This window comes from Pedobacter polaris (assembly GCF_005116505.1).
Classification (GTDB): Bacteria; Bacteroidota; Bacteroidia; order Sphingobacteriales; family Sphingobacteriaceae; genus Pedobacter; species Pedobacter polaris.
The window spans coordinates 288,356-346,026 of sequence record NZ_SWBR01000001.1 but is presented as its reverse complement, the minus strand read 5'-3'; the positions used below and the strand labels follow the sequence as shown (position 1 = coordinate 346,026).

Annotated in this window: 47 protein-coding genes (2 of these 47 running past the window's edge); 17 read left to right on the top strand and 30 right to left on the bottom strand. The window is 35.0% G+C overall.

The genetic code is table 11. The features are described 5' to 3' along the window. The 8 genes from FA048_RS01555 to dcd form a co-directional block, all read right to left on the bottom strand. Positions 1-974, bottom strand: the start of a protein-coding gene (locus tag FA048_RS01555) for a hypothetical protein (protein WP_136838278.1). 1,876 nt of this gene lie to the left of the window's left edge; 974 of the gene's 2,850 nt are visible here — the first part of the coding sequence; it begins with the start codon at positions 972-974; its stop codon lies off the left edge, out of view. Between the two features lie 17 nt (positions 975-991). After that, the gene (locus FA048_RS01550; RefSeq protein WP_136838276.1) at positions 992-3,778 is read right to left on the bottom strand and encodes a hypothetical protein; all 2,787 of its coding nucleotides are present in this window, start codon (positions 3,776-3,778) and stop codon (positions 992-994) included. A gap of 18 nt (positions 3,779-3,796) precedes the next feature. After that, on the bottom strand, positions 3,797-4,672 hold the full coding sequence (locus FA048_RS01545; RefSeq protein WP_136838274.1) for an SDR family oxidoreductase: 876 nt from the start codon (positions 4,670-4,672) through the stop codon (positions 3,797-3,799). A gap of 47 nt (positions 4,673-4,719) precedes the next feature. Continuing rightward, complete coding sequence (locus FA048_RS01540; protein ID WP_136838272.1) at positions 4,720-5,484, bottom strand: enoyl-CoA hydratase/isomerase family protein; 765 nt, start codon at positions 5,482-5,484, stop codon at positions 4,720-4,722. Positions 5,485-5,489: 5 nt separating this feature from the next. After that, a complete protein-coding gene (locus FA048_RS01535; protein ID WP_136838270.1) occupies positions 5,490-7,919 on the bottom strand; it encodes a TonB-dependent receptor plug domain-containing protein in 2,430 nt (809 codons plus the stop codon). A 2-nt stretch (positions 7,920-7,921) separates the two neighbouring features. Continuing rightward, positions 7,922-10,360: a hypothetical protein gene (locus FA048_RS01530; protein ID WP_136838268.1), complete on the bottom strand. Its 2,439-nt coding sequence runs from the start codon at positions 10,358-10,360 to the stop codon at positions 7,922-7,924. 1 nt (position 10,361) lies between these two features. Then, a complete protein-coding gene (locus FA048_RS01525; RefSeq protein WP_136838266.1) occupies positions 10,362-13,067 on the bottom strand; it encodes a TonB-dependent receptor plug domain-containing protein in 2,706 nt (901 codons plus the stop codon). 83 nt (positions 13,068-13,150) lie between these two features. Then, the gene (gene dcd, locus FA048_RS01520) at positions 13,151-13,687 is read right to left on the bottom strand and encodes a dCTP deaminase (RefSeq protein WP_136838264.1); all 537 of its coding nucleotides are present in this window, start codon (positions 13,685-13,687) and stop codon (positions 13,151-13,153) included. Positions 13,688-13,756: 69 nt separating this feature from the next. Between dcd and FA048_RS01515 the strand changes: the two genes are divergently transcribed. The 6 genes from FA048_RS01515 to FA048_RS01490 all read left to right on the top strand — a co-directional run bounded on the left by FA048_RS01515 (position 13,757) and on the right by FA048_RS01490 (position 17,780). Next, positions 13,757-14,398: a 4'-phosphopantetheinyl transferase family protein gene (locus tag FA048_RS01515; protein ID WP_136838262.1), complete on the top strand. Its 642-nt coding sequence runs from the start codon at positions 13,757-13,759 to the stop codon at positions 14,396-14,398. Positions 14,399-14,407: 9 nt separating this feature from the next. Further along, positions 14,408-15,103 carry a lipoyl(octanoyl) transferase LipB gene (gene lipB, locus FA048_RS01510; protein ID WP_136838260.1) on the top strand — a complete coding sequence of 232 codons (696 nt, stop codon included), beginning with the start codon at positions 14,408-14,410 and terminating at the stop codon, positions 15,101-15,103. A gap of 47 nt (positions 15,104-15,150) precedes the next feature. Continuing rightward, entirely contained in the window at positions 15,151-16,083 is a 933-nt protein-coding gene (locus tag FA048_RS01505) for a carboxypeptidase-like regulatory domain-containing protein (protein ID WP_136838258.1), read from the top strand. A 119-nt stretch (positions 16,084-16,202) separates the two neighbouring features. Further along, positions 16,203-16,685, top strand: a complete 483-nt coding sequence (locus tag FA048_RS01500; protein WP_136838256.1) for a DUF5684 domain-containing protein — start codon at positions 16,203-16,205, stop codon at positions 16,683-16,685. A 38-nt stretch (positions 16,686-16,723) separates the two neighbouring features. Beyond that, positions 16,724-17,032, top strand: a complete 309-nt coding sequence (locus tag FA048_RS01495; protein WP_225872448.1) for a DUF2752 domain-containing protein — start codon at positions 16,724-16,726, stop codon at positions 17,030-17,032. 37 nt (positions 17,033-17,069) lie between these two features. After that, positions 17,070-17,780: an SGNH/GDSL hydrolase family protein gene (locus FA048_RS01490; RefSeq protein WP_136838252.1), complete on the top strand. Its 711-nt coding sequence runs from the start codon at positions 17,070-17,072 to the stop codon at positions 17,778-17,780. Here FA048_RS01490 and FA048_RS01485 read toward each other — a convergent pair whose 3' ends face one another. After that, positions 17,781-18,515, bottom strand: coding sequence for an RDD family protein (locus tag FA048_RS01485; protein WP_136838250.1), 735 nt, complete (start codon positions 18,513-18,515; stop codon positions 17,781-17,783). An 89-nt stretch (positions 18,516-18,604) separates the two neighbouring features. Between FA048_RS01485 and FA048_RS01480 the strand changes: the two genes are divergently transcribed. The 7 genes from FA048_RS01480 to FA048_RS01450 are packed head-to-tail and all read left to right on the top strand — an operon-like array spanning position 18,605 to position 25,669. After that, a complete protein-coding gene (locus FA048_RS01480) occupies positions 18,605-19,555 on the top strand; it encodes a stage II sporulation protein M (RefSeq protein WP_136838248.1) in 951 nt (316 codons plus the stop codon). 1 nt (position 19,556) lies between these two features. Next, the gene (locus tag FA048_RS01475; protein WP_136838246.1) at positions 19,557-20,441 is read left to right on the top strand and encodes a hypothetical protein; all 885 of its coding nucleotides are present in this window, start codon (positions 19,557-19,559) and stop codon (positions 20,439-20,441) included. Between the two features lies 1 nt (position 20,442). Continuing rightward, positions 20,443-21,189: a DUF4129 domain-containing protein gene (locus FA048_RS01470; protein ID WP_136838244.1), complete on the top strand. Its 747-nt coding sequence runs from the start codon at positions 20,443-20,445 to the stop codon at positions 21,187-21,189. Further along, positions 21,186-22,367: a DUF4350 domain-containing protein gene (locus FA048_RS01465; RefSeq protein ID WP_136838242.1), complete on the top strand. Its 1,182-nt coding sequence runs from the start codon at positions 21,186-21,188 to the stop codon at positions 22,365-22,367. The genes FA048_RS01470 and FA048_RS01465 overlap by 4 nt, the downstream gene beginning before the upstream one ends. A 2-nt stretch (positions 22,368-22,369) precedes the next feature. Next, positions 22,370-23,350 (top strand): AAA family ATPase, encoded by a 981-nt coding sequence (locus FA048_RS01460; protein ID WP_136838240.1) that lies wholly within the window; start codon positions 22,370-22,372, stop codon positions 23,348-23,350. Positions 23,351-23,377: 27 nt separating this feature from the next. Next, positions 23,378-24,724 (top strand): DUF58 domain-containing protein, encoded by a 1,347-nt coding sequence (locus FA048_RS01455; RefSeq protein WP_136838238.1) that lies wholly within the window; start codon positions 23,378-23,380, stop codon positions 24,722-24,724. Between the two features lie 30 nt (positions 24,725-24,754). Continuing rightward, positions 24,755-25,669: an AEC family transporter gene (locus tag FA048_RS01450; RefSeq protein ID WP_136838236.1), complete on the top strand. Its 915-nt coding sequence runs from the start codon at positions 24,755-24,757 to the stop codon at positions 25,667-25,669. Positions 25,670-25,795: 126 nt separating this feature from the next. Here the strand turns inward: FA048_RS01450 and FA048_RS01445 are convergent, their stop codons facing one another. Next, the gene (locus tag FA048_RS01445) at positions 25,796-27,223 is read right to left on the bottom strand and encodes an L-serine ammonia-lyase (RefSeq protein WP_136839377.1); all 1,428 of its coding nucleotides are present in this window, start codon (positions 27,221-27,223) and stop codon (positions 25,796-25,798) included. A gap of 47 nt (positions 27,224-27,270) precedes the next feature. On the opposite strand from FA048_RS01445, the gene FA048_RS01440 reads away from it, so the two are divergent. Both FA048_RS01440 and FA048_RS01435 read left to right on the top strand, forming a co-directional pair. Beyond that, entirely contained in the window at positions 27,271-28,251 is a 981-nt protein-coding gene (locus tag FA048_RS01440) for an energy transducer TonB (RefSeq protein WP_136838233.1), read from the top strand. 32 nt (positions 28,252-28,283) lie between these two features. After that, the gene (locus FA048_RS01435; RefSeq protein WP_136838231.1) at positions 28,284-28,775 is read left to right on the top strand and encodes an RDD family protein; all 492 of its coding nucleotides are present in this window, start codon (positions 28,284-28,286) and stop codon (positions 28,773-28,775) included. On the opposite strand, the gene FA048_RS01430 is transcribed toward FA048_RS01435, so the two are convergent. The 17 genes from FA048_RS01430 to FA048_RS01350 form a co-directional block, all read right to left on the bottom strand. Beyond that, positions 28,756-29,415, bottom strand: a complete 660-nt coding sequence (locus tag FA048_RS01430; protein WP_225872447.1) for an MgtC/SapB family protein — start codon at positions 29,413-29,415, stop codon at positions 28,756-28,758. The genes FA048_RS01435 and FA048_RS01430 overlap by 20 nt on opposite strands. A gap of 122 nt (positions 29,416-29,537) precedes the next feature. After that, positions 29,538-30,026, bottom strand: coding sequence for an SRPBCC family protein (locus tag FA048_RS01425; protein WP_136838229.1), 489 nt, complete (start codon positions 30,024-30,026; stop codon positions 29,538-29,540). Positions 30,027-30,319: 293 nt separating this feature from the next. Next, positions 30,320-31,141, bottom strand: a complete 822-nt coding sequence (locus tag FA048_RS01420; protein WP_136838227.1) for an alpha/beta fold hydrolase — start codon at positions 31,139-31,141, stop codon at positions 30,320-30,322. Positions 31,142-31,412: 271 nt separating this feature from the next. Beyond that, on the bottom strand, positions 31,413-31,970 hold the full coding sequence (locus FA048_RS01415; protein ID WP_136838224.1) for a YdeI/OmpD-associated family protein: 558 nt from the start codon (positions 31,968-31,970) through the stop codon (positions 31,413-31,415). Positions 31,971-32,000: 30 nt separating this feature from the next. After that, positions 32,001-32,963, bottom strand: a complete 963-nt coding sequence (locus tag FA048_RS01410) for a quinone oxidoreductase family protein (protein WP_136838223.1) — start codon at positions 32,961-32,963, stop codon at positions 32,001-32,003. Between the two features lie 301 nt (positions 32,964-33,264). Further along, a complete protein-coding gene (locus tag FA048_RS01405; RefSeq protein WP_136838221.1) occupies positions 33,265-34,296 on the bottom strand; it encodes a PorP/SprF family type IX secretion system membrane protein in 1,032 nt (343 codons plus the stop codon). Then, the gene (locus tag FA048_RS01400; RefSeq protein ID WP_205943407.1) at positions 34,293-40,739 is read right to left on the bottom strand and encodes a PKD domain-containing protein; all 6,447 of its coding nucleotides are present in this window, start codon (positions 40,737-40,739) and stop codon (positions 34,293-34,295) included. Before FA048_RS01400 ends, FA048_RS01405 begins: the two co-directional genes overlap by 4 nt. A gap of 136 nt (positions 40,740-40,875) precedes the next feature. Continuing rightward, positions 40,876-42,513, bottom strand: coding sequence for a chaperonin GroEL (groL, locus tag FA048_RS01395; RefSeq protein WP_136838217.1), 1,638 nt, complete (start codon positions 42,511-42,513; stop codon positions 40,876-40,878). A gap of 85 nt (positions 42,514-42,598) precedes the next feature. Continuing rightward, positions 42,599-42,892, bottom strand: a complete 294-nt coding sequence (gene groES / locus FA048_RS01390; RefSeq protein ID WP_136839375.1) for a co-chaperone GroES — start codon at positions 42,890-42,892, stop codon at positions 42,599-42,601. Between the two features lie 243 nt (positions 42,893-43,135). Continuing rightward, the gene (locus FA048_RS01385; RefSeq protein WP_136838215.1) at positions 43,136-43,624 is read right to left on the bottom strand and encodes a hypothetical protein; all 489 of its coding nucleotides are present in this window, start codon (positions 43,622-43,624) and stop codon (positions 43,136-43,138) included. Then, positions 43,621-44,040: a hypothetical protein gene (locus FA048_RS01380; RefSeq protein ID WP_136838213.1), complete on the bottom strand. Its 420-nt coding sequence runs from the start codon at positions 44,038-44,040 to the stop codon at positions 43,621-43,623. The genes FA048_RS01385 and FA048_RS01380 overlap by 4 nt, the downstream gene beginning before the upstream one ends. 36 nt (positions 44,041-44,076) lie before the next feature. Next, positions 44,077-45,666 (bottom strand): hypothetical protein, encoded by a 1,590-nt coding sequence (locus tag FA048_RS01375; protein ID WP_136838211.1) that lies wholly within the window; start codon positions 45,664-45,666, stop codon positions 44,077-44,079. A 185-nt stretch (positions 45,667-45,851) separates the two neighbouring features. Then, positions 45,852-46,220 (bottom strand): preprotein translocase subunit SecG, encoded by a 369-nt coding sequence (gene secG, locus FA048_RS01370; RefSeq protein WP_136838210.1) that lies wholly within the window; start codon positions 46,218-46,220, stop codon positions 45,852-45,854. 13 nt (positions 46,221-46,233) lie between these two features. Next, positions 46,234-47,487, bottom strand: coding sequence for a hypothetical protein (locus FA048_RS01365; protein ID WP_136838209.1), 1,254 nt, complete (start codon positions 47,485-47,487; stop codon positions 46,234-46,236). A gap of 31 nt (positions 47,488-47,518) precedes the next feature. Continuing rightward, positions 47,519-48,022 carry an LptE family protein gene (locus FA048_RS01360; protein WP_136838208.1) on the bottom strand — a complete coding sequence of 168 codons (504 nt, stop codon included), beginning with the start codon at positions 48,020-48,022 and terminating at the stop codon, positions 47,519-47,521. A 3-nt stretch (positions 48,023-48,025) separates the two neighbouring features. Further along, the gene (locus FA048_RS01355) at positions 48,026-49,258 is read right to left on the bottom strand and encodes a sigma-54 interaction domain-containing protein (RefSeq protein WP_136838207.1); all 1,233 of its coding nucleotides are present in this window, start codon (positions 49,256-49,258) and stop codon (positions 48,026-48,028) included. 72 nt (positions 49,259-49,330) lie between these two features. Further along, complete coding sequence (locus tag FA048_RS01350) at positions 49,331-50,866, bottom strand: MiaB/RimO family radical SAM methylthiotransferase (protein WP_136838206.1); 1,536 nt, start codon at positions 50,864-50,866, stop codon at positions 49,331-49,333. A 197-nt stretch (positions 50,867-51,063) separates the two neighbouring features. Here FA048_RS01350 and FA048_RS01345 point away from each other — a divergent pair, with 197 nt between their 5' ends. Together FA048_RS01345 and FA048_RS01340 are read left to right on the top strand one after the other, a co-directional pair. Next, complete coding sequence (locus FA048_RS01345) at positions 51,064-52,824, top strand: AsmA family protein (RefSeq protein WP_136838205.1); 1,761 nt, start codon at positions 51,064-51,066, stop codon at positions 52,822-52,824. A gap of 151 nt (positions 52,825-52,975) precedes the next feature. Further along, positions 52,976-54,778 carry a hypothetical protein gene (locus FA048_RS01340; RefSeq protein ID WP_136838204.1) on the top strand — a complete coding sequence of 601 codons (1,803 nt, stop codon included), beginning with the start codon at positions 52,976-52,978 and terminating at the stop codon, positions 54,776-54,778. Between the two features lie 72 nt (positions 54,779-54,850). Here FA048_RS01340 and FA048_RS01335 read toward each other — a convergent pair whose 3' ends face one another. From FA048_RS01335 to FA048_RS01325, 3 genes are all read right to left on the bottom strand, one after another. Then, positions 54,851-55,915, bottom strand: a complete 1,065-nt coding sequence (locus FA048_RS01335) for a branched-chain amino acid aminotransferase (protein ID WP_136838203.1) — start codon at positions 55,913-55,915, stop codon at positions 54,851-54,853. A 54-nt stretch (positions 55,916-55,969) separates the two neighbouring features. Beyond that, a complete protein-coding gene (locus tag FA048_RS01330; RefSeq protein WP_136838202.1) occupies positions 55,970-56,935 on the bottom strand; it encodes a tryptophan 2,3-dioxygenase family protein in 966 nt (321 codons plus the stop codon). Positions 56,936-57,091: 156 nt separating this feature from the next. Then, on the bottom strand, positions 57,092-57,671 hold the 3' portion of the coding sequence (locus FA048_RS01325) for an HAD-IB family phosphatase (protein ID WP_136838201.1). The gene runs 719 nt beyond the window's last position; 580 of the gene's 1,299 nt are visible here — the last part of the coding sequence; its start codon lies off the right edge, out of view — the gene reads right to left on this strand; the stop codon is at positions 57,092-57,094.

Genomic DNA, 57,671 nt, shown 5'->3' with positions numbered 1-57,671 from the left:
TTCCCATTAAGGCTATAAACGGCAGTATAAATTTCGCCCTTTGTTGGCAGCAGATAAAAACTGCCCATGCCCTTATTGATAACCTGCAATTCAGCCTGGGTTTCGTTTTTATTGTTTATAATTTTACAAAAAATATCTTTTCCCAATCCATCGGCTCCGATTGCCTTAAATGCAACCTTACCGAAAATGCCGTTAACCATATGGCCACCTTCGGGCATGAACTGGAGATCTATCTGGTCTACTTCCTGTAAACTGATAGGTAGCACTGATTGTCGCGATCGATCTTTTTTATCGGTGATGATAAAACTGTAGTTCCCATTGATCTTGTTATCTCCCAAAGGGATTTGCGTTTCTATTACACCCTGCAGAGAGGTCTGCAGATCGGCCTTCATCAGTCGCTTTTTATCGTTCATCAGCACAATTTCCACATCCTTCAGCCCTGCTGCCTCATTTTTAAGATTGGTAATCCTAACCTTTAGATCGAGTATTTTTTTTCCTGCAGTATTCAGTTTCTGGTGCGCATCTAACAACCATGTCTTATCTCCGGCATTGCCGATATAAAAACTCTTCTGGAAGAAGTAATCGCTACCGAAATTCTGTTGCCAGTTGCTATAGGCCCTGATTACGTAGGTGCCTTCTGCTAACTTGTTGGTAAGGGCAAAATCTCCATAGCCTAGGCCATTGTTTAGAGCAATTACCCTGTTCTCGATAAATTTAAGACTATCATTAAAAAGTTCTACATAAATTTTGTCTGTTCTAATGCTTGCTGTGTGATCCCCATTTAATAAAAAACTCTTAAACCAAAGTGTATCGCCAATGCTATAATAAGGCTTGTCAAAAGATAGATATAGTTTTTCAGCTGGAAAGAGCTTGTTATAAGCATCTATCTTATTGGCAATATTATTCGCTTTTTGCGCCATTATATTAAGGGCCAAGGCAAGAAAAATACTCAATACAATAAGCGGCTTTTTCATCAGAGTTAATTTACATATTATTTAGATTCCGTTTGATTTGTATTTACGATTGTACTTTGTTTGTATCCAAGCCTGCCAAATAAATCTGTTCCTTGTATTTTTATGGTATACGTGCTTGGCTTATCCGCTGTATAAAATGAAATTTTTGCTTTTCCATTCGAATCTGTAGCCACATTTGCGTCCCAAAAAATAGTAGACCTTAAATCGGGCGTAGAATTGCCTTTGTTTGTAGCATATTTCGGACTGTAAAAATCTTTTGCCATGTATAATGGCAGTGGTCGATATACATAAACACCTCTATTGGGTAAAGTAAAGGGACCTCTTCCAGCACGTGTTGTGATATCCAAAAAGAAGTAGGCACAACCTTTAAACACTGTAATGTCAACAATATCCGAGGCTTTTAATGTATTGAATATATAATTATTTGTTTGGTAAACATCTGGGCTTAGCGCAGTATTGCTAATGCCATTAATACTAGCATTGTATTGGTCATCAATGCCGGAGGCCGCAATATGAGTATTTATCTTATCAATCATCACATGAGAAATAAGACTACCACCAACTACATAATTAATAAAATCATGTCTAGATATTCTGCCAGAACAATTGTTTGTCCAGAACGAACTTGTGCCAAAGCCATCAATTTTTTCTCTAAGTAGATCTAAAAGTTTTTTTTGTGGATTGATTTCAAGGTCTTCCTTTTTAATTTCCTTAAAAGTTCTGGCATCCCATGCAGTTTTTACAATGAAATTTTTTAACCTAGCCTGCCCTTTAATTTCAACTGCATCAAGTAAGGTACCAGTTCTTATCATCTCTTTCTTTTGCGCTTCATTTATCTTTTCTTGGGATGTTTTATAATAATTTAATTGTGTGCTATCTGAATTTACATACCAAGGCTTAATTAAATCTGCACTAGTTAAATCTGGAGCGTGTATAAATTCATCAACATTTATGGTTGCATTAGATGTTTTGCCTTTCGCATTTTTAATTTTAATGGTGTATGCTGCACTATCAAGTAATGGTAGGTTTTTGAATGTAAATTTTCCGTCAGCATTGCTTATTGTATCTGTTACAAATATGTTTTTGCCTAAAGAAAGTAGGGTTAGATTTACATTTGCAGTAGGTTTATTAAAAAGTCCGGTAAGTTTTCCTTCAATTGTATTGTCTTTTTCTGCCTTAAATTTTATTTCAGGTGCTTTTTGCAACATTATATCCCAGTTATGTCCTATCCAACCTTGTGCTAGTAACAAATGGTCTAAAGCCAACAGGGTTGAAGGTGCTTGATTTTGGAAATACCAAGCTGGACTTTCGATATTTCCTTTAACATCACTTTGTAATAAAAAGTGGCTTATTATGTTGTCATCATTTTCTACCTGTTTAATCTGACCATTATCAGTAATTGCAACAGAAAAACTTCCGCTAAGAGGAGAGCCATCTTCCTTAGTAGCAGTAATTTCTAAATCAACGCTATCTCTTGGTTTATAATTACTTTTGCTGGTAGAAATTTTAACATTAATTATTTGGTTTTGGTTGATGAAAACCTGCCTTTCATTTACAGGCAATGCTTCTGGTGAGAATAATGTGAAATGAATGATACCATCAGGAAAGTCTTGCTTAGGTAGTTTTAATGTGCTAAATCCATTTTTTAAGTTTAGGTTAATATTTATTAAAATTTCTCCAGCAGATTGAGCCATTAATTGGTAGCCTTCCAATCTTTTACCTTCGCTTGCCTTAACATATAGGTACAATGAATCCTTTTTCGAAAGCTGGTCAATACGTAGTGTAGTTCCTTCTTCTTTTGCTATAGGAAGGATTTGTTTTTGCTCTTTTCCATTTAAGTTATAAATAGCGGTATAACTTTCTCCTTTTGTTGGTAGCAAATAAAAACTTCCCATTCCTTTATGAACTGAAGTGAGTTCTGCAATCGTTTCGTTTTTACTATTTATAATTTTGCCCGAAATGTCTTTTCCTAATCCATCATTTCCAATTGCCTTAAATGCAACCTTGCCGAAAATATCGTTTACCATGTATCCACCTTCTGGCATAAATTGCAAATCTAGCTGATCTTGTTTTTGTAGCAGTACTGGTAAAACAGTTTTTCTGGATTTATCTTTTTTATCAACTATAATAATGCTGGTATTCCCAGTGATTATGTTGTTTGATAGTGGGATTTGAGTGTCGAACGTACCATCAAGTTTTGTTTGTAGCTCTGCTTTTGCCAAACGCTTGTTGCCGTTCATTAATGACACCTCAACATCTTTTAAACCAATAGCTTCATTTTTTAAACTGGTAATGCGAACCTTAAGATCTAGGGTTCTATTTGCTGTTGTTGTATTAAGTTGCTGGTAAGAATTTAAAAGCCAAGTTTTGTCTCCTGCATTGCCGATGTTGAAGCTCTTTTGAAAAAAATAATCATTCCCAAAATTCTGTTGCCAGTTGCTATAAGCCCTAATTACATAAGTTCCTTCTTTTAGTTTATTGGTAAGCGCAAAGTCTCCATAACCAAGCCCATTATTAAGGGCAATAACTCTGTTTTCGATAAACTTTAAACTGTCATTAAAAAGTTCTACATAAATTTTGTCTGTTCTGGTGCTTGCTGTGTTGTCTCCATTTAATAAAAAACTCTTAAACCAAAGTGTATCTCCAACGCTGTAATAAGGTTTGTCAAAAGATAGATAGAGCTTTTCTGTTGGTAAAATCTTGTAATAAGCTTCGACTTTATTTGCAGGCTTATTTGTTTGCGCACTCGCACTATTAAATGCTAAAACAAGAAAAATAAATTGCACTAGGTAAAGCGTTTTCATAAAAGAGGTATTAAGTTCTTAACTTCCTTTGGCAGATCTTGTCATTTGTTCAAGCATATCCCACATTTCAGTTGGTATGGCTTCTAATCCATTCATCTGTCCGGCACCCTGTAACCATTCACCACCATCAATAGTGATAATTTCACCATTAATATAACTAGAAAAATCGCTAATTAAAAATGCGGCTAAATTTGCAAGCTCTTGATTATCACCAACTCTCTTTAATGGAACTCGGTTTTTAAAATCAAATTTTTCTGCCAAATCTCCCGGTAAAAGCCTATCCCAAGCGCCTTTGGTGGGGAAAGGGCCGGGTGCAATTGCATTGGTACGAATGCCATATTTACCCCATTCTACAGCTAAAGATCTTGTCATTGCTAATACACCACCCTTTGCGCATGCCGATGGAACAACATATGCAGAACCTGTAAAAGCATAAGTTGTTACAATATTTAAAACTGTGGCTGGTTGCTTAACTTTAATCCAATGTTTACCAAAAGCTAAAGTGCAATTTACAGTGCCTTTTAAAACAATATCTATGATGCTAGAAAATGCATTTGCTGACAATCTTTCCGTTGGGGATATAAAATTACCAGCAGCATTGTTTAATAATCCATCTACTTTACCGAATTTTTCAATTGTCTTTGCTAGAACTTCCTCTACCTGTTCATAATCTCTAACATCACATTGTACAGCTAAAACCTGTCCCCCTGTTTCTGCAGCCATTTCAACTGCTGTTTTTTGCAATACTTCCAACTTACGACTTGTAATGACCAGATTGGCTCCAAGTTTCAGAAAATAAGTACCCATTGCCTTGCCAAGCCCAGTGCCGCCACCTGTTACAACTATCGTTTTGCCCTTCAAAGCATCGTCTCTTAACATTGGTTGATTATACATAATGAAATAGTATTTAATATTTAAATTGTTTATTATATAGTCAACTTTTACGATTTCTTTTGTAAGCTGTCTATAATTGTTTTTAAGATTGCTCTAGTACTCGGCGACCACCATTGTTTAAGCATGATTTCTAAATCGGCACTTTGGTCTGCACTGGTACTTTCAATTAATTCTCTACGAATATTAGTTTTGCTTTGTGACCAGGTATTTCTTTCATAAGACATATATTTTCTAGCCTTGCGCTCTGCAGCTGTTAAAATACTTTCTGGTTTTACCAATTCATCAATTAAGCCAATAGACAATGCTTCTTCTGGATTAAATAATTTTCCTTCTAGCAAACTTCTTGTAGCGTGAGCTTTACCAAGCCAAAATGAGTATAAACTAAAAATGCTATTAGGAACAATAATTCCTACAGGTACTTCATTTAATCCAATAATATATTTCCCTTCTGCCATCACACGAGCATCGCAAGCTAAGGCAATTACACAGCCACCTGCAGGGCTATGGCCATTTATAGCTGCAATTAGCGGTTTCTTAAATGAGGTAATTTTAGCTACAAAGTTTAAAAACAAATGCCAGAAACTTTTGGCTTCTTCCTCATTATAGTTGTAAAGTTCTATAAGATCTAAACCAGCAGAAAAGAAATGCTCTTTTCCAGTTATTATTACTCCACCAATGTTTGCATCAGCTTCGATATTGTGAAGCATATCTTTCAATTCAGTAACCATCTCTCTATTTAAAGAGTTAGATTTTCCTCTGTTAAGTGTTACTATTGCTAAGCGATCTTTTATGGTTACTTCTATTGTTTTCATTTCTGTTATTTTACTTCGTAAGTATATATTTTTCTGCCAATATTTCCAAAAACATCCATTCCTTCAACCGAAACTCTGTAAGTTCCCGGCATACTCGCATTAAAAAAATTGAAATCTGCTTGCCCTTTTTCATTAGTGATCACTGTCGGATTCCAATAAATTGTAGTGCGAAGATCTTGAATTTGTTGATTGGTTTTAGGATCATCGTAATTTGGCGAATAGAATTGTTTAGTTGCAGTAAAACCACGATTTCTAACACTACTTGTATTAGTTGAAGGAGGGTTTTTTCCCGTACTTCCATTTTTTGTAGTAATAAAAACAATCCCCCAATAACCATCTTCACCATAAATAGAAGTATTATAATTACTGGTTAGTACTTCTATTCCTTCAACATCTGAAGGGTTAAGAGATGAGATAAAGCCAGATTGTTCTGCTTGCCTAATATAAACACCATCTAAAATTACCAGCATAGGTTGTTGAGCTTGTGTTAAAGATACTGTTCTTGTAGAAGCCCTCATTATCATTCCATTTTTTATTAAAACACCTGGTATCTTACTGAAAGCTGTTAAAATACTCGTTTCATGCATCAACTTTTCACTTTTTATAACTTGGTCGGCCGCACCACTAGAATTTGCAGAATTGGGTATATTTATTAGTGGTTTCAATACTCTTTTACCAGTAATATTTACAGCTTGCAATTGAATGCTTTTGTCTAGCATGTTAAACTTATTCAATTCATTAAACATGGTCTTTGTGCTCTCAATATAAGTTGCAATATCTACTGTATTACCAATGTATTTTTTTTCGGCAACTTGAGGTGTTTTATTTAAAACAAGGTTGATGTTTTTATTATCCTTGTTGCTTTTACTTTGGATAATGAAAGATGCAGAATCAGGGATTTCTAATCTGTCGAAAACAAAATTTCCTCTCGCATCAGAAAGTGTATCTAATATGAGCGTGTATCCTGGCGTGTTAGAAAACATGATAATTTTAGCATTTGGTAAAGGTTTATCTCCCCATGTATTAATTTTACCTGCAATTTCTAAACTTTGTTCTGGTCTAAAAGTGATGTCAGGTTCTTTGTTGGCAACAATATCACTCCATATAAACCTGCTCCATCCTTGGGTAAGCAAAAGGTTGTCCAAATGTTTTTCTCTATCCGAATTAGCAGTATTGAAGTAATAATTTGGCTTTTCGATAAATCCTTTCAAGTCGGATGTAAGTAATAGATTCGACAGGATTGTTTTTTCCTCATCCTCATCAAACGGGGTTTTGCCAAGGTCGGTAACAGAAACCGAGAAATTTCCATCAATGGGATTTCCGGCCAAATCCTTAACATTAAGTGCTAAGTTCATTTTCTTTTTGGTAGCTGCAGCCTTTGCATTTAAAATTTCGATTTTTAGTTGGTCATTATGGTTTACAAATATCAATCGTTCTGCAATTGGCTTGCTATCTGCATTAAATAAAGTTACTTGTACAATTCCGGTAGGGAAGCTGCTCTTCGGGATATTTGCACTTAAAACGGCCTTGTCAACCTTACTGTTAAAAGAGGCATAAACAGTTCCATTAACTTGTGTAACAACAAATACATCCTTGCCATTGATCAGATCAGCGGTACTGGAAATTCTGATCGACAGATTTTCTGCTACCGAATTTACAGCTAATGCCTGGCCACTTTCTAAAACGTTAGGCAGTTTAAATGATTCTGTTGTGTTATCGGCAAGTGTTACAATTGCCTTGTATTGCTCATTAGGTTGTGGTGTCAATGCAAAAATTCCCATGCCAGCATGTTCTGCAAAAAACTCAGCAACTTTTTCTTTGTCTTTATTGATGATGTAACCACTAACATTGGCACCCATACCGTCAGAGGTTACTGCCTTAAAACCAACTTTACTTCTAATGCCATTTATTAAGTTTCCACCTTCTGGAAAAAATTGAATATTTAGATCTAGTTTTTTCTCATCAACTTTTTTGGAAGATTTGGTATCTAAAATATTTCCGATAGTAATAAATTTTTCGAAAAATAAATCATTACTATAATTTCTCATGTAATTGGTATAGGCCCTTGCACGATACATTCCAGAACCTAATGAATCTAACAAGCTAATGTTCCCAGATGCAAAACCTTTGTCAACAGATAAGGTTAATTTTTTTCTAATTGTGTTCTGACTATCAATTAAATCAACGTAAAGAACGGCACTTAATAATGAAGGTTCATTTTTTTCTGCAGTAACTAAATAGGCTTTTAGCCAAATGTCTTCACCAACGGTATAATAAGGTTTGTCGAAATGTAAATGCACTTTTTCTTGAGGGTAGGTAGCCGTAATTTTGGCTATCTGTTTTAATAGTTTTTCAAGCGGTGTATCATCGGCTCTAAAGCCTAAAATGACGAGCGCTATCAAGCTTAAAATTGATAGTTTGAGCGTGTTTTTCATAGTTATTTATTTAGATAGGTAATTACTTTTCTGCCAAATTTCCCGTAGACATCCATCCCTTCGATGGTGATGCGGTAATTTGTTGACTCGGTGTTTGAAAATTGAATGGTTGCCTTGCCATTCACATTAGCATTTACATTTGGATTCCAATATACTGTTGTGCTATTATTGACAATTTTATTCAGTTCTGCATTAGTTAATGAAGCGGTTTTAAAAGGTTTATAGAATTGCTTTTGAAGCGATAGACCAAAGTTTGTAACTTTTGCTAAGTTAGTAGACAGCAAATTTTTTGGTTTATCAACTTTACCCATTTTAGTTGTTATTAAAATTACTCCCCAATAACCATCATCATAGATTACAGTGTTATAATTTGATGTAAGTACTTCTATTCCTTCTACAGTTGAGGCAGGAATATTTTTAAGTAAATCTTGATCGGGTAGAACGGCTCCGTCTAATATAATTTGCATAGGTTGGGGTTTGCCCTGAAAGTTCGGTGCCATGGAAACCGTATTTGCTTTAGCTCTAATAATCTGTCCATTCTGAATTCTTACTCCTGGAATAGAATAAAATGCATTGAAGATATCCCCTGTTTGATATAATAATTTTTCTTTCCCAATAGTATAGTCTGCAAAGCCGTTTCTACTTTTAGAATGGGCAACATTTTCTATTGGTTTTAACTCCTTTTTACCGGTAATGGTTACTTGATTTAATTTTATACCTGTCGGGTTGATACGTAAAATATCTTCCTGCAATTTCTTTGCACTAATTACATAACTAATCATATCATCGGTTATGATTAGTGGCTTTTTTGCAATTACTCTAGGAGCATCATCTACCACTATTTTAATGTCTTTATTGCTCCCAATTTTTGCTTGGAGAATGAAGCTTAAGGTATCGGTAATGTCTAAACGGTCAAATGTAAATCTTCCATTTTCATCTGCTAACGTATCTAAAAGCATATCAAAACCCGAGCTTACAGACATTAAAATCACTTTTGCTTTTGGTATGGGTTTGTTGTTAAGGTTGGTTACCATACCGCTAATAGTAGTACTTTGCTGCAATTTATTAATAATTGCAATTTCTTTTCCCGCTAATATATCTTTCCAAACAAACCTTCTCCAGCCTTGAGTTAATAATAGATGGTCTAATTGCCTTTCCTTATCAGGATTTATGTTATTAAAATAGTAATTGGGTTGCTCAATGTATCCTTTCAAATCAGAAGTAAGCAATAAGTTAGATAGAATTGTAGTTTCGTTATCCTCATTGTTGGTAACTTTTTCAGCATCAACAACGGCAATAGAAAAATTTCCATCTAACGGATTTTCATTTTCATCTGTGATTAAAAGGTTGATATTGGTTTTACTTTCTCCACCCAAAATTTTACTGGCATTTACATTTATCTTTATCTGATCATTGTGATTGATGAAAATTATCCGTTCTGCAATAGGCAATTTGTCATCAAACAAAGTGAATTGAACAATGCCGGTAGGGAAACCAGATTTTGGAATATTTGCAGTTAATATCGCATTGTCCACTTTTGCTGTTGTGGTATAATAAATTTTTCCTCCACTTTGTGCTATCAAACTTAGCTCTTGATTGTTAATGAGGGTTGGACTAGCGGCTATCTTTACACTAACATTATTCTGATCAGCAATGCTATTTACCGATAAATTATATCCGCTTTCTTGGATCTTTGGTAAATTATAAGTTAGTTTGGACCCATCTTCCTTTTCTAAAATAGCTTTATAATTTTTTCCTTTAATTGGATTTAATGCAAAGCTCCCAATGCCTGCGTGCTCAGCAGAGAATACAGCAACTTTTTCTTGATTTTCATCAATTATGTATCCAGCTAAGTTTACACCAAGCCCATTTTGATTAATTATTTTAATGCCAACCTTGCTTCTTAAGCCATAAATGAGATTTCCTCCTTCTGGAAAAAACTGTACATCTAACTCTTCCTTAGTTTTGCTAGATGGTTTAGTTTTAGCAACTTCTGCAATGTTGGTGATACTTACAAATTTTTCAAAGAAAAATTCGTGATCAAAATTGCGCATGTAGTTTGTGTAAGCCCTTATTCGGTAATTCCCAGTGCTAAGGGAATCAGGTAAAGTTAGTTGCCCAAAAGCTCTGCCGCTATCTACCGCTAGTGTTATCTTTTTTGAAATTTGATTGGTTTCATTGATAAGGTCTACATAAAGTATTTTACTAAGCTCAGAATGTTGATTAGCTGTGGCTACTACAACATAAGCTTTGAGCCAAATTTCTTCACCAGCAATGTAATATGGTTTATCGGTCTGTAAGTGAACTTTTTCTTGAGGATAATCTAAACTGTATTTTTTTAGCTTTTCAATTATTTGCTGTAAGGGGCTGTCATCAATTGTAAAACCCAATACAAAGAGCAAAATAGTTGAGACCGTAACAAATAGATTTTTTTTAGTCATGTTATTTCACTTGGTAATTGAAAATCTTTCTAGCTAAATTCCCTGAAGCATCAATTCCCTCTATAACTACTCTATAATTGCCTGGTTGGTCTGTGTTAAAATAATTAAGATTTGCTTTACCCGTTGGATCTGAAACTAAATGTGGGTTCCAATAAACTGTGGTTCTTAAATCTGGTTTAACATCAGGTGTTACTGTATATTTTGGAGAATAAAATTGTCTAACCCCGTAATATCCCTTTGGTGAATAAGTTACAATGCCAGGAGTATATCTGCTGTAATTACTCTCTGTACCTGCGCCTCTTTTTGTAGTAATTACAATTACGCCATTAGATCCCCCAGAGCCATAAATTGCGGTATTGCCTATGCTTTTTAAAATTTCAACACTTTCAACATCAACTACATTAATATCATCTAAAGTAAAATCAGATCCCATGTTCATCCCATCTAAAACTATCGCCATTGGGCTTCTACCGTTTGCGCCCATACTCCTCATAGAATAAGGTTTGCCATTTGTAATCATTATTCCTGCAACTCTTCCTTGTAAATATTGAGAAAGGAAAGAAACATTTTCTAATTCTTTAGCTGTAATTACTTGATCGGCCCGACCGGCACCATTAAGGTTTTGAGAGTTTGGAGCTGGGTTCTTCTTCTCTACAATATTTACTGTTTTTAACATTATTGTTCTATTCAAGAAGCCCCTCTTCATTTGCTCATCAAAATATTTATTACTTTCACTTAAATAGGGCATTAAAGTTGAGTTTACATTTACTTCAACGTCCCCAGTGTTTTTATTAGTTGTTACTAGCTGGTTGGGCACTATATCTAAATCTATTTGTACATTTTTATTTTCTTTACCGGTACGAGCTTGTACAATAAATCTTGTGCTATCTCCAAAAGCAATCTGATCAAAATTAAATCGACCATTTTCATCACTTAACGTATCTGTAGCAAAAAAACCACCTGATGAAGAAAATAGGGATACTTTCCCTTTAACTACAGGTTTACCACCTTTAGTTATTTTTCCACTAATCTTCATGCTTTTTTCTGGTTGAAAATTGATTGCCGGGTTTTGGTTGTTAATGATGTTCTTCCAATTGATTTTTCTCCAACCCTGAGTTAGTAACAGATTATCTAATTTTTTTCGGGTATTTAAATCGTCATTTAAAAAGTAACTATTTGGCTTTTCTATATAACCTATTAAATCTGATGTAAGCAGAAGGCTAGTTAGAATATTGCTTTCATTTTCTGGGTCTGGAGTAACAATCGACTCGTTGGTAACGGCTACAGAGAAACTTCCCTGTACAGGTTTTTTATCGTTTAAAGCCCTAAAGTTAAAATCTACATTTCCTCGTTTAGCATAAGATGATTTTAAGTTTTCTGCTGATAAATCAATTTTATCTAAAGTATTATTTACAAATGCTAAACGTTCGCAAACAGGTAAATTAGTTGGAGAAAATAAAGTCAGTTGAACTATGCCAGATGGAAATTCAGTCTTTGGAACATTTACTGAAATAAGTTGTTTTGCTGAAGGTATTTTGGTAGAGAAATAAACATTTCCATTATGCTGTGCAACCAAATTTAGATCTCCCTTGTCAAGCAAATCAGTGGTAAGCATAATTTTTATAGCCATTTTAACACTATCTGTATTATTAACGGTTAATACATAGCCACTAGGTTCTGCTTTTGGTAGGGGGATAGTTTTTTCTGTTCCATTTGGCAATTTAACTATAGCCTTGTAGGTTTTGCCAGCTAAGGGGTTTAAGATCATGGCACCCATGCCTAGGTATTTTGTCTCGAATTTCAATATTTCCATATTTTCATTGTCTACCACTCTACCAGAAATGTTTTCCCCTAATCCATTGCTATTTATCGATTTAACGGTAATTTTACTTGGTAAGCCTTCTACTAAACCACCACCTTCTGGAAAAAACTGAACGTCAGTTGATGTGGAAGTGCTTTTTATAGGAATAATCTTAATAATTTTTTGCTTGTCGGCCATGGTAAGCGCAACTGTGATTTTGCCCGATTTATAAATGTTTGGTTGATTGTTGGTGAAATTGATGAGTACTTCGCCATTCGCATTAGTTATTCCTTTTCCCTTACTAATACTTCTCGAACTCAATTGCACTTCGTAATTAACTTCGCTATTTTGATATGGCTTACCATTTTTATCTAAAAATTGTACTGTACTAACCACTTTTTCGGCATTGCCTTCAATACTCAATTGATTTGTGGTTTTAGTAAAGACCTTATTTGCCCAAGAATTACCAATTTTAACAGTTTTGTCAAAAAAGAACTCTTGGCCAGCATTGCGCATCCACTGTGTGTACGCTCTAATTCTATAATTTCCCTCACTAAGCGAATCAGGTAGCTTAAAATCTCCCCAAGATATACCACTTTCCATTGGTAGTTTAATTTGTCTTTTAACAGAATCTCTTTCATTTATGAGTTCAACATAAAGAATATTGCTAATGGTTGAAGGCATTGAGGTTCTACTATCAACAACATAGGCTTTAAACCAAATATCATCGCCAATTGCATAATAAGGTTTATCTAAATGTAGGTAAATCTTCTCCTGAGGATATTTCTTTGTAAATTCTTCTAGTTTTTTGAGCAAAGCCGCAAAAGGATCGTCCTCACTAATAAATGCAGAAAAACTAAATAAGCTAAGTAGCGCAATGGTTATAATAAGTAGATTCCTTTTCATAAAATAGGTAAAATAATAAAGCCTTAAGTTACAAAAACATAAGGCTTTATTGAAATAAATGAATTAAAAAGTTAGTTGATTTTCTAAAAGTTGTTTTTCCACATCATACTTTCAACTGGTTTAGTAGTTTTATTATTGTATTTGGCATCATTCTTTGTATTGTACATATTTCCAATATTTCCATCAACAACAAAATAAATAAGCTGCCCTATAGGCATTCCTGCATAAATACGAACAGGTTGTGCACAAGAGATTTCTAATGTCCAGGTATTACAAAAACCAACATCACCCTTGCCCGCGGTAGCATGTATATCTATGCCTAAACGACCAGTACTGCTTTTTCCTTCTAAAAAAGGAACATGCGCATGTGTTTCCGTATATTCTAAGGTAACACCAAGATATAATGTGCCAGGTTGTAATACAAAACCGTCTTTTGGAATTTCAAAATGATCTATTTTATTATGGGCTTTGGCATCTAAAACCCTGTCTTTATAGGTCGCTAGATATTTACCCAAGTGAACGTCGTAAGAGTTGGTGCCTAGACAGTCTTGATTAAAAGGTTCGATAATGATAGTGCCTTTTTCAATTTCTGCTAGTATATGTTTGTCTGAGAGTATCATTTTATGAAGTATTTAGGGCTAAATTATGATTAATTTAAGATACTTTTGTATTGATTTTCTAAATAAGAGATGCCAGTAGTTTTTAATAAAAAAATCGATGACGATTCTGTACTTTCAGTATGGAAAATTGAAGAGACTGAAGAAGAACTTCTTTCTGGTTTACAGCTTAAACAGCACGAACTTGATGTAATAGCATCTTTAAGTAATGGGAAGCGAGCCTTGCATTGGTTAAGTACGCGTTTGTTGCTTAGAACAATGCTTAATACGGAAGATTATATCGATTGCCAAATGGATGAACACGGAAAGCCATACTTGGTAAATTCTGATAGCAATATTTCCTTAAGCCACTCTTATGATTATGCTGCTGTAATTATTAGCAAAGGCAAACAGGTAGGGGTTGATATAGAATTGATCAAAATGAAAATCAAGAGCATTAAGCACAAATTTCTTTCAGATGTTGAGCTCGCACAAAAGCAAATAGGAGATAATACCAACGGCTTATACGTTGCTTGGTGTGCTAAGGAAGCAATTTACAAATGGCATGGTAAGAAAGGTTTAGAGTTTAAGCAGCACATTCATATTAAGCCATTTAAATTAAAAGATGAAGGGGCTTTGCAGGCACTTGTTGAATTGCCTAGCGGCACAAAAGAATTAACAGTTAACTATTTTAAAACTAAAGATGGTTACATGTTGGGATATGTTGTAGCTTAATTTGAGAGAATGAATAAACAGGTAAAATTTATTGACTGGGGTTTAACTGATTATCAGGAGGCTTGGGATAGGCAAGAAGCAATATTTAATGAAACGGTTGCTTTAAAAACCAAAAATAGAACTGAAAATACTACTGTTGAAACTCCAAACTATCTTGTTTTTAATGAGCATCCTCATGTGTATACTTTGGGCAAAAGTGGTAAACCAGAGAATTTATTGCTTGATGAAGAAGGCCTGATATACAAAAAAGCCACTTATTATAAAATTAATAGAGGAGGGGATATAACCTACCATGGTCCTGGACAAATTGTGGGTTATCCGATATTAGATTTAGATAATTTCTTTACCGACATACATTTGTACTTAAGAACTCTAGAGGAAGCAGTAATTTTAACTTTGGCCGATTACGGTATTGAGGCGGGACGTTTTCCTGGCTTTACTGGTGTTTGGTTAGATGCTGATAATGAAAAAGCTCGAAAAATTTGTGCAATGGGTGTTCGTTGTAGCCGTTGGGTAACCATGCATGGTTTTGCATTTAACGTTAATACCAATCTCAACTATTTTAAACATATTGTTCCCTGTGGGATAGATGATAAAGATGTTACTTCTATGCAAAGAGAGCTCGGAAAAGAATTAGATATTGAAGAAGTGAAAGGTAAATTGAAAAACCATATAGCGTTTCTTTTTAAAATGGAATTAATTTAGTTAATTGCATTTCTCTATTGATAATTTGCTTTTATCAATTCTATTTCATGAAAAAAATTACCTTACTGTTTTTAGTATTTCCCATAATTTCATTTGCGCAAATTAAACTAATGGGTAAGGTTTTAGACGCAAGTACAAGACTACCCATTCCATATGTTAATTTAGAAAATTTCAGTTCGAAAACCGGCTCCCAAACCAATCAAGATGGAGTTTTTGAATTAAATCTGATAAAAGGAAAACAAACAGACACAATTAAAATATCCTGTGTTGGTTATCTGGAAAAATTCATCACCAACTTACAATCTTCTTCAGAAATTGTTTATGAACTTATGCCAGTTATTTTTCAATTAAATGAAGTGAAAATTGGTAAAGGTAAATGGGTAGATAAAGAAATAGGGATTGTGAAGAAGAAAGGTAGAGATATTACCTTTTTTAATCAAATGATACAGAGGCCAGGTTTACAAAGAGCGGTTTTTATGAAAAATGTAGGTAATGAAATAGCATATATTAAAACGCTTTATTTTTATCTCGGCAATGATATGTTCGACGCCCCATTTAGAATTAGAGTTTATGAAAATGAAAAAGGAATGCCTGGCAAGGATATAATGAGCAAAGGGATTGAATTTGCTGCAAGTAAGAAAAATTCCTGGAATGCTTTCGATATTTCATCGTTTAACTTAATCGTTCCGGAAAATGGATTTTGGGTTGCTGTAGAATGGATCAAAAATGATAAATACGCTGCACAAAGTATAACTTACGATGTTAAAAATGCAGATGGCACCAAAACGAAGGGCAAATCATTTACTTATTATGGTCCAGAAATCATTCAAAGATTTGACACAGCTTATGGCCTAACCTATACCAAATATTTAGCTAATAAAAATTGGTTCAAAGACTTTGGTGGTGTCGGCATAAGAGAAAATAAACGACAAGTAAATGTTGACCTCCTCATAAAAGCAACGATTCAGGTTTGTCAATAAAAGTTGATAATTTATAACTAAAGCATGTGTTAAAGCACTCAAAATAGTCTCTTAAAAATTTTGATTCTTTGGCTTAACTATTATCTTTACTTAACTTAAAACTAAAACAAATTTTTTTTATGGATTATTCATCAGATTACTCTTCAGAAGGGGCGGGTATCCTTGCGGGTATTGGCGCTACGTTTATCATTATTTATCTTGCAGTTATTGTAATTGCACTTGCAGGAATGTGGAAAACATTCGAAAAAGCTGGCAAACCAGGTTGGGCTGCAATTATTCCTATCTACAATATTTATATTATGATAGAAATTGTTGGCAAACCAACGATTTGGCTATTATGGTGCTTAATACCTTGCGTTAACTTTGTATTTGTGATTTGGCTTTACAATCTAATTTCAAAAAGCTTTGGTAAAGAAGAAGGTTTTACCGTTGGTCTAGTGCTTTTAGGCTTTATCTTTTGGCCAATTTTAGGTTTTGGAAGTGCAAAGTATTTAGGTCCATCTGCTGCAGAAGCTCAGAATTCGTTTGGCAATAATAATTTTAACAATCCAAATAACCCTTTCAACCAACCACCAACAGATCAAAGTGGTGGTAATGTTTAATTAATTTGCAAGTAATAACTATTTATATTTTATCCGCTTTGTCTTATATTTTAGGCAAAGCGGATATTTTTTTAATCCCTTGTCCATTTAAATACCTCACACATTTAGATTGTCCTGGCTGTGGATTTCAACGTTCTGTTCTAGCTTTATTTCAAGGAAATTTTTTAGAGAGTTTCCAATTATATCCACCAGCAATTCCTTTTCTATTGAGTGCAATTGCGGGTATTTCAGTCTCCATTTTAAAAAAGAATACAGAATCTAAGCTTCTTAAAATCATGTATTTTACAACTGGAGCAATTGTAGTGATCAACTATGTTTATAAAATTGCTACTCACCAATTGCATTAAAAAAATCTTTTACTTATGTTTTTTCGTAAATTGTAAGATGAGATTTTATGCTATTTTATTGTCTTTTTGTTTATTATTGGCCTGCAATAAAAATACTGAACAAGCAATGATCAATACTTCTGCGGCTAAAAATGGCGATGCATTAACCTATCTCGCTTTAGGAGATTCTTATACAATTGGGGAATCGGTAGCCCAAAAAGAATCCTTTCCTTACCAGCTTGTTTCGAAGCTGAAAGCTCAAAAAATAAACGTTGCAGTAAATCCCAAAATTATTGCAAAAACAGGATGGACTACAGATGAACTTCAGACTGCAATTAAAACAGAAAATATCACTCAAAATTATGATATCGTAACCTTATTAATTGGGGTAAATAATCAATATAGAGGATATTCAGTAACAACATATCGTACAGAATTCAAAGCACTTTTACAAACTGCAATTAACTTTGCTGGTAAAAATAAGAAACATGTTTTTGTTGTATCTATACCAGATTGGGGCGTAACTCCTTTTGGTAAGGGGAGCGGCAGAAATATTCAAGCCATATCTTCAGAAATTGATGCTTTTAATGCCATTAATAAAGAAGAAACTTTAGCAGCAGGGCTTAGTTATACTGATATTACTACAGCTTCTAGAAACGCAGCAACAGATGCATCGCTGATAGCTACTGATGGTTTACATCCATCTGATAAAATGTATGCTGAATGGGCTGCAAAAGTAGCGCATGCAGTTGCTGAGGCTTTTAGATAATCAGACAGCTTTAGAAGTTACCTGATTGTAGTCCATGATTATCGTTTTTAAAAACTCAAGCTCGTTCATATTTGAAGGAATCTCAATGCTTAAATAATTAGAAACTTTTGCTGCCATCTGATAAATTAAATCATGGTTAAAGGTTTTCTGATAAGTTGTTAAAACTTCATGTATCAGCTCAATATCTCTATCTTTCATTTGGCTTACACTACTAAAAACAGGAATATATTCTTCTATTACTGGATGAAATGCAATATGCTGAAATTGAGTACGGGGTACTGTTTTAATTAATGTTGTACCCGCAACAATATCTCCTATTCGTTGTTTATTGTCAGTAACTGCAACACAAATTAATGCACCTAGCCATTGGGTTAGGGTAAAATCTACTATTCTAAAAATCCAACGTATAAAATATTGACCAATAGTGGGTTGTGAGCCATCAAGGCTGATGACTTTTATTTTTAATAAACGTTTTCCAATGCTTTGTCCATTCATGAAAATTTCACAAAGCAAATCATAAAAGACAAAACCAACGCCATAAATGATAAGCATTATGGTAATTACAATGCCACCACTAGCTATAATCCCCATTACAGAAAATAGAATTAAAAAAACAAGAAATACAGCTACAAACAGTCCAAAATCTATTAACCTTGCACCAACACGTTCACCTAAACCTGCTACTGGATAATCAATATCTATATGTTGACTGGTATTTACTTTAACTGTTTCCATGGTTTCAATTATATGATTTTTATTTTTTATTGACTAATTAAAATTTTGTTTTATTTTAACGGAAATTTAACTGGAAAATTTAGCTATTTATGAGAGAGGCACTGTTTGTAAAGCAGAATTCCGAAAAATGGAAAATGTATGAGCACTTGCAAACAAATAATCCAGATGAATTGGCACATCGTTTCATAGATATTACAAATGATCTAGCCTACGCAAAAACTTTCTATCCTAAATCTCGAACTACAGCTTACTTAAATGGTATAGCCTCTGTTCTCCACCAAGCCATATATAAAAATAAAAAGGAAGAAAGTGGTCGATTTATCCGCTACTGGAAATACGAATTACCTTTATTGTTTTATAAATACCGTAAGCAAATCCTGTATTCATTTATTTTTTTCTTTATCTCTTGTAGCATAGGGGCGTTATCAGCTAAATATGATGATCGTTTTGTTCGCCTAATTATGGGTGATGGTTATGTAAATATGACCAATGAGAACATTGCAAAAGGAGATCCTTTTGGTGTTTATAAAAAAACAGGAGAATTTGAAATGTTCTTTCAAATTGCTACCAACAATGTTTGGGTATCATTAGTGATGTTTGCTAGTGGGGTGATTTTTTCGATAGGCCCAGTTTTTTTTCTCCTTAGAAATGGAATCATGCTTGGTGCTTTTGAATATTATTTTTTTAGCAAAGGCTTAGGTGCCCAATCTATTTTAGTGATTTGGATTCATGGAACTCTAGAAATCTTGTCAATTATTATTGCTGGTGGTGCCGGATTAGTTTTGGGCCATGGCTTGCTCTTCCCAAAAACCTATACACGTTTAGTTGCCTTTAAAAACAGTGCTAAAGACGCTACTAAAATAGCCTTGGGTCTTGTACCTATTATTTTATTAGCAGCATTTTTCGAAAGTTACATTACACGCCATACCGAAATGCCAATTTGGTTAAGCATTAGTATTTTAGCTGGGTCATTAATTTTTATGATTTGGTACGTGGTTATTTACCCCATTATTTTATATAAACGCACTCAAAATACCTAGAATGAAAGAGAAAGTAGAATTTAGAAAATTACGAGAATTTGGAGATTTAATAGGAGACACCTTCCTATTTATCAAGCAAAACTTTAAACCATTAATGAAGTCTTTTTTCAGTTTAACTGGTATTTTTATAGTGGGTGGAATGTTAAGTTCTATACTTGCCCAAGTGCAGATGGTAAATATTAGCCAAGCTGCAGGTTCAACTTATGATGATAGCCCCAGATCAATGTTGTACAATGTTGGTTTCAATTACTTCTTGGTTATTATTTTTATGATTTTAAGCTACACTTCCATGTATGTTTCTATTTTAAGTTACGTTGCTTTATATATAGAAAAGGGAAAGGTTGCACCAACTGTTTCTGAAGTTTGGGCCTACTTTAAATATTACTTTTTTAGAATGATGGGTAGTGGTATTCTTATTTCAATTTTTATCACAATTTGTTTTGTATTGTGTTTATTGCCAGGGATATATGTTTTTCCTGCTGTTTCATTATTTGCACCAATAATGATCTTAGAAAATGGAAGTTTTTCTCATTCGTTTGATCGTTCTTTTAAATTATTGAAAAATGAGTGGTGGATTACTGCTGCGGTTTTATTAGTTATCTATGTAATATTTTATGCATTTAGTACAATAGTACAATTGCCAGCAATTATTATTATGATGATTGGAGCATTTACACAGGGTGAAAAAACAATAACTAATGCCTACGCTGTTATTTCAGCAGTTTCACAACATATCTCTTACCTATTTATGATCATCCCGATTATCTGCTCAACATTAATTTATTGCAATTTGGTTGAGCGTAAAGAGAATTTTGGCTTATTCCAAAGAATGGGAGAACTAGGGCAAGAGTCAGAACAAGACAATTCTATTCAAGAGGAATATTAAAATGCGTTTACTGTTACTTGCTTTACTTCTTTTTACATGCACATTAGGTGTTGAAGCAACGGTTTTGCAAAAAAAAAGGGTTGCCACAAAAGTTGCTGTGGTAAAAAAGCCATTGATTTTAAAAATAGATAGCAGTAAAGTTTCACTACGTAAATTTGATGAGCAATCTATAACAGATTATAGCAAGCAAAAAGAGTTTATGTATGATGATGTTGCTCCTAAGTCCTTATCATGGTGGGATAGGTTTTGGCATTGGATTTGGCGAATAATTGGTGAACTTTTAAGGGGTAAAACATCTGGCAGTATTATTAAATACTTGCTAATAGCTATAGTAATTGCATTAATTGTATTTGCAGTATTTAAACTTATAGGATTAGATTATAAGTTGCTCTCAGGTAAATCTAAAACGCTCGAAGTACCATTTGAAGAGAGCTTAGAGAATATCCATGAAATTGATTTTGACGAACAGTTAACTGCCGCCCTGCAGAGTGGGAATTATCGTTTAGTAGTTCGTCTTTTATACCTAAAAACTTTAAAACAATTAACAGATAAACAATTAATAGATTGGCAACCTGAGAAAACAAATCAAACCTATGTTTTAGAACTAGCCAACCAAACTTATCAGCAAGACTTTACTATTCTAACTAATCAATTCGAATACATTTGGTATGGAGAATTCCATATTGATAAAGATACTTTCGAGACAATTCATCAATCTTTTCAACAGTTTAATCAGAAAACAGCATGAATGGATTAAAGAAATATCTAATTATTGGAAGTATTTTAATTGTGGCTTATTTAGTTGCACAATATTTTAAACCTAAGCCTACAAATTGGTCGCCTACCTATCTATCAGAAGATAAAATTCCTTTTGGCACTTATATTTTACGCCAGCGTATCAATGATATATTTCCTAATACAAAAGTAAAGCCAGTACAATCTGCAGTTTACAACAACATTAAAGAACGGGCTTCTGGGAAATCTAATTATTTTATCATAGCATCTACCCTTAGCGTAGATAAGTTAGATTATCAACAAATGGTAAAATATATGCAGTCGGGCAACAATATTTTTATCGCTGCTTATCAAATAAAAGGAATTTTGTTAGATACTTTAAAGCTAAATATTGTATCTGATTTTAATTTTCAGAATAAGAGAAAGTATCCGATCAACTTTGTTAACCCAGCCCTAAAGAGAGAATATGATTACTATTTTGATAAAGGAATTAGTGAACAATACTTTTCGAAAATTGATACTGCTAAAGCAATTGTTTTAGGGCAAAAACAAAATTCAACTGCAAATTTTGTTCAGTATAAATTTGGTAAGGGGTCGCTATTTATTCTTCCAAATCCACAGTTGCTAACAAATTACAGTTTGCTTAGGGAAGATGGAATGGATTACGCAGCTAAAGCATTTTCTTATTTACCAAATGCCGAAACTTTTTTATGGGATGAGCATTTCACAAGGAAAAATTCTCAAGATAGCTCAACACTTAGGGTGCTTTTTAAATACGATCAATTAAGATGGGCCTATTATATTGCTCTATTTAGTTTAATTGCTTTTGTGCTGTATGAGGTTAAACGAAGACAAAGGATAATCCCAGTAATCGATAGACTTAAAAATACATCAGTAGAGTTTGTAAATGTGGTGGGTAGAGTTTATTATCAGCAACGAAATAATAGAGATATCGCGGAGAAGAAAGTGATGTATTTGTTAGCATATATCCGTAATAAGTATCGTTTAAAAACAACAGATATAAATCAAGAGTTCAGAGAATCTTTAGTGAAAATTTCTAGTGCAACTGCGGATATAATTGATGAACTTTTAACAGAGATTAATTATTTAAAAGCAGGACATACTGTGAGCGATCAACAATTGATACGCTTAAATAAATTAATAGAGCAATTTTATAAACTAGACCAATAAATATGGAACAAGACGAGATGTTTAATCAAAGAACTGATTTAACCCAGTTAAATATAGCAGTAGAGCAAATTCGACAATCATTAGGCAGTATAATAGTTGGTCAGAAAGATACGATAGACTTATTAATTGCTGGTTTATTGGCAGATGGACATTTGTTAATTGAAGGTGTGCCTGGTGTTGCCAAAACTTTAAGCGCAAAACTGATGGCCAGATCTATTTCGGCAACATTCTCTAGGATTCAATTTACACCAGATTTAATGCCTTCGGATGTTTTAGGAACAGCAGTGTTTAGTCCAAAAACAGCAGAGTTTCAGTTTAGACAAGGGCCGATATTTGGTAATATTATTTTGGTAGATGAAATCAATCGTGCACCTGCAAAAACGCAATCTGCACTATTCGAAGCAATGGAAGAACGCCAAATTACAGTGGATGGACATACTTATAAACTGGAAGAACCTTTTATGGTTTTGGCTACTCAAAACCCTATAGAACAAGAAGGAACTTACCGTTTGCCAGAGGCACAACTAGATCGCTTTTTATTTAAAATAGAGGTCAAATATCCTACGTTGGAAGAAGAAATAGAAATTTTAACTAATCAGCATCAACAAAAGACAGAAGATCAGTTATTAGAGATTAAACCTATTTTATCTGTAGCACAAATCATATCCTTAAGAGCTACAATTAAAGCTTTATTTGTTGAGGCTAAATTGCTGGCTTATGCAGCGCAGATAACACATGAAACCAGAAATAACAAATCACTTTATTTAGGTGCTTCACCAAGGGCATCTTTAGCTATGGTGAATGGGGCAAAAGCAATTGCAGCAATGGCTGGTAGAGATTTCGTAACACCAGATGATATTGTAAAAGTTGCTGCGCCAGTTTTAGCCCATAGAATTATGTTAAGTCCGGAAAAAGAAATGGAAGGCTTAACTGCTGCAGATATTGTTGCCCAAATTATTAAAAAGATAGAAGTGCCTAGATAGTATTTCGTAAAGCGAATAGCAATTAAAATGAAAAGTTTTTTTAGAAAATATTACACAGACCTATTTTTAGGTAAAAGGTTATTTATTGCGCTGGGTATAAGTGTAGCCTTGTTTTTGTTTTCTTTCTTTTTATCTTTTTTAGGTGATCTGCCTTACTTCTTTTTTGGTGCCTTAATAGTTTTAGTTGCTGTTGATTTATTTATCCTTTACAGAAATGATAAAGGAGTTTTTTTAAGAAGAGAAATTCCTGATCGTTTAAGTAATGGCGATGAAAATGAACTCAAAATTTACCTAGAAAATTTTTATTCTTTTGCAGTAACTGTTGGTATTATAGATGAAATTCCATTTCAGTTTCAAAAAAGAGACATCTGGTTCTCTACTAGCTTGTCATCTCGTGAGCAAAAAATAATTACTTATAATTTACGTCCTACAAAACGTGGTGAATATCATTTTGGAATTTCTAGACTGTACGTGCAATCGCCTTTGGCATTGTTAAGTAGAAGGTTTAATATTGGCACCGAAAAAACTGTACCTGTTTATCCCTCTTTTTTAAAGTTGAGGCAATATGAGCTTTTAGCAGTATCTAATCGATTAACAGATATTGGGATTAAAAAAATGAGAAGAATTGGGCACAGCATGGAATTTGATCAAGTAAAAAATTATGTGTCTGGTGATGATTATAGGACTGTTAACTGGAAAGCAACTGCTCGAAAAGGCGATTTAATGGTTAACTCTTATACTGATGAAAAAGCCCAGCATATTTATTGTATTATAGATAAATCTAGAGCAATGAAAATGCCTTTTGAGGGATTGAGCTTATTAGATTATGCCATTAATGCAAGCCTAATTTTAAGTAGTGTGGCATTGGTAAAACAAGATAAAGCAGGGCTGATTACCATTGCTGAAAAAACAGGAAGTTTGGTGCCGGCTGATAGAAGACCAACGCAGCTCAACAAAATAATGGAAGTATTGTACAAAGAGAAAACCCGCTACCTAGAAACAGATATGGAAGCTTTGTACATTAGTGTAAGGGCAGCTTTAAAGCAACGAAGCTTGGTTGTTTTCTTTACCAATTTCGAAAGCATGTCTGCCTTAGAAAGACAATTGCCCTTTTTAAAACGCATTGCAAAATTTCACTTGTTATTGGTGGTGTTTTTTGAAAATACCACTTTAAAATCTTTAAGTGAAGAACCTGCTCAAAATGTAGAAGGAATTTACATTAAAACTATAGCAGAGAAGTTTGCTTTTGAAAAGAAACTGATGATTAAAGAACTAACCAAACATGGCATTTTAAGTTTATTAACGCAGCCACAAAACTTAACTGTTAATGTAGTAAATAGGTATTTGGCAATTAAAGCTAGGCAACAGATTTAATTCTGATTGTTATATTTGACAAAAAAAGCGATGTCTAACTTTTTGCTCATCTTTATCTGTATTATAGCAGGTATATTTTTCAGAAAATCTGGTTCATTGCCAAAAGATGCACACAAAGGTATCAATACCTGGATTATCAACTTGGGTTTACCTGCCATTTCCTTTAAATATTTACCCCATTTAGATTTTAAACCCGAGTTGCTTTTTTTAGCATTATCGCCAATTTTAGTATGGGCTTTCGGTTGGCTATACATTACAATTTATGGCGCCAGCAATAAAAAAATTAGTAAAGCAACACTTGGGGGCTTAAAATTAACTGCCTTGTTAAGTAATACTTCTTTTGTGGGTTTTGCATTAATCACCGCTTATTTTAGCGAAAAGGAAATTGGCATTGCCATTATTTGCGATCAGATAACTTTTGCTATTTTATCAACCATTGGTATTTTTGTAGCCATTAGATCATCGCAAGATCAAAAATTAGAAGCGAAGATCTTAATCAAAAAAGTGATTACTTTTCCACCAATCTGGGGATTTGTACTGGCATTGATTTTACCCCGCTTTATTGACCTTTCCCCATTAGATCAGTTTTTCGATAAAATAGCCGCAACTGTTGGTCCATTAGCTTTATTTTCTGTTGGTCTACAATTAAAGTTTGGAGGTTGGGCAAGTGAAATTAAACATATCAGTACTGCTCTATTGTACAAATTAATGTTGGCTCCGTTGTTAATTGGCATTGTTGCATTACTATTTGGACTTAAAGGTATGGTGCCTAAAATTGCCATTTTTGAAGCTGCAATGCCAACTTTAGTTACAGCAGGGATTGTTGCAGATCAATATAATCTTAATCCAAAACTTTCTAATCTCGTAGTTGGGGTAGGGATAGCCTTGTCGTTTATCTCAACAGGAATTTGGTATGTGATTTTAACTTATTTAGGATTATTTTAATATCAATTGTCATTCCGACTTAGGAGGAACCCGTAGGTTTGAATTCTAAGAAATAGGTTCTTCACCTCATTCAGAATGACAAAAGTAGATTGCTTAACCTAATGAACCAACGAGCAAATGACTAATTTAACATTCAGGTAAGCTTAACGGTATATTGGTTGCCAAACCACCATCAGATGTTTCTTTGTATTTAGAATTCATATCTAAAGCAGTCTCCCACATTGTATTCACCACTGCATCTAGGCTCACCTTTGCCTTATCAGGATTACTTTGTAATGCCAATTGACTAGCGGTAATCGCCTTAATGGCACCCATGGTATTACGTTCGATGCAAGGAATTTGCACCAGGCCGCCAATAGGGTCGCAGGTTAAGCCTAAATGGTGTTCCATGGCAATTTCTGCCGCCATTAAAACTTGACGCTGTGAGCCGCCCAAAACTTCTGTTAAGGCTGCGGCTGCCATTGCAGAAGAGACCCCGATCTCCGCTTGGCAACCACCCATAGCTGCAGAAATTGTAGCTCCTTTTTTAAAAATGCTTCCAATCTCAGATGCACAGGCAATAAACTGAATAATTTTATCTTCTTCATAACCATCGCAAAAAGCAATGTAATATTGCAGTACAGCAGGAATTACACCTGCAGCACCATTGGTTGGTGCAGTAACTACACGCCCGAAAGCTGCATTTTCTTCATTTACTGCAAGTGCAAAACAACTTACCCAATCTAGAATATAGTTGAAACCATTACCCCCATTTCTAATTGCAAGTAACCAACTATCATAATCAGTATAAGTTTGCCCGCCAATTAAACGTTGATTTAATTTCTGCGCTCTGCGGGCAACATCTAATCCGCCAGGTAAAAAACCACCAGTATGTGAACCTCTATAAATACATTCTTTAATTACCTGAAAATGCTGTAAAATGCCTTTCTTAGTTTCGGCTTCCGTACGCCAAGCAGCTTCATTTTCCATAACTACTTCGCTTACTTTTAAACCAGTTGATAAACACCAATGTAAAAGTTCACTTGCTTTTTCTACAGGGAACGGAAGATCTACTTGTTCTTTCTCGCTACCATTCTCTCCATCTTTAACTACAAAACCACCACCAATAGAGTAATAAGTTTCAGAAAAAGCTTTTCCAGTTGTTAAGAAAGCTTGAAAAGTTACTGCGTTTGGATGGAAGGGAAGACTCTCCATAAAGAGAAAAATCAAATCATCGTTATATGAAAAGTTGATTTCTTTGTTGCCGCCTAAGGTTAATTTTTGACTCTCTTTAATCCCTGCTATGGTGCTGTCGATTGCGTTTACATCAAATGTCACCGGATCTCCTCCTGCCAGGCCTAATAGAATAGCGATATCTGTGCCATGCCCTTTTCCGGTTTTAGCCAAAGAACCATAAAGTAATATTTTTACCTGCTCAACCTCGCTTAACAAACCTTGTTTTGCTAGAGATGTAGTAAATTGTTCAGCAGCTCTCCATGGGCCTAGAGTGTGAGAACTTGAAGGACCAATCCCTATCTTAAAAATATCAAAAACTGAAATCTGTTCATTTGGCATGCGCAAATTTACAATAGTTTTTATCATATTAGCGAATAATCCCAGTCATGAAAAAAGCCCTCATCCTCAGTGTAATCCTCTTTGTAGTGCTCAATGCAAGTGCACAAAAAAAACAAAATATTTACTTCCTTAAAAATAATGGTAAAGAAGTAAAGCTTCGAGATAGTGCAGATTACATTCGTGTAATTGAAGAGCCAGATTCTGGAGAAAAACAATTTAACATTAAAGAATTCTATCAAAATGGCACTAAAAAGTTAATAGGCAAAGTATCTTCATTTGAGCCTAGAATAATTTACGAAGGGCTTATTGTTAGCTTTTATAAAAATGGAATGAAAAAAAGTTCTATAAATTATAAAAAAGACGCTTGTGTTGGACTAGCCTATTATTTCTTTGAGAATGGTAAAGTGAAAAAACAATTAGAATATCTTGAACAGGATCCCGCCGAAAAAAAAGCTGCAAAAAAATTGGAGCAAAACTCTAAACTGATCTATCAGGTAGATTCATTGGGGAAAGTTTATGTTCAAGATGGTAATGGACATTTAATAGACACCACTAAATTTGAAAGTGACAAACTGGTTGAAGAAGGCGATTACAAAGATGGTTTTAAAGAAGGGGTTTGGAAAGGTAGATATCTTTCAGGCAAATCTAGCTATACTGAAACTTATGTTACTGGCAAATTTGTTTCTGGTGTAAATACAGTTGGAGACAAAACTATCGAATATACTACATTCGAATCAGCTCCTCAATTTAAAGGTGGGATCAATGAATTTTATAAATATTTATCAAGAGCAATTAAATATCCTAAAGAAGCTTATACCAATGGAATTGCTGGAAGAGTAATAGTTAGTTTTACCATAGAAAAAGATGGACAAGTTGTAGATGCCAAAATCGATAAACCGTTTTTCCCATCAATTGATGAAGAGGCCATTCGTGTAATGATGGCATCCCCAAAATGGATTCCAGGGATGCAGCGAGGTCTTCCAGTAAGGGTTAAATATAATATCCCGATTTCTTTTAAGACAAGATAATTAGAAGGCACAATAATTTAGCAGCGCATTCAATGGAACTTCAAAGTAGTAATATTAATCTTGAATATTGTAGGGCAAGTTCTATGAAACGATTTGTAAACTATTTTATAGATGCAACTGCCGTTTACATTGTAATAATGTTTATTGGTTTTCTGGTTGAAATATCGAACCCTGGAAGTTTAACTGAATTGAAGAGGGGATTAATTGAAGAAAGGTTATTAGGATTTGTTTTATATGGTTTTATTATGTTTTTAATTGAAACAGTTTTTCGAGGAAAATCATTAGGTAAATTAATTACAGGAACTAAAGCAATTAACATAGATGGAAGTAATTTAACTTTGCAAAAAGCGATTCTTAGAAATTTCATCAGAGCAGTTCCTTTTAACGCACTTAGCGCATTAGGTGCCCCTTGCAAGCCATGGCATGATAGCTGGTCTGATACAATAGTTGTTGATGAAAAAGTATTAAACCTTCAGGAAAGAAAAACTGAGTTTTTTGAAAATCTTAAAAATCAAAGGCAATAATCTTTTTGTCTTGAAGCATTCTATCTACAAATTTTTTATGGTTTTTCGGGCTGCCAACTGCTATCCAGGTTCCACTAATAATGCCGTTTGCCAACTCTTGTTTACCTCGGCTTAATTGTAGTTTAGAATTTCTGATGTAATCTTCATAATCATCTAAACTTTCATTTTCGTATCTTTTTACAATGCGGTAGGTTCTTTTTGTGAAACGGCGCTCTACGAAATTCTCAACATAAGGAAATATCAATAAAGCCAATAATACTACAACTGTGACACCAATGGCTTGTTCGTAATAATCACTGCCAATAGCCATGCCAATAGCAGCAACAATCCATATTACGCAAGCGGTTGTTAAACCTTTAACCTGATTGTCTTCCTTAAAAATTACACCAGCCCCCAAAAAGCCAATACCTGTTACAATATTAGAGGCAATTCTATCCTGGCTATTTAAGCCAATCTTTAAAGATAAAATGGTAAATAAAGTAGATCCTAAGCCAATCATGATCATGGTTTTTAATCCTGCTTGTTTACTTCTAAATTCTCGTTCTAAGCCAATTAATCCGCAAAGCAATGTTGCTATTAAAAATTTGTTGACTTCGCTTTGCGTAAGAAAATGATTGCTGTCTAAAATGTTACTCATCATATTTGATCCGAATTGCTAACAAGTTCGAAATTAATATTTAAATAACGTTAAGATTAGAGTAAAGTTTTTAGGCTGTAAACTATATTGAGTATGGTTGGTGATAGTAAAATTATACAACCTTATTAATTTGCAGAACTAAGTTTCTTTTCGTTTTCGGTTTGCGGTTTTCCGGCAGCATTTGGTGTGCCTTTCCCAGTGGTGATCAATTTTCTCAAACTATTTTGGATATAATTTGTCCACGAATCTTCGCAAATTTCATAGCACTCATATTCCGGTACTAAGCCATGATGTGTCATTTGGACTTGAGTTTTATCCCCTACTTTAGAAATTTCGAAAATGATTTTTGTACCTGTCCATTCGGTTTTATCCTTGGTAAATTGGAAATAATTTTCCTTTACTAGCCAAACTACTTTTTTGTCTGGAATAAACTCTACAATTTTCATTTTACTTCGATGTACATCTTCATAATGATAATCAAATTCACTATTTAATTTATCTGTGCTACCTTCTATTTCTTCAGACCACCATCCACAAACATTATTGATGGCAGCAAATACTTTTGCCGGAGATTGGTCTACTATTAATGTTGTTGTAAAATCTTGATTTTGCATAGCCGTATTTTTTGGTTAGTATCATTAACGTCTACTTTGGTTTTGGCTGTTTTTTGATCACCTGTACAGGAGTTTAGATTGCAATCAGTACCGCTAAGCTAAATAGACGTATGCTTTTTTCTTGTTATTACTAGTAAATGTAGCGTTTAACCAATAATAGAGTAGGGCGCAAAACGGACTATTTATAGGGTGATTTGGGCAAGAAATTTTGAGATTTCGCCTTGAATGTCATGCCGAGCTTGTCGAAGGTTTTTTAAGTTCTTCGACAAGTTCTAGCTGACAATAGGATATTTTTAAGCTTTAATAAAAGCTAACAAGTCTTTATTAATAGTTGCAGCTTCTGTTGTTGGCATGCCATGCGGAAAGCCAGGATATGAAATTAACTTGCCATTTTTTAACAATTTTGCGGCTCTAACACCTGTAGTTTCGAAAGGAACGATTTGATCATCCTCTCCATGTAAAACCAATACTGGAACGTCTACACTTTTAAGGTCCTCTGTAAAATCAGTTTCTGAAAATGCTTTGATACAATCATAATGTGCTTTAATTCCACCCATCATGCCTTGGCGCCACCAATTATTTTTAACCCCTTGTTGTGCTTCAACACCTTCGCGGTTATAACCATAAAATGCATCAGTAAAGTCATGAAAAAATTGTGGACGTTTTGTAGCAACCCCTTCACGTATTCCATCAAATACAGCTAAAGGAACACCATCAGGATTATTTTCGTTCTGTACCATTATGGGTGTAACTGCACTTATCAATACTGCTTTAGCAACTCTGCCTTCACCATGTTTTGCGACATAACGAATTACTTCGCCACCACCGGTTGAGTGACCAATATGAATGGCATCTTTTAAATCTAGTGCCTGTGCAAGTTCAGCAACATCTGCTGCATAGGTATCCATGTCGTTTCCTTCTGCTGTTTGGGTAGATCTTCCATGCCCTCTGCGATCATGTGCAATTACTCTATATCCTTCTTTTAAGAAAAACATCATTTGTGCATCCCAATCATCGCTAGATAACGGCCAACCATGATGAAAAACTATTGGTTGTCCTGTTCCCCAATCTTTGTAATAAATTTCTGTGCCGTCTTTTAATTTTAATGTACTCATCGTTTTAGGTTTTATGATTGATAATTATTTTATTTAACAGACAACCGAGATGCTCCCAGTTTGTGTAAACAAAAATAAGTTGTAAGTATTACTAAAAGATTTGATGTATGATAAGAAATGAATTTAATTTTGAATAGAGCCTTAAATATTTAGGATTACTAATTAAAAAACGTGCGGATATTCTATATGGTGTCTTACTAATCTTGTAGTACTTTCCAAGTCCCCTTTAGGGGATTTAGGGGTGAAAGAAAGTTTGTTATAGGAGCTTAATTTATTCCATCCTTTTTTGTTGTTCACTTATTTCTATGGTCTTTTTAAGTCGAGATATTCTCGTGTTTTCTTGCTTTGCACTCATGATCCAATGTTTCATTACTTTTTTATAAGAGGGCGCTTGTGTGTCAAAAAACTTCCAGGCAAGCTTATTCTTTTTAAATAAGTCTTCATAAGCAGGATCCAGATTTACAGTTTCCTTTTCATGTGAATAAATCCTTGATTTTTCTTCTTTTCTCAAATCAAAAGCTTTTTGTCCAGCTGTAGTCATTAGCCTTGCTTTTGTAAGTTCTTCAACCTTTTTAATGTTAATGGCACTCCAAATACTTGTGTTTTTTCTTGGGGTAAAGCGGATGGTATAACTTTCATTGTCAATAGATTTTCTTACACCATCTATCCAGCCAAAACAAAGTGCTTGATCAACGGATTGTGACCAACTGATAGAAGGTTTTTTGCTAGTTACTTTATAGAAACCAACTAATAATTCAATCTCCTTGTTATGGTTTTTTATTAACCATTTTCTAAAGTCTTCTGGTGTTGCAAAAAAGGTTGGTTTCATTTTATAGGTCTGTTGAAAATTTGTAAACCTTTAATCAGGTATCATTAATACTTTTCCAGTACTGTGTCTTCCTTCCATAAAATCATGGGCTTTTTTACCTTCAGATAATTTGAAAATTGTGGGTGCAGCAACTTTAATTTTCCCTTCAATAATCCAGTCGAAAAATACCTTTGATCTTTTTAGTCGCTCTTCTCTCGAGGTAAGATAGTTCCATAAATCACCTCCAGTAATTGTTTTAGAATGAGCAATAATCCATAATGGATTTCCAAGTTCTAGTTTTCCACCAGCGAGCCCAAATAGAACTACCTTTCCCAATATTTTTGTTACGGAGAGGCTTAACTCCATTGTAGTTCCGATACTTTCATATACTACATCAACACCATCTGGACAAACTTCTACAACTTTAGCCGACCAATCTTGGCTATATAAAAACACATTATCAGCACCTAAAGAAAGAGCAATTTGCTTTTTGCTCTCAGAAGAAGCTAAGCCGATTACTTTTGCGCCCAATATTTTGCATACTTGAATTAACAATTGACCAACACCTCCAGCTGCTGCATGAATAAGTACAGTTTCTCCTTCTTTTATTTGATGGCTATCGGATGTTAAAAAATGAGCGGTTAAACCTTGCAACATGATAGATGCTGCAATTTCAAAACTGATTTCATTAGGTAATGGAATTAGATTCTCAAAAGGGACAGCAACTAAGTCTGCATTTGCAAAAGGCACATCAGCAAATGCAACTCTATCGCCTATTTTAAATTCAGTGTGGCCATTATTGTCTTTAATGATGCCTGCTCCTTCAAAACCATTAATATAGGGTGCATTTCCTCTCATTGGATATGTTCCGCTTCTTCTCATCAAATCGGCAAAATTTAAACCAATGGTTTTCATTTCTACCAATATTTCATTACGCTGCAAAATCGGGTCGTTTACTTCTTGGTATGTTAATACATCAGAACTTCCGAATGATGATAATGTTAATGCTTTCATGTTAAAATATAATTTAGAACATAGTTGGGCCTCACAATTACTTCCAGCTTGTATTTGTGAAAGCCTATTTACACCCCAATATACTTGTTTAATTTTCGAGTATTGAGTTTTTTAAACCTATCTCTATGAAAAACTGATTTTGTTATTTAAGTCTGACAAAAGCGAAATACTTTTTGTTGCAAAAGCTTCACGAGGATGAGTATGGCTGTTGCATGAAAAGATTGTAGCTACTGGCGGACTACATTGCGATGAAAATGTTGCTTGTGTTTTGCAAAATATAATTGAGGAAAATAGATGATTTCTAATAAAAACTAGAGCACCTTAAACCATTGTATTTTTTAGATCGCGTACTGTTTGCCCAATACTTTTCATAACCTACACTAACTTCGGTGGTGCCACTTGTATTGGTATAATTAAGTTTAGAAGTGGTAGCATCATGACTTAAACCCACCCTAATTTTTTCGGTATCTCTTCTCCTTAAAAATACATCTAGAATTAATGAAACCACAATAGCGTCAGAACCTCCATTTTGGTTGGTGCGATACCAAACACCCGTATTAAAACCTCTGTATTTAAATTGAGCTCCGGCACTGATAGAACTTACATTACCTTGTTTGTAGTATACTACAGATGGAATAACAAAAGCGCCTTCATCTTCCATGTAATTATAGTTATAACTTAGGGGTATTTTCATACTGGCATTAACAGCCAAGCGCATAGGTAAGCGAGCTTGTGTGCCACTAAAAGATTCATCAGGTTTATTGATGTGGTATATTGAAGCCCCAACCATCGCATTGCGGTAAATAAAATTTACCCCGGCTGCTGGGTCAAAGAAAAACCGATTGGATACCTCTGGTAATTGCGCAGAAGAAACACTACCAGGAATGTACCCAGTCCTTCGGTCTAATTGATCGCCAAAAACGAGTTTAGTCCAATCTATGGTTCTATTGGTAAAACCTGCTTGTAAGCCAAAATTTGCAGTAAAGTCGTCGCCCCCTACGGTATAAGAATAGGTAACTGCAATGTTATTTTTAATTAAATAAGCTACACCTTCACTGCTTCTAGTGGCAGATAGACCAATACCGCCAGATAGTTTAGGTACATACACATCGGCTGCGGCATTAATATAAGAAAGATCACCACCTAAAGCACTCCATTGGTTCCTATAAATCATCCCTACACGTAAATCGCCATCAAATTGACCAGTTAAAGATGGGTTTAAATAAATTGGGGCATTAAAAAATTGAGAAAATAGATGATCCTGAGCTTTGGCATTAAAAAAGCCAAAACTAAAAACTAATCCTAAAAACACGGCAATAATCTTTTTCATCATCTAATTAAATATATTTCCCCTGTTCGCCTAGGCGGTTTTTTATCATAAGTCATTCCTTTCCATTCTGTACCGTTAATTAACTCTACATCAACTTTCCAGAAATAAATTCCCTGTGGTTGTGGCGTGCCATTGTATGTTCCATCCCATCCCTCAATGGGTTTGCCATCTTCTAGCTTAGTAGTTTCCCATATAACTTGGCCCCATTTATTAAATACAGACATACGCCAAGATTTAATGCCAGAACCTACTGCCATAAACTTTTGTAATGGAGAACTCGTACCTCCCGGGATGAATGAGTTTGGCAAATACACATAACCTGGCACGCCAACAATTTGAACGTATTTCTGCAAACTATCTACGCAGCCATACTCGTTATACGTTCTCATGGTTACCAAATACCTCCCTGTATCGGCATATTTATGTGTTGGATCTCTTAATGATGAAATATCTCCGTCGCCAAAGCTCCACTTATAGGTTTGCGGATTGTTTGTGCTTTCATCAGTAAATCTAAAGGTGTAATCTGGTATGCTGATTACTGCCGCAGGTGATATGGCAAAGGCCGCTCTTGGTGGACCAACAATGGTGATGTAATTTGGCCTAGTTACGAGTTGTGTACAGCGAACTTGATTTGTAACCCTTAATGTTACTGTATATTGACCAGGAGGGCCGTTATAAGTATAGGTAGGGTTTGGATCAGTTGAGGTTCCTATACCATCGCCAAAATCCCAATCATAGCGAATAGCTCCAACACTGGTTTGCGTAAAGGCAACAGTTAGGCCTTGACATCCGGTTGTTACATTGGCATTAAATGTTGCTGTAGGTTGTGCTAGTACAACAATTGTTTGAATGGCAGTTCTTGGCGATGAACAATCATTGTAAGCGGTCATTAATACATCATAGGTTCCTGGTTGGGTGAAAACGTGCCTAATGGTTTCTGGTATTCCTGTCGGACTTGGAATTATTGGCGTTCCATCTTTGAAATCGTATGTAAACCTAGTTGCTCCCTCTGAGTTATTAGTGAAAGTAACTTCTGTACCTGCACAAATGGTTTGTTGGGCAGGAGGGGCAAAAAATATTGGTGTAATGGTATTTGGCGTTACGCGTACAAAAATTGGATTACTTGTTACCGATCCACAAGCATTGGTTGCTGTAATCGTAACAGGAAAGTCTGTAGCTATTGCTGTGGTGTAAGGATGAGTAATTCTATCACCCCAATTGTATGCCTGAGGAGCTGAACCATCGCCAAAATTCACGACGTAGGTATTGGTTTCTTTGCCTGGGGTGTTATTGGTAAACTCGGCTAAGAATGTGGAGCATCCATGGTCTACCACAGGTGAAATTGCCGGAATAGGCATAGAGTTTACAATCACCGAGTGGGTTACACTATTGTCTCCGCACCCAGAAATTACCCGAAGTGTAATGTCGTATCGGCGATCAATACCTTGGTTACCAGGAGCGAATGTTATAGTTCCGAAATCTCTTGCATTTGATCTCACAATGCCATCAATGCTCCATGAATAAATATTGGCGGGATCATGAATGGTAGCATTGGTAAAAGTAACCGATAAAGGCCCACAACCCGAATTTAAATCTTGTGTAAATTGTGATACAATATTTTCCCTAGTTCTAAAATTATGTGAAAAATCTTGAGGCGTGCAGCCATTATTACTAGTTACCCTTAACAAGATGCTTACCGTTTGATTGTAGCCAACAATGGTATATCCAGGGAAGGTAATTCCAGTGCCGATTGAAACCCCATTGGCAAACCATTCATAAGTGCCATTTTGTGCAGCAGGTGTTGCTTGAATATTACTTGAATTAATGGTAAATGGGCTACAGCCAACATCTTGTGTGTAAGTATAATTTGCTCTTGCATTCAGGTTAACAGTTATCCTAACTACGTTACTTATGTTTTGTAAGGAATTTGTGCATGGGCCACTACTTACTAGTCTACGGTAATAGGTAGTTTGTATAATGGCAGGCGGAGCATAATCTTTGTTTGTTGCACTAGGTACAAAAACCCACACCACACCATCTGTACTTTGTTCCCAACCATAGGTGTAGTTGTTGCCATCTCCGCCGGTTGGCTGTGAACCTATAATAGCGTTCGGTGTAGTAGATAGGCAAATGTTTTGATCGCTTGCTATTGTATTGTTAGCAATGGCAGGTAAGGCAATAATGTTTAAGGTATTGCTTGTGGTTAAACAAACCCCACTTGAAACTACTCTACGATAAGACATACTTCCTATTACAGTTACATTTAAATCGCGACCTGTTTGTCCATTTATTACAGTCCAGGGTGCATTACCTGTTGGGCTACTTTCCCAACTATAAGCATAAGTTCCGCTTCCGCCAATTGGCACACTACCAGACAAGGTAATAATTTGACTATTACAAGCTGTAGGTGTTGATGTAGTGATCGTATTGTTTTGTAAAGCAGCTAAATTGTTGATGACAACATCGTCAAAACTTGCTGGACAAGGAGCAGTACCAGAGATAGTCCAGCGGAAGGTATATGTTTGTCCCCCAACTAAATTGGTAACTGTTGTGTTATATTGACTTGATGTAAATACTACACCTGTTTGTCCAGAAATTAATGTCCACTCACCATTATTTGGAGCGGGGTTGTTTCCAGCGAGAGTAGTTGAAGTTGCATTACATAGATTTTGGTCAATGCCTGCATTAGCACCTACTGCACCTTGATTTACAGTTATAGTAGAAATGGTAGAATTTGCACTTGCGCATGTGCCACTTTGAACCACTGCTCTATATTGAGTAGTAGCGTTCAAATTGATATAGGTTAATGTTGTTGTAGTATTTGCTATTGATGTCCAAGCAATGCCATCTGTTGAACTTTCCCACCTTATCACATTTCCAATATGACCACTCAATGTAATCGTACCTCCATTAGAACCTGCGCATACAGCGTTGTTTCCTGCTGTTGTACCCCCGTTAGAAGGGAGATCAATCTGAACCGTAACATCATCTGTGCTTGGCGGACATGATGGCGATCCTGAAATCGTCCAACGGAAGGTATACGTTTGTCCAGGTGTTAATCCATTTGCTATTGCATTAGGAAGAGAGGCATCGTTAAAGGTTATCGCTGGGTTTGCAGGTATAACAGACCACATGCCGGTATTAGATCCAGGGGTATTTCCATTTAAGGTAGTGCTAGTTACATTACAAAGTACTTGCGCAGGGCCAGCATCAGCGGTGGTGACTTGTTGATTTACAATAATAGTGGAAATCGTAGAATTGGCAATAGCGCAACTTCCACTCTGAACTACTGCCCGATATTGGGTAGTTACTGTTAAATTTGAATAGTTTAAAGTTATTGTCGTATTGGAAATGGGAGTCCAGCTGATCCCGTCGGTTGAGCTTTCCCATCTGATTACATTTCCGGTATGGCCACTCAAAGTAATTTGTCCAGCATTGCCTCCCGCACATACAGCTTGGTCTCCAGAAGTTGTTCCACCTACTGAAGTCGGACTCACGGTAATTGCTACATCGTCAAAACTACTTCCACAATTTTGGCCACCAGTAATTGTCCACCTAAATATATAAACGTTACCAGCCTGTAAACCATTGGCCGTTGCTGTAGGGCTGGTATCATTCGTAATGGTTACCCCAGAAAATGTAGTTACCTGAGTCCATAACCCTGTTCCTACAAAGACCGTATTGCCTTCAAGTGTATAACTTGATTGTGCACATATGTTTCTGTCTTGTCCTGCATTGGCAATTGTTGGTTGAGGGTTAACGGTTAGCGTTACTGTTACAGACTGACCGTTACATCCATTGGTGATTGGAGTAATGGTGTAAGTTACTGTGCCGGGTGTTGTTCCCGTATTTGTTAAAATTTCATTAATTGATAGGCTTGAACTAGGGTTTGTATTATTTGTATTCCCACTCAATCCTGTAGCTACGCTTGTCCAAGTATAAGTTGTTCCATTTAGATTCGAGGCTAAAGTTATGCCTGCCCCCTGGCCGCTACAAATAATTGGATTGGCGGCTGTAGCGGTTGCAATGGGTCTTGGATTTACAGTAACTGTAAAAGTAAAGGGAGTACCAGTACAGCCATTACTAGTCGGCGTAATTGTATAAACAACTATCGCAGCTGCATTTGGGCTGGTATTGTTGATATCATCATTAATAGCACCAGACCCACTTGGGCTAAAATCGACGGCATTTCCATCGGCATTTACTGCAGTCCAGGTGTAAGTACTTCCTGCTACTGTAGAAGTTGGTGTATAAGTCGCAAAATCTCCAGTACAAATGCTTTGCGTGGTATTCGTACCTGTATTCGCTGGGTAAATATTGATGCTAAAAAGCTCGTCAACAATAGCACATGTGCCACTAAGACCGGTATTAACCCTTAACCTCACATTAGCAACACTAGCATTTCGTTCGGCTGTAGTTGGGGTATAGGTTGTTGTTAAATTGCTTGGATCTGAAAATCCAACAGTTGTTCCAACGCTATTGATCCATTGAAAGGAAGAATATGTTCCAGAAATGGATCCTGTTAAATTTGCAATTGCATCATAACAAATCGGATTTGATGCGGCAGTAACAGTCGGTACTGGAGATTGGATGAAGGTAATAACTTGAGAGTCTGATTGTGTGCCGCAAACATTCGTTACGGTTGACGTAACAGTATAGGTATCAAAGTCATTGAACCTAATCGTTGGATATTTTGAATTGAGGGGAGTAACAAAGTTATAAGTACCACCATTCGCACTCATTACTGTCCAAGCGTAAACATCGTCTAATGCTGTTTCAGTTCCGCTATATTGAGTTGCGGTTGGTCCAGGTGTGGTAGAAAAATTAAACGTACCTGTGTTGCACAAGGAAATATCTGGCGACAATGTTACCGTTCTAGCTGCATTTACAGTAATCTGTTGGGTAAAAGCAGTTGTTGTACCACATGTTGGTGTGGTAATTCGTAAACTGATGTTATATATTCCAGGTTGTGAAAAGGTAAAAGTTGGAGGTGTAGCAGAAGTTGTAGTAATGGGAGAGGTAGGAGTAACTCCAGCTGAAGGTGTTACAGACCAAACATAAGTGACATTGTTATTGCAGGATATATCTACTACCGAGGTATTTATTGGTGTAACCGGTGTTGTTGTGCAGGTAGCAGGGGGGATGGTAAAAGACGGCGTTGGTCGATTTTGGATACAAATAAAATGATCCACTGGAGGCCCCTGACAGTTGGTGAGACTTGTTGATTCGAGTGTGATGCGATACGTTCCTGGAGTCGAAAATGTGCGTAAAAGGTTTGTCGAAAATGGAACGTCATTTAAAACCATCACGCCGTTTACATACCAGTTAAATCTTACATTATTATCTTGGCAGTTCGGAGCCGTGCTAGAAGGACTCTGCCCTAAAATTGAATTATTTGTAAAAACATTATTGCCATTTACACAACCATTCAAGGGACCCCCTATTCTGTTCTCTGTAATTTCTACCACAGTGGCAGTGGCTGTAACGCCATTGCCAATATTTCCGCAAATGGTAGCAGTTTGTATATTTACATTAAAAGCGTTATTAGGCTGTCCACAGGAAGATTGTGTATAGCTGTGATTTACTGTTCCGCCTTGGAGGTCACAAAATGTATATACGTTTGACGTGTTATCTCCCCAGTTAATAGTGTAGGTATTGCCCGGAAAATTATTTTGGATACCAGTGGACGAGCTTACATCAATAAAGTATTGTAACGAACCACCAGGTAAGCAAACTACTGAAGAATTACTTGTGGTAAACGATGTATTCGCATTATTGTTGATGATAAAGTAGGTTCGTGTTGCCACAGTTCCGTCTGGCATTACGGCTTTCACAAATGCAGTATAATGTGCAGGTTGGGGATTGAAAGTTTGGATAGTATTGGTGATATCTAAAACGGTCGGTGGTGCAGGGTTTAGGCGATTGGTTATCGTTGCGGTTACCGTACTTGTAGGGGTCGATTGATTGGTAAGGTTGATGTTTGCACCGGGACCTGTCCTAGCAGAGCAAAACCCAAATGCTTCTGGAGTAAGTCGTGCGGCCGTTTGCGCTGTCGCCGCTGCGGTAACTAGGGTCCCATTTTTAATTTCAAAGGTATTCGATACCGCAGAGACTAGCAATGGTGGAAGCGTCGACTTGATCCTTACTTGATATCCCGTTCCAGGCAATGTTCCAGCAGGGATAACGCCATTAACAAAAGCACTGTAGAAACCGTTATATGTTCCAATTCGTACTTCAGAAGTAAAGTTGCCATTAGCATCAGAAAGCCAAAGCTCAAAAACGTTTCCTGGTCTAACGCAGGTTGAAGGATCAAGTGTAAAAAGCGCAGAAATAGTTGATTCTGGAGTATAAGGTCCTGGGTCGACCGTCGACATAGTTAGTTGAGCAGATGCAACAGATGCAAAAACACACAAAATGCTTACTAACAATAGTCGCGCTAATTTCACAATAAAATAATAGTGTACGTAAATATAATAAATATCTATGAAGTACAATCTAGAGTTTATTAAATAGTGATTATATAAGAAAACCCTCAGAACTTATAGTCCTGAGGGTTTAATATGGGTATTTTTAGCGTAAAGCTTACATCATGCCACCCATGCCACCGCCACCCATTGGAGGATGTGCGCTAGCACCAGCTTCTTCTTGCTCATCTGCTAAAACAACTTCTGTTGTTAATAACATCGCTGCAATAGAGGCTGCGTTTTCTAATGCTACACGACTTACTTTAGTTGGATCGATAACACCAGCACCAATTAAGTTTTCGTAAACATCAGTACGAGCATTGTAACCGAAATCTGCTGAACCTTCTTTTACTTTTTGTACCACGATAGAACCTTCAATACCTGCGTTTTCACAGATTTGACGTAATGGTTCTTCGATAGCACGACGAATAATTTGGATACCAGTATTTTCGTCTTCGTTAACACCTTTTAAATCTGCTAAAGCAGCAACTGCACGAATAAATGCAACACCACCACCAGCAACAATACCTTCTTCTACAGCTGCACGAGTTGCATGTAAAGCATCATCAACACGGTCTTTTTTCTCTTTCATTTCAACCTCACTTGCAGCACCTACATAAAGTACAGCAACACCACCAGAAAGTTTAGCTAAACGCTCTTGTAATTTTTCTTTATCGTAATCTGAAGTAGTAGTTTCAATTTGAGCTCTGATTTGACCAACACGAGATTTAATATCTTCAGATTGACCTGCACCATTGATAATAGTTGTATTGTCTTTATCAACAACAACTTTTTCTGCAGAACCTAAATAAGTTAAATCAGCATTTTCTAATTTATAACCTCTTTCTTCTGAGATAACAATACCGCCAGTTAAGATAGCGATATCTTCTAACATTGCTTTTCTTCTATCACCAAAACCTGGAGCTTTAACAGCAACAACTTTCAGAGAACCACGAATTTTGTTAACAACTAATGTAGCTAAAGCTTCTCCATCTAAATCTTCAGAAATGATAACCAATGGCTTACCAGTTTGAACAGTTTTTTCTAAAACTGGCAACAATTCTTTCATGTTGCTGATTTTTTTGTCGTAGATTAAAATGTATGGGCTTTCTAATTCTGCTTCCATTTTATCAGCATTAGTTACAAAGTATGGAGATAAATAACCTCTATCAAATTGCATACCTTCAACTGTTTTAACTTCAGTTTCTGTACCTTTTGCTTCTTCAACAGTGATAACACCATCTTTACCAACTTTACTCATTGCTTCTGCAATTAATGAACCAATAACGTCATCGTTATTAGCAGAAATTGAAGCAACTTGTTTAATTTTGTTGTTGTCATCGCCAACAGCTTGAGACTGTCTTTTTAAATCAGCAACAACCGCAGTAACTGCTTTATCGATACCACGTTTTAAATCCATTGGATTTGCACCAGCAGCAACGTTTTTAATACCAGTAGTGATAATTGCTTGCGCTAAAACAGTAGCTGTTGTAGTTCCATCACCTGCAATATCTGCAGTTTTAGAAGCCACTTCTTTAACCATTTGAGCACCCATATTTTCAATTGGGTCTTTTAATTCTATTTCTTTAGCAACAGTTACACCATCTTTAGTGATTGCTGGTGAACCAAATTTTTTGTCGATAATTACGTTACGACCTTTTGGACCTAATGTTACTTTTACTGCATTCGCTAAAATGTCAACGCCTCTTTTCAGAGCGTCACGTGCTTCAACGTTATATTTTACTTGTTTTGCCATTATTTATAGATTTGAGATATGAGAATTGAGATTTGAGACAATCGTCTCTAACTCAAGATATACCTAATTTTAAATGATTTATTTTTTAAAGAGTTCCTAAAATATCAGTATCTCTCATGATAAGATATTCTTTACCTTCGATGGTAACTTCAGTACCACCATATTTGCTGTATAAAACCTGATCACCAACTTGTACACTTAAAGGAATTAGTGTTCCTGTTTGATCAGCATGTCTACCCGGTCCAACTGCAACTACAACACCTTGTTGTGGTTTTTCTTTAGCGGTATCAGGAATATAGATACCTGAAGCTGTTTTTTCTTCTGCAGCAGCAGTTTCAACAACTACTCTGTCTGCATTAGGTTTAAAGTTTAAAGCCATAAATACTTTTATTTTTAGTTTTTGTAATTGAATTAATTCGTAATGTAAACGATGAATAGGATTAAACAGTTTTTGTGCCAAGACTGTTTTGCTTGTCAAATTTACATTTGCTGTCAGTTTCTGGTTTTGGGATAATAATTTCAAGTGTCAGACTGGCAGAAAATAAAAAATGCTCAAGTCAAAAGGCTTGAGCATTTTTGAATACTAAAACTAGTATTTAAAATCAGCAAAGATTACGGTAAACTAATTTTCTATCTTTTGTGTCGTATTAGTTATTGAAATACGTCGTAATTCTACTTTATTAGTTCTATACTTGTTATCAGGCAAAGCTTCGGTTATATATAAGTTGTAATTATCTTCAAAAAATTTTGGCCTTGTGGCTAAATTTAGAAATTCTTTCCATGAGATGTAACTCACATTTGGCTTTTTATCAGTTAGATTAAGTTTTGCTGATTTTGAATTTAAGAAGGTATAAATTAGATTATCATAAGGTCGGCTTTGATCAATAGCAGGAAGGCACATACAGAAAAAAGTATAACCAACTTCATAACCATCTTTAATCTCAATAGAACGTAGGTTTTTTGGGATATTTAATGTGTCTACAAGAAAATAAACATTTTTCTTATCCTTTTGGGCATAGCTATAAATAGAGCTGCAAAGTAAACTGAAGACTAACATTAATATCTTTGAATGTTTGATAATTAGAGTGTTTGGTGTTACTTTCAAACTCATTGAGTTATTGAATAGCCACCAAGATCTACTTTGTTAGTTCTATACTTGTTCTTGGGCAATACTTCCGTAATGTATAATTCATAATTTTTTTTAAAAAGATAAGGGTTTGAAGTAATTTCCAAAAGTTCTTTCCATGACATGTAGTTAAATGGTGGTGTCTTGTCAACAACAACTCTTTTTTCCTTGGAAACTATAAATGAAAAAATCAAGTCCTTATATGTTGGAGGAAGACACCTACAATAGAAGATGTACATGATTTCATAATATCCATCTTTTATTTCTGCAATTCTATTGTTTTTTGAAATGTTGATTGTGTCAACTAAGAAGTATACTTTTTTCTTTGTTTCTTGACTATAACCTGTATTTGCAAGAAAGTTAAAGCAGCATACGAAAATAAATATCTTTATACAATTCATAGTTATAAATTTTAATTATAGGAATAATAAATGACTTTAGGGACAAATTGATGGTAATTTATTAGCCGTTGGAATGTTAATAGTATTATTTAAATTAAATGTGTTTAACTCTGCCGAGGTAATAGAATATTTAGACTTTATATTTTCATATATATTTAACAAATCTAATTTAAGAACGTTATATGCATATAACTGAGCAGGCTGTGTTGCTGGAGGAGCTTCACCTGCATTATCCAAGCCATATAGTGCCGCCATTCTGTATTCTTTAAGGGTATAATCATTTCCTCCCCATTTTTGTAACATATTTACCATATTGTCAAAATAACTTTCCAAGAAAGTAGAATGGTCCGTATAGTTAGAAACACCTCCCAAATAAGTTTCTCGTGCTTTAACATAATCTAAGATACTTATTGACCATGCTGAATTTGTAACCTGAATTGGATTTCCATAAACTCCATTTACAATGGTAAACTTTGAATAAGCATGTGCTGTTTCATGTATCAAAGTAACCGCTATAAATAATTTAGAGGCATTTGTCAAAGCAGATTTATTTAAATAAACAGTTGAACTCATTAAGTTATTTCCTCTTGTTTCCCCTAAACTATATTTTGATGGACCCCATGACTGAGATGAATAAGTATAAGTTATATCTGGTAATGCTGTAAATTTTCCCATAAATGGCCATAATAATTTTCTAAATGCAGAATCAGATGCAAGTTTATTAAATATTAGTTTATCTAAACAAGGATAGTTAGTTTTTAAAGAGTCCGTTTTCTTTACATCTTGTGGACAAGTCGCCAATCCCGTAGTACCTCCAATACAAGTTTTACAGTCATCACTCCATACAGCAGTCCCATTAATTATATTATTACAATCTATTATATAGGTATAATCTTCAGGACCACCACCACCACCTTCACTACTTCCATAAGTCTTCTGTGTTTCGCCATTATTAGCTGTTCCAGAGCAAAAGCTTTCTGAGCCCAATAATTGTTGAGGTCCATTGTAACCACCAACACTAATGTATCCATAATGGTTAATTGTAAAGCAATATTCCCTTCGCTTATATGTAATCTTCTTAAAAATTTGTTCACTTGCTGGTTCAATAGAAAAAATCTCCTCTTCATCACCAATTGCATATCCACGTTTAAATTTACCATTCCAATGTTCAATTACCAAGCTGCCAACGAATTTTTTGCTATTTGATGTGGCCGTTGGCAAGAGAACAACCCATTCAGCCTGCAGGTTTTGTTTCTTGTCCTTGTAAACCATTAGGTAGCTCGTTTTTTCAAGTTCCTTCTGGTCTTTACCATCTTCATAACCAATCTTTATTTTGTGCTCATATTTAATGGGTACAATAACGGCATCGCCAATTGATATTTTTTTTGTACTTGCCTTGTCCCATAAGGGAGTCTTGTCAAGCGAATGCCTTAAGTTGTGGTCGTTTAGCTGAGGTAGGTTTACAACTTCATCCTCGAAATAACTTCGAGCTTCTGCTACGAGTTCTAGTTGTGTTGCAGGTAAATCGTTATTGGCTGATTTTTTACAAGAGATATAAATACTTGTAATTAGAAGAATGATTGCGCCTAGTGCAAGGTAGTTTCTTGAGAGTAAAATTTTTTTCATAAGATGGCTTTAACTTCTTTCAAAGTAAGAATAATAATAACATAAGCAAATTATTTTATATAGACCCCTATTAAAACAGGACGAAGGTATGTTTTCGGGATAAAAATTATTTTTCTAAAAGTATTTAAACAAAAAAACTCCTAAGCTTTCGCTTAAGAGTTTTTTCACTATTTCGTTTGAAGAAATTATTTTTTTGTAGTATCTCCAGTCTTAGGAGTTGCTGCAGGAGTAGTAGAATTTGCTGGAGCACCACCACCTATTACAGATGGAGTTGCAGCTTTGTTAATTAATTCATCAGCTTTACCTGCTGCACCAGTACTAGTAACGCCAGCACCAGATTTGCCAACAGTAGTAATTGCTAATGATGCAATTACAATTAAAGTTAACAATACCCAAGTTCCTTTTTCTAAAACATCGCCTGTACGTTGTACGCCAAACATGTTACTTCCTGATCCACCGGTTGCTAAACCACCGCCTTTTGGGTTTTGTATTAAAACGAATAAAGCCAATGCAACGCAAAAAATAATTAATAAAATGACTAATAAGGTTACCATGTATAATATGTTGTTAAATTTTCTTTTCTAAAGATTGAATAAGGTCGGCAAAGTAACGGCTTTTTTCTGGAAACTTCAAACTTAATTTTTCATAAGTGTCTATCGCCTTGTGATAAAGCATTTGCTCGATATAAATTGCAGCCAAAGTTTCAGAAACAAGGTCGTTATGATCTTCTGCACTTTTCTTTGCCTTATTCTCTGTATTGATCTGTTCTGCCTTTGGAGGTCTAATTTGTGGTTCATTTTTAATAAATGAATCTATAATGTCTGTTCCTTTATGTGCAACGTGTTTATTTATTGGCCCTTTACTTGCTTCATTTGCCACATTAAATGGAGTTTGCAAATGAAAAATATGCTCTACATATTGTTGTTGTAGCTCGCTAGGGTTTTGATTATTGCTCTTTTTAGGGCTAACATAAGGCTGAAAAATCTGCTCATGTTCTTTACGTGTTTTTGCCAACCACCATAAAAAGGTATATGGCAATTTATCATCGTCATATTTACTAACCGTTTGTGCTTCTGCTTCTTGGTCGTATTCCTCAACTACAGGAATGGATTTTGCTTCTTCTTTTGCAATTACCTCTGTGCTAAAACTTTTTTCAAATGCAAAAAAATCTGAAGCTACAATACTTTCAATAGCTAACTCATCTGGTAACGCCTCTTCTGGATTGCTTGCTTCTTCAAAAGCTGGGGCCGATTTTAATTCTTCAGTTGGAATAAATTCTGTTGCATTTAACTCGATAATTTCATCGAATGTTTCTTGTTCATCTTCTTGATGAACTTCAGCAGGTGCAGTATTTACTTCATTAATCTCCTCTAATAACTCATCATCATTATTTGCCTCAACAGGACTTGTAGCTATTTCTGCAATTTCTTCGAAAGTTTCCTGCTCATCAGTAACTAAATCTTCTGAAGGATTTTGTTCAATAAACTCGACGTTTTCTACAGGTTCAATCTGCTCAGTTTGCTTCTCATCTGCCTTGATGGCGCCAAAAGATACCACATTTAAGTGCTTTTGCGTCAATGTTTCTGGTTGATGAATGACCTGGTGCAATAAACTGCCATTGTTGTATAGTGCAGCTGTTGCTAAGTTGGTATTTTGGTTTTCGCTGTTTAAGCTAGCCTTTGCTAATAACAAATGTAAAGGTTGGTAGTATGGGTACGTTTTTACCAGATTTTGCAACATACCAGCATGCGCTTGTGTAACCAATGATGGTTTTGCAAGTAAATATGCCAGTTGTTGTTTCGTTTCTAAATCCAGCTCCATGCCGCTAAGTTAATAATTGAAAGCTCATTTCTTACCATTGTGCAAAAGCACGGTTAAAAATATTCTCGGTAAGTTTAACATTTACTGCTTTGATTAACTTTTGTTGTTGTGATTCTAAACTTTGACCCGCCAAAGAAAAATCTTCAAAAGCGGTAAAATTTTCTTCGAAGCTTTTACTTTGCTTAAATTCTGTATTATTAGTGTACTTAACGGTAACTGTGATGGTTAAACGATTGGCGCCTGCAATTGGAGCCTTATTGTCTTGTATGGCAATAGGTTTAATATCATAGCCAGTTATATTCCCTGTAAAAACTACATCAGCTTCATTTTGCGTAATACTTAATCTACTTTGAGTACGAATACGTTCTTTTAAATCTTCAGTAAATAAATTACTTAAATTAGGTACCACTAAAGGTGCATTATTTTCAAAAAGTTCAACTCTAACAGTTTTTAACCCATCAGTTGATGCCCCATTAAACTTATAACCACATCCGCTGAGAGCGAAAACTGCTAAAATGAAAATGATTTTCTTCATAATTTATAAGTTAAGTTCTTTAATTTTACGGTAAAGTGTACGCTCAGAAATACCCAATTCTTGTGCAGCGAATTTACGTTTACCTTTATGTTTTTTCAAAGCCTTTTTAATAAGGTCAGATTCTTTATCTATTAAAGACAATGATTCTTCTACTTCTTCTACATCATGTGCATAATTATACTCATTTGGAATGTTTTGCGCTGGATGTTTGATGGTTAAAGTAGGTTCATTATTATGGCCTGATGAATCAACATCTTGATACAATTGGTTGATATATTGGGGATTGTCAGCAATGATATGCGCTGTATTACCGCCATTTTGGATAATCTCTGCTACCAACTTCTTTAATTCCATCATGTCCTTTTTCATGTCAAACAGCACTTTATAAAGGATATCTCTTTCAGAAAAATCTTCTTTGCTATTTCCGTTTAACGCCATAGGCAAATTAGTTGATTGTTCATTCGGAATATAGTTTAGCAAAGCTTGCGCATTGACATTTCTATCCTTCTCTAAAACGCAAATTTGCTCAGCAATATTTTTCAACTGCCTAACATTTCCTGGCCAACTATAATTACTTAAAATCTGAATAGCTTCTGGCTCTAGTTGAATACCAGGGCTGCGGTATTTATCACTAAAATCTGCAGAAAACTTACGGAACAGCAAATAAATATCTTCCTTGCGTTCATGTAATGCTGGAATGCGCAAAGGAACAGTATTTAACCTATAATATAAATCTTCACGGAATTTGCCAGATTTAACGCGGTTATAAACATCTACATTAGTAGCTGCAATGATACGCACATCTGTTTTTTGAACTTTAGATGAACCTACACGTAAATACTCGCCGCTTTCTAAAATACGTAATAAACGAGCTTGCGTACCCAATGGTAATTCAGCAACTTCATCTAAAAAGATCGTTCCACCATTGGCAACTTCAAAATAACCCTTACGAGCCTCGTGTGCACCGGTAAATGAACCCTTTTCGTGACCAAATAACTCTGAATCTATTGTGCCTTCTGGAATTGCACCACAGTTTACCGCAATAAAAGCACCATGTTTACGGGTGCTCATTTGGTGTATAATGTGAGAAAAAACTTCCTTTCCACTACCACTTTCTCCGGTAATTAAAACCGACATGTCTGTAGGAGCAACTTGTCTGGCAGTATCTATAGCACGGTTTAACAATGGCGAACCACCAATTATGCCGAACCTATTTTTAATATCTTGTATATCCATTTTTTAGTGTTATGGGTTGTGAGTTGCGTGTTATGTGTCCAGACTTGTAACCTACAACTCGTAACAGGTAACTTATTTCACTATTCTTCCTAAAAGCGTAGCTGATGTACAACGTTCTATATAAACGTTTACATATTCGCCTGGCTTTACATTTTCCACTACTGGAAAAACAGCCATTGCATTTTGGTCATTGCGACCCCTAAATTCCTTATCAGATTTTTTAGAGAAACCCTCAATTAAAATTCTCACGGTTTTGCCTATAAATTCTTCTAGGCAAGCTAAAGAATCTTCTTGTTGCTTTTTAAAGATCTCTGCTAAACGGCGAGCTTTTACATCTTCAGGAACATCATCAGCGTATTTACGAGCGGCTAAGGTTCCTGGTCGTTCTGAATAAGAGAAAGTATAAGCAAAATTGTATTTCGCATAATCCATAATACTCAATGTATCTTGGTGCTCTTCTTCAGTTTCTGTACAAAATCCTGCAATAATATCTGCAGAAATTGCACAACCTGGAATAATGCGACGAATAGCATCAATTCTATTCATATACCACTCACGTGTGTAAGTACGGTTCATTAATGCTAAAATTCTTGTATTGCCTGATTGAACAGGTAAGTGAATGTAATTACAAATATTATCGTGTTTGGCAATGGTATATAAAACCTCGTCTGTTATATCTTTTGGATGTGAGGTTGAAAAACGAATACGTAATTCTGGACTAATTGCAGCAACCATTTCTAACAATTGAGCAAAGTTAACAGAGCCATCTTCATCTTCTTTTTTCACTAACTTTTCTGGAAGTTCGCTTTTGTTGCTCAATGCTTCCAATAAAGCATCACCAGTTAAAGTGTTCATTTCATCAGTCAAATCATCAATAATAACTTTTTCCGCTTTAGGCTGATTCCACTGATACGAATCAACGTTCTGACCTAATAAAGTAACTTCGCGATAGCCATTTTCAAATAACTCTTTAGCTTCTTTAACAATAGAAAAAGGATCTCTGCTTCTTTCTCTTCCTCTTGTAAATGGAACTACACAAAAAGAACACATGTTATCGCAACCACGCATAATGGTTACAAAAGCTGTAATTCCGTTACTATTTAAACGAACTGGACTTATATCGGCATAGGTCTCTTCACGAGACAAGATTACGTTTACGGCTTTATGACCTTCTTCTACTTGACTAATTAAACCTGGTAAATCACGGTAAGCATCCGGCCCAACAACCACGTCAACCAATTTTTCTTCTTCTAAAAATTTTGCTTTCAAACGTTCGGCCATGCAGCCCAAAACACCAACAATTAATTTAGGATTTCTCCGTTTTTCTACCCCGAATTGCGAAAGCCTGTTGCGCACACGAGTTTCAGCATTTTCACGGATAGAACAAGTATTAATGAAAATTACATCAGCTTGATGATAGTCTCCCGTAGTTTCAAATCCAGTTTCTGCTAAAATAGATGCAACGATTTCGCTATCTGCAAAATTCATTTGGCAACCATAACTTTCAATATACAGTTTCCTGCCATCGCCTTTTGGAGCCTCTAAAATTAGTGCTTCTCCTTGGCGCTCTTCATCGTGTTTCTTATCGGTAAGCTGTAAATCAATCATAATTGGGCTATGGGTTATGAATTATAAGTTATGGCCCCAGATCTTTAACCTGCAACTCCTAACTTTTAACTCATTTATCGGGTTTCAAAAATACAAAATAAAATGTATAAATGACAAATTGTCAGCGTCAAAATTATCTCTCCTTACAATAATCAAACAAATAGTATTTAAAATTGTAGTTATTATTTAAACTAGAGATGCTCAAGAATCAAAAATCAAGAAAAGTAATTAAATGGGTTGGCGGAATTTTGTTAGGATTGATTGTGATCATCGGCTCGGCTGCAATTTATTTAAGCGCAAAATGGAAACCTTTATTAACAGAGAAAATTAAAGAGGGTGTTTATGAAGGCTCGAATCACTTATATAAAATTGATTTTCAAAATATTCATTTAAACTTAGTAACAGGAACAGTAGTGTTGGATAGCATTTCACTTTATCCGGATAGTGCAGTTTTTGCTAAGCTAAAAGAAATTAAAAGAGCACCTACCCATTTATTTCGTGTGCGATTAGCTCACTTAAAAATAAGTAGAGTGAGTATCCTGACCGCTTATTTTAAAAAGAAAATAGATATCAATGCTATTATTTTAGACAATCCTTCTATTGATATGGTTTACAATAAAGTACCTAAAAGAACAGATACTTTAAAAGATGAACGTACACTTTATCAGCAAATTTCTAAATCATTAAAGTCCATTCATGTAAAAGACATTAAAATAGTTGATGCTGATTTTGATTATTATAACGGCTTAAAAAAGTTAAATGCTATTAAGCACCTATCAGTTAATGTAAAAGATGTTTTAATTGATTCGCTTGCTCAGTATGATACCACAAGAGTTTTTCATACTAAAGATATTGCTTTTATGATGAGTGGATATAAGTCTTTATCTGCAGATAAAATGTATACCGTAAAGGTAGATACAGTTAAAGGCTCTATCAGTTATAAAACTTTAAGAGTTGTTGGTATTCAATTGATTCCAATGTACCCTGATTTAACTTTCAGCAGAAAATACAATTCGCAAAAAGACCGTTACGATATAAAATTTGATAATTTAAGTTTTAGTGGAGTTGATTTCATTACTTTATATAATGATGGAAATTTACACGCTAAAAAATTAAATATTGGGCCAGCTAAAGTCGCTATATTCTTAAATAGAGAATTACCACCACCTAATATTGATAAAGGAAAAAACTATCCACATAATGCGTTAAAGAGATTGCCCATAGAAACTTTAATAGATACTTTAAGCATTAACAAAATTGATATTGCATATACAGAGTTTGATAAAAAAACAAAAGAGCGAGGTACTTTGAGGCTTGAAAATTTAAGTGGGGAGATATTAAATATTACCAACGATTCTTTAAGGTTAATTAAGAGAAATCATGCTTATGCAAATCTTACAACATACATAATGGGTGCCGCAAAATTAAATGTTAAAATAGATTTTAATTTAACTGATAAAAATGCACTGTTTAATTATGTTGGACATGTAAGCCCATTTAACTTGAAAGTATTAAATCCAGTTTCTAAATCTTTAGGACTAGTTACCATTGAAAGTGGTCGTGTGAAAAGCGTAGATTTTAACATTTCGGCTAATGAAAGAGGTAGCTCTGGAACGGTTACATTTGCTTATAACGATTTAAAAGTTAACTTACTTAAAGAGGATGAGAATGGTGTAAAAGAGAAAAAAGGCTTATTGTCTTTTCTTGCGAATACTGTTTTAATTAAAAATGATAATCCGACTAAAAATGAAGACATGAGAGTTTCTAGAGTAGCTTTTACAAGAGTACCCCAGGCATCTTTCTTTAGTTTAATGTGGAAGAGTGTTTTCACAGGGATAAGAGAAACAGTTGGACTTGGAATGGTACCTGTAAAACCAATGAAAGAACCTGTATCTAGTAAAAAAGCTGAACGTCAGAAAAAACGAGCAGAACGTAAGGCCGAGAGAGAGAAGAATTGATAAGCTTTGTGAAGCTAAACTTGTTCAGACTTTCCAAAAGATGCTAAACTAAAGATCATAATATCTTGGAGACAAAGAATACTATGTGTTACTGAAAAATTCAGCATAACAAGATTTTTACTATATTGGATGACACAAATGATTATCCAATATGACTGAAAAGAAGACCCGCAAATTTAAAATTATAAAATGGATTGTTGGTGTTCTACTGTTTGTTTCTTTTGTATTAGTTTCTGTCTCTTGGTATATCAGTGCCAAGCTTAAGCCGTTGATAAAAAAAGAACTAAAAGCCTTAGTACTTAAATCTACCCATGGTTTATATCAAATAGAATTTTCAGAGCTACATACCAATTTCCTTACAGGCTCTGCCACAATTAGTGATGTAAATATTGTGCCAGACACAAATATTTACAAATTGCTTATTGCTGAAAAAAAAGCACCAAACAATCTGTATTACATTAAACTTAAGAAGCTTTCAATTAAAAGATTCCACCCATTTAATATCTATTTTAACAAAAAGGTAGAAGTGAATTTGCTTTTGTTTGATAAGCCAGAAATTAAAATGGTGAACAAACATTTCGATTTTAATGACAATAGGCCTCCACGTCCACGCAAATCTCCTTATGATTATATTAAGAATTTATTTAAATCTATAAGGGTTGAAACAGTAGATTTTAGGAATGCTAAATTCAAATACATAAATAATAATGGCGCTTTTCCAGATGTAGATTCTGTGAATAATTTAAGTGTGAAACTTACGGATTGGCTAATAGATTCATTATCGGCGCAAGATACTTCTAGGCTGTATCTTTTAAAAGATGTGCATATAAATTTAAATAACTACAGTTTTGCTACGCCAGATAGTATGTATCACATCAATGTTAACCAATTAGATTTTAACGCATCGAGCGGAAAAGTGAATATTAAACAGTTTGCCTTGGTGCCTAGGTATAGCGAAGTAAATTTTGCAAAAGTTAATGGTTATGCAAGAGATCGATTTGCCATCCAGCTTAATAATATCAGCCTTGATGGCATAGATTTGCCGGCTTATTTGCAAAAAAGAGAGCTAATTGCTAATCAGATGCACATTGCTGATGGAGGTGTGGCAGTATTCAATAACAATACTTATCCCAAGTTAGAAAAAGTTAAAACAGGTAGATTTCCACATCAGCTTTTGCAAAAATTGAACACTCAATTAACCATTAAAACTATAAAGCTCAGTAATATAGATGTAAGTTATGCTGAATTTGATAAAACAAGCAAACAGATCGGAAAAATTACTTTTGCAAAGACATCTGGAATTATAAACAATGCTACAAACGCCAAAAAAGTAAAAGATGTAAACCCAATTATGCAGGCCGATTTAATAAGCTATGTAATGGGGCAGGGTAAGTTAGCTATCAATTTTAAGTTCGATTTAAACTCGCCAACTGGGGCTTTTGATTACAAAGGTTCGATTACAGATTTGGATGGTAGACAACTAAATAAAATCACAAAACCATTAGGAATGGTACAAGTAAATAGGGGGATAATAAAAAAGCTGGCTTTTGATATTAAAACCGATAATAATGTTGCCAAGGGAAAGGTAGATTTTATGTTTAATGATCTTTCTGTGGCCTTATTAAAAAAAGAAGAGGGTAAGCAAAGACTAGTGAAAAAAGGCTTGCTTTCTATCTTGGCAAATGCCTTGGTTTTATATTCAGATAATCCCACTGCTGATGGAAAATATACTTCAGCAACAATTAACTTTAAACGAGAACCAACGGCTTCATTTTTTAGTTTCATTTGGAAAACTCTCTTTCAAGGTGTGAAATATAGTGTTGGGGTAACACCCCAAAAAGAAGCCGAAATTAAGGCCCAAGTTGCCAAGTTTGAAAAGATGAAAGATGACAGGGACGAACGTAGAAGACGTAGGCAAATAAGAATAGAGAAAAAGGAAAGAGAGCGGGAGTAATTAAAAAGCCTTATATGTTTTAGCATATAAGGCTTTAGTTATTTATCCTTTGGTAAGTTCAGGATGAGTTCTTTAAACTATCCAATTCCAGCCAAATCTATCAGCTACTAAACCGTTTCTAATGTCATTTAATTCTTTTGCAATACTAGTAGAAATTGTACGAGTACTAGCATCAGTTAATTTATAAAGCTCACCTTGATAACCAATTTCTCCTATTTGGGTAACTGTTGCAGCTGTACCAACGGCAAAAGCTTCAGTTAATTTTCCGGTTTTAGCACCTTCAATAATTTCGGCAACGGTAACTTTTCTTTCTTCTACTGCAATTCCCTTATCTTTTGCTAAAGCGATAATGGTATCACGAGTTACGCCATTTAAAATTGTTTCACTTACAGCAGCAGTAATTAATTTGCCATCTAAAACAAACATTACGTTTGCTGCACCAGATTCTTCAACCAATGTATGTGTAGCAGAATCTGTCCAAATTAACTGATCAAAGCCTTCTTTTTGCGCTTCTGCAAAAGGATATAAAGAACGAGCATAGTTTCCGGCAGTTTTGGCATAACCAACACCACCTTCATTTGCACGGGTAAATTTAGTTTCTATTTTAACTTTTAAAGCCTTAGTGTAATATGGTCCAGTTGGTGTTGCCAACAAAACGAATTTATAAGTATCACTCGCTTTTACACCTAAAGAAGAATCGGTAGCAAACATTACTGGTCTTAAATACAACGAGTAATTTTCTTGCGTTGGCACCCAACCTTTATCAATATTAATTAGCGCAGAAATAGCTTGCATAAAAATCTCTTCTGGAATTGTAGGCATTGCCATACGATCTGCTGAAATGTTAAAACGCTCAAAGTTCTTGTTCGCTCTAAAAACACTTACATCGCCATTTGGCAAACGATAAGCTTTCATTCCTTCAAAAATTGCTTGTCCGTAATGTAAAGCAGAAATTGCAGGACTCATTTCAATTGGGCCATAAGGTAAAATTTGTAAATTCTTCCATTCTCCATCTTCAAAATCAGCCATAAACATATGGTCTGTAAAAATCTTTCCGAATGGGATGTCCTTAAATTCTGTCTCAGCTAATCTTGGATTGCTATTTTCTGTAACCTTAATTTGTAAAGTATCTATCACTGCCTTAAGTATTAATTTAATGCAAAAGTACGAAAAAACACATTTAAACCCAATTTATTTTTCGTTTCGAAGTGTTTGGAGTACACTAAGCACCCATCCCTTTCCCCATTCTTCCATTTGTTCTGGTGTCCAAAGGAAAGGATAGAAAATCCGCTTTTGGAAACGCGGAGGCAAATATTTTTGCCAGTTAGTGCCACCTGTTGCAGCAATATCTGTTGGGTCTTTCTCTAAATAGCGCACCGCTGATTTATAATGCGATAAAGGCCATTCTACATTTACGTAAAGGTCTAACTTGCGTAATTCTTCAGCTAACTGGCTCACATCTTCTCCCTTGGATACTAGTTTGTGGTATAATGCTGAAAAATTGGTATGCTCACGTTCTTTAGCCAGAGCTAGAAACTGCGCTGCGTACTTTTTAATGAACTGTTTTAAGGTTAAGGTCTGCTTGCCACTCGATAATTCCGTAGCGCCAAACTTCCAGTAAATGTGTTCAAATTTTTCTTCAATGGTATTGTTTACCAGTGCCACTCTCTGACTTTTATCAACCAGTTGGGTAAAATCTGTAGCAGTGATTTCTATCATTCTGTATTGGCCAGATTGGAAACCGCTTGCTGGTAATAAAGACATACGGAACTTTAGAAATTGCTCTTTTTCCATTCCGTTAACCATTACCTCGAAGGAAGTTGTTAGTGCATTAAAGTAAGAGTTAATCCGTTTTATACGCACTGTAAAAAATTCTGCAGTTAATTCTTGGTGCTCTGCAATTTGCCTACATTCATGTAATGCCAGTTTAAAATACAATTCCGTAATCTGATGATACATGATAAAAATTTCTTCATCGGGAAATGGTGTTTTTGGGCTTTGTAAGCTTAATAATGTGTCTAAGTGGATGTAATCCCAATAGGTTAAAAAATCTGCGTATAAGAGACCGTCAAGGTAGGAGGCCATGTCTTGACCCATCGCTTCATATTTTTCTTGAAGCTTGTCTAGTTTGTCTTTTATTTGTGGTGTAAAATCCATGGCATATTTAAAATTAGTAATAATGAAAATAGTATTCGCTAATAAATTGCGACAATAATTATTTACTAATCAATTAACTTGGTCTAGCGATAATTACGCTAATGAAGGATGCCCATTTCCAGGTTTTAAAATCCATGTTTACTTCCATCTTTATATTTAATACAACACTCTAAATTTAATTGTATTCTCAATCTTCTTTAACGATTTAAACAATTGTTTGTCGTATTCTGCATTGATATCTGTAATAGCGTAACCCAATGTAGGGTTTGTCATTAAAAATTGCCCAACAATGTTGATATTGTGTTTGGCGAAAATAGTATTAATCTGCGCCATAATACCAGGAACATTTTTGTGGATGTGAATTAAGCGATGCGATTTATCGATAGCTGGCAATTGCAAATTAGGGAAGTTACTACTCATGTAAGTCGTTCCTTTATTCATGAAATCAATTACTCGTTTTGGAATAAAAGAAGCACTTCTTGGATTACTTTTTGGATCGTCGAAAACCACAATTCCCATATCAGTACAAATTTGGAAAGAAAGTTTGTTTTTGGCACTTCCTAAATAACCAATGGTTTTTAGCTTAACAGCACGCTCTAGCTTTTCCTGCTCAATTTTCTCGCCGTCAGCTAATAAAATCATTCCAACGTCTGCTACATATTTTTCCTCGAAAGAAGTTTTGTGTCTAATCGAAAACCCATCTTTTTTCAAAAGCTCGATGCTTTCTTTTGGGATG

Excerpts from the sequence above, each read along its gene's own strand:
- FA048_RS01550 (WP_136838276.1), bottom strand. The coding sequence starts at position 3,778 with ATGAAAACGCTTTACCTAGTGCAATTTATTTTTCTTGTTTTAGCATTT.
- FA048_RS01545 (WP_136838274.1), bottom strand. The coding sequence starts at position 4,672 with ATGTATAATCAACCAATGTTAAGAGACGATGCTTTGAAGGGCAAAACG.
- FA048_RS01540 (WP_136838272.1), bottom strand. The coding sequence starts at position 5,484 with ATGAAAACAATAGAAGTAACCATAAAAGATCGCTTAGCAATAGTAACA.
- FA048_RS01535 (WP_136838270.1), bottom strand. The coding sequence starts at position 7,919 with ATGAAAAACACGCTCAAACTATCAATTTTAAGCTTGATAGCGCTCGTC.
- FA048_RS01530 (WP_136838268.1), bottom strand. The coding sequence starts at position 10,360 with ATGACTAAAAAAAATCTATTTGTTACGGTCTCAACTATTTTGCTCTTT.
- FA048_RS01525 (WP_136838266.1), bottom strand. The coding sequence starts at position 13,067 with ATGAAAAGGAATCTACTTATTATAACCATTGCGCTACTTAGCTTATTT.
- dcd (WP_136838264.1), bottom strand. The coding sequence starts at position 13,687 with ATGATACTCTCAGACAAACATATACTAGCAGAAATTGAAAAAGGCACT.
- FA048_RS01515 (WP_136838262.1), top strand. The coding sequence starts at position 13,757 with ATGCCAGTAGTTTTTAATAAAAAAATCGATGACGATTCTGTACTTTCA.
- lipB (WP_136838260.1), top strand. The coding sequence starts at position 14,408 with ATGAATAAACAGGTAAAATTTATTGACTGGGGTTTAACTGATTATCAG.
- FA048_RS01505 (WP_136838258.1), top strand. The coding sequence starts at position 15,151 with ATGAAAAAAATTACCTTACTGTTTTTAGTATTTCCCATAATTTCATTT.
- FA048_RS01500 (WP_136838256.1), top strand. The coding sequence starts at position 16,203 with ATGGATTATTCATCAGATTACTCTTCAGAAGGGGCGGGTATCCTTGCG.
- FA048_RS01490 (WP_136838252.1), top strand. The coding sequence starts at position 17,070 with ATGAGATTTTATGCTATTTTATTGTCTTTTTGTTTATTATTGGCCTGC.
- FA048_RS01485 (WP_136838250.1), bottom strand. The coding sequence starts at position 18,515 with ATGGAAACAGTTAAAGTAAATACCAGTCAACATATAGATATTGATTAT.
- FA048_RS01480 (WP_136838248.1), top strand. The coding sequence starts at position 18,605 with ATGAGAGAGGCACTGTTTGTAAAGCAGAATTCCGAAAAATGGAAAATG.
- FA048_RS01475 (WP_136838246.1), top strand. The coding sequence starts at position 19,557 with ATGAAAGAGAAAGTAGAATTTAGAAAATTACGAGAATTTGGAGATTTA.
- FA048_RS01470 (WP_136838244.1), top strand. The coding sequence starts at position 20,443 with ATGCGTTTACTGTTACTTGCTTTACTTCTTTTTACATGCACATTAGGT.
- FA048_RS01465 (WP_136838242.1), top strand. The coding sequence starts at position 21,186 with ATGAATGGATTAAAGAAATATCTAATTATTGGAAGTATTTTAATTGTG.
- FA048_RS01460 (WP_136838240.1), top strand. The coding sequence starts at position 22,370 with ATGGAACAAGACGAGATGTTTAATCAAAGAACTGATTTAACCCAGTTA.
- FA048_RS01455 (WP_136838238.1), top strand. The coding sequence starts at position 23,378 with ATGAAAAGTTTTTTTAGAAAATATTACACAGACCTATTTTTAGGTAAA.
- FA048_RS01450 (WP_136838236.1), top strand. The coding sequence starts at position 24,755 with ATGTCTAACTTTTTGCTCATCTTTATCTGTATTATAGCAGGTATATTT.
- FA048_RS01445 (WP_136839377.1), bottom strand. The coding sequence starts at position 27,223 with ATGCCAAATGAACAGATTTCAGTTTTTGATATTTTTAAGATAGGGATT.
- FA048_RS01440 (WP_136838233.1), top strand. The coding sequence starts at position 27,271 with ATGAAAAAAGCCCTCATCCTCAGTGTAATCCTCTTTGTAGTGCTCAAT.
- FA048_RS01435 (WP_136838231.1), top strand. The coding sequence starts at position 28,284 with ATGGAACTTCAAAGTAGTAATATTAATCTTGAATATTGTAGGGCAAGT.
- FA048_RS01430 (WP_225872447.1), bottom strand. The coding sequence starts at position 29,415 with ATGATGAGTAACATTTTAGACAGCAATCATTTTCTTACGCAAAGCGAA.
- FA048_RS01425 (WP_136838229.1), bottom strand. The coding sequence starts at position 30,026 with ATGCAAAATCAAGATTTTACAACAACATTAATAGTAGACCAATCTCCG.
- FA048_RS01420 (WP_136838227.1), bottom strand. The coding sequence starts at position 31,141 with ATGAGTACATTAAAATTAAAAGACGGCACAGAAATTTATTACAAAGAT.
- FA048_RS01415 (WP_136838224.1), bottom strand. The coding sequence starts at position 31,970 with ATGAAACCAACCTTTTTTGCAACACCAGAAGACTTTAGAAAATGGTTA.
- FA048_RS01410 (WP_136838223.1), bottom strand. The coding sequence starts at position 32,963 with ATGAAAGCATTAACATTATCATCATTCGGAAGTTCTGATGTATTAACA.
- FA048_RS01405 (WP_136838221.1), bottom strand. The coding sequence starts at position 34,296 with ATGATGAAAAAGATTATTGCCGTGTTTTTAGGATTAGTTTTTAGTTTT.
- groL (WP_136838217.1), bottom strand. The coding sequence starts at position 42,513 with ATGGCAAAACAAGTAAAATATAACGTTGAAGCACGTGACGCTCTGAAA.
- groES (WP_136839375.1), bottom strand. The coding sequence starts at position 42,892 with ATGGCTTTAAACTTTAAACCTAATGCAGACAGAGTAGTTGTTGAAACT.
- FA048_RS01385 (WP_136838215.1), bottom strand. The coding sequence starts at position 43,624 with ATGAGTTTGAAAGTAACACCAAACACTCTAATTATCAAACATTCAAAG.
- FA048_RS01380 (WP_136838213.1), bottom strand. The coding sequence starts at position 44,040 with ATGAATTGTATAAAGATATTTATTTTCGTATGCTGCTTTAACTTTCTT.
- FA048_RS01375 (WP_136838211.1), bottom strand. The coding sequence starts at position 45,666 with ATGAAAAAAATTTTACTCTCAAGAAACTACCTTGCACTAGGCGCAATC.
- secG (WP_136838210.1), bottom strand. The coding sequence starts at position 46,220 with ATGGTAACCTTATTAGTCATTTTATTAATTATTTTTTGCGTTGCATTG.
- FA048_RS01365 (WP_136838209.1), bottom strand. The coding sequence starts at position 47,487 with ATGGAGCTGGATTTAGAAACGAAACAACAACTGGCATATTTACTTGCA.
- FA048_RS01360 (WP_136838208.1), bottom strand. The coding sequence starts at position 48,022 with ATGAAGAAAATCATTTTCATTTTAGCAGTTTTCGCTCTCAGCGGATGT.
- FA048_RS01355 (WP_136838207.1), bottom strand. The coding sequence starts at position 49,258 with ATGGATATACAAGATATTAAAAATAGGTTCGGCATAATTGGTGGTTCG.
- FA048_RS01350 (WP_136838206.1), bottom strand. The coding sequence starts at position 50,866 with ATGATTGATTTACAGCTTACCGATAAGAAACACGATGAAGAGCGCCAA.
- FA048_RS01345 (WP_136838205.1), top strand. The coding sequence starts at position 51,064 with ATGCTCAAGAATCAAAAATCAAGAAAAGTAATTAAATGGGTTGGCGGA.
- FA048_RS01340 (WP_136838204.1), top strand. The coding sequence starts at position 52,976 with ATGACTGAAAAGAAGACCCGCAAATTTAAAATTATAAAATGGATTGTT.
- FA048_RS01330 (WP_136838202.1), bottom strand. The coding sequence starts at position 56,935 with ATGGATTTTACACCACAAATAAAAGACAAACTAGACAAGCTTCAAGAA.